This window comes from Gilliamella sp. B14448G11 (genome assembly GCF_016101765.1).
GTDB classification, from domain to species: domain Bacteria; phylum Pseudomonadota; class Gammaproteobacteria; order Enterobacterales; family Orbaceae; genus Gilliamella; species Gilliamella apicola_N.
The window spans coordinates 1-57671 of the sequence record NZ_JACFPX010000010.1; the positions used below are offsets into that span (position 1 = coordinate 1).

Annotated in this window: 45 protein-coding genes and 1 riboswitch (1 of these 46 running past the window's edge); of the genes, 33 read left to right on the forward strand and 12 right to left on the reverse strand. The window is 34.3% G+C overall.

The annotated features are described in order from the left end of the window. From H3S88_RS07955 to dld, 7 genes are all read left to right on the forward strand, one after another. Positions 1–863: type VI secretion system Vgr family protein (locus H3S88_RS07955; RefSeq protein WP_198237266.1), on the forward strand; the 863-nt coding region annotated here is incomplete at its 5' end. 19 nt (positions 864–882) lie between these two features. Next, positions 883–3141, forward strand: coding sequence for a M23 family metallopeptidase (locus H3S88_RS07960; protein ID WP_198226596.1), 2259 nt, complete (start codon positions 883–885; stop codon positions 3139–3141). Beyond that, on the forward strand, positions 3142–4134 hold the full coding sequence (locus H3S88_RS07965; RefSeq protein ID WP_198226598.1) for a hypothetical protein: 993 nt from the start codon (positions 3142–3144) through the stop codon (positions 4132–4134). Between the two features lie 52 nt (positions 4135–4186). After that, positions 4187–5182, forward strand: a complete 996-nt coding sequence (locus H3S88_RS07970) for a hypothetical protein (RefSeq protein ID WP_198226600.1) — start codon at positions 4187–4189, stop codon at positions 5180–5182. A 149-nt stretch (positions 5183–5331) separates the two neighbouring features. Further along, the gene (locus tag H3S88_RS07975; RefSeq protein WP_198226602.1) at positions 5332–5772 is read left to right on the forward strand and encodes a hypothetical protein; all 441 of its coding nucleotides are present in this window, start codon (positions 5332–5334) and stop codon (positions 5770–5772) included. Continuing rightward, positions 5773–6765, forward strand: a complete 993-nt coding sequence (locus tag H3S88_RS07980) for a hypothetical protein (protein ID WP_198226604.1) — start codon at positions 5773–5775, stop codon at positions 6763–6765. A gap of 1186 nt (positions 6766–7951) precedes the next feature. Then, on the forward strand, positions 7952–9667 hold the full coding sequence (dld, locus tag H3S88_RS07985) for a D-lactate dehydrogenase (protein ID WP_086308588.1): 1716 nt from the start codon (positions 7952–7954) through the stop codon (positions 9665–9667). 128 nt (positions 9668–9795) lie between these two features. Here the strand turns inward: dld and mutS are convergent, their stop codons facing one another. Beyond that, entirely contained in the window at positions 9796–12354 is a 2559-nt protein-coding gene (gene mutS / locus H3S88_RS07990) for a DNA mismatch repair protein MutS (RefSeq protein WP_198226606.1), read from the reverse strand. A gap of 931 nt (positions 12355–13285) precedes the next feature. On the opposite strand from mutS, the gene gapA reads away from it, so the two are divergent. Then, a complete protein-coding gene (gapA, locus tag H3S88_RS07995) occupies positions 13286–14281 on the forward strand; it encodes a glyceraldehyde-3-phosphate dehydrogenase (protein ID WP_025315031.1) in 996 nt (331 codons plus the stop codon). Positions 14282–14437: 156 nt separating this feature from the next. On the opposite strand, the gene H3S88_RS08000 is transcribed toward gapA, so the two are convergent. From H3S88_RS08000 to yjgA, 3 genes are all read right to left on the reverse strand, one after another. Then, entirely contained in the window at positions 14438–14647 is a 210-nt protein-coding gene (locus H3S88_RS08000) for a cold shock domain-containing protein (protein ID WP_065619463.1), read from the reverse strand. Positions 14648–15053: 406 nt separating this feature from the next. Then, positions 15054–15584 (reverse strand): inorganic diphosphatase, encoded by a 531-nt coding sequence (gene ppa, locus H3S88_RS08005; protein ID WP_025315033.1) that lies wholly within the window; start codon positions 15582–15584, stop codon positions 15054–15056. A gap of 66 nt (positions 15585–15650) precedes the next feature. After that, on the reverse strand, positions 15651–16187 hold the full coding sequence (gene yjgA, locus H3S88_RS08010) for a ribosome biogenesis factor YjgA (protein ID WP_198226608.1): 537 nt from the start codon (positions 16185–16187) through the stop codon (positions 15651–15653). Positions 16188–16264: 77 nt separating this feature from the next. Here yjgA and pmbA point away from each other — a divergent pair, with 77 nt between their 5' ends. The 13 genes from pmbA to uvrD all read left to right on the forward strand — a co-directional run bounded on the left by pmbA (position 16265) and on the right by uvrD (position 33400). Next, entirely contained in the window at positions 16265–17617 is a 1353-nt protein-coding gene (pmbA, locus tag H3S88_RS08015; RefSeq protein WP_198226610.1) for a metalloprotease PmbA, read from the forward strand. Positions 17618–17623: 6 nt separating this feature from the next. Then, positions 17624–19414 (forward strand): SulP family inorganic anion transporter, encoded by a 1791-nt coding sequence (locus tag H3S88_RS08020; RefSeq protein WP_198226612.1) that lies wholly within the window; start codon positions 17624–17626, stop codon positions 19412–19414. Between the two features lie 26 nt (positions 19415–19440). Further along, positions 19441–20655 (forward strand): CinA family nicotinamide mononucleotide deamidase-related protein, encoded by a 1215-nt coding sequence (locus H3S88_RS08025; protein WP_198226614.1) that lies wholly within the window; start codon positions 19441–19443, stop codon positions 20653–20655. Between the two features lie 137 nt (positions 20656–20792). Further along, positions 20793–21083, forward strand: a complete 291-nt coding sequence (rpoZ, locus tag H3S88_RS08030; RefSeq protein WP_025315037.1) for a DNA-directed RNA polymerase subunit omega — start codon at positions 20793–20795, stop codon at positions 21081–21083. A 19-nt stretch (positions 21084–21102) separates the two neighbouring features. Further along, entirely contained in the window at positions 21103–23211 is a 2109-nt protein-coding gene (gene spoT / locus H3S88_RS08035; protein WP_198226616.1) for a bifunctional GTP diphosphokinase/guanosine-3',5'-bis pyrophosphate 3'-pyrophosphohydrolase, read from the forward strand. Between the two features lie 5 nt (positions 23212–23216). Next, positions 23217–25307 carry an ATP-dependent DNA helicase RecG gene (recG, locus tag H3S88_RS08040; protein ID WP_198226618.1) on the forward strand — a complete coding sequence of 697 codons (2091 nt, stop codon included), beginning with the start codon at positions 23217–23219 and terminating at the stop codon, positions 25305–25307. Between the two features lie 795 nt (positions 25308–26102). Beyond that, a complete protein-coding gene (locus H3S88_RS08045; protein WP_198226620.1) occupies positions 26103–26243 on the forward strand; it encodes a lipoprotein in 141 nt (46 codons plus the stop codon). Between the two features lie 11 nt (positions 26244–26254). Beyond that, positions 26255–27505, forward strand: coding sequence for a diaminopimelate decarboxylase (gene lysA / locus H3S88_RS08050; RefSeq protein ID WP_198226622.1), 1251 nt, complete (start codon positions 26255–26257; stop codon positions 27503–27505). Between the two features lie 126 nt (positions 27506–27631). Further along, positions 27632–28456 carry a diaminopimelate epimerase gene (dapF, locus tag H3S88_RS08055; RefSeq protein WP_198226624.1) on the forward strand — a complete coding sequence of 275 codons (825 nt, stop codon included), beginning with the start codon at positions 27632–27634 and terminating at the stop codon, positions 28454–28456. Between the two features lie 193 nt (positions 28457–28649). After that, entirely contained in the window at positions 28650–29324 is a 675-nt protein-coding gene (locus tag H3S88_RS08060; protein WP_370528596.1) for a DUF484 family protein, read from the forward strand. A gap of 8 nt (positions 29325–29332) precedes the next feature. Next, entirely contained in the window at positions 29333–30256 is a 924-nt protein-coding gene (gene xerC, locus H3S88_RS08065; protein ID WP_198226628.1) for a tyrosine recombinase XerC, read from the forward strand. Next, positions 30256–30969, forward strand: a complete 714-nt coding sequence (yigB, locus tag H3S88_RS08070) for a 5-amino-6-(5-phospho-D-ribitylamino)uracil phosphatase YigB (RefSeq protein WP_198226630.1) — start codon at positions 30256–30258, stop codon at positions 30967–30969. The genes xerC and yigB overlap by 1 nt, the downstream gene beginning before the upstream one ends. A 187-nt stretch (positions 30970–31156) precedes the next feature. Then, complete coding sequence (uvrD, locus tag H3S88_RS08075; RefSeq protein ID WP_198226632.1) at positions 31157–33400, forward strand: DNA helicase II; 2244 nt, start codon at positions 31157–31159, stop codon at positions 33398–33400. A 76-nt stretch (positions 33401–33476) separates the two neighbouring features. On the opposite strand, the gene cyaY is transcribed toward uvrD, so the two are convergent. The 6 genes from cyaY to H3S88_RS08105 form a co-directional block, all read right to left on the reverse strand. After that, positions 33477–33788, reverse strand: coding sequence for an iron donor protein CyaY (cyaY, locus tag H3S88_RS08080; RefSeq protein ID WP_198226634.1), 312 nt, complete (start codon positions 33786–33788; stop codon positions 33477–33479). 101 nt (positions 33789–33889) lie between these two features. Further along, positions 33890–34414: a surface-adhesin E family protein gene (locus H3S88_RS08085; protein WP_198226636.1), complete on the reverse strand. Its 525-nt coding sequence runs from the start codon at positions 34412–34414 to the stop codon at positions 33890–33892. Continuing rightward, complete coding sequence (locus H3S88_RS08090) at positions 34415–35212, reverse strand: hypothetical protein (protein WP_198226638.1); 798 nt, start codon at positions 35210–35212, stop codon at positions 34415–34417. Between the two features lie 90 nt (positions 35213–35302). Beyond that, positions 35303–35938, reverse strand: a complete 636-nt coding sequence (locus tag H3S88_RS08095) for a thiamine diphosphokinase (protein ID WP_198226640.1) — start codon at positions 35936–35938, stop codon at positions 35303–35305. 19 nt (positions 35939–35957) lie between these two features. Beyond that, complete coding sequence (rimI, locus tag H3S88_RS08100) at positions 35958–36419, reverse strand: ribosomal protein S18-alanine N-acetyltransferase (RefSeq protein ID WP_198226642.1); 462 nt, start codon at positions 36417–36419, stop codon at positions 35958–35960. Further along, positions 36388–36795 (reverse strand): DNA polymerase III subunit psi, encoded by a 408-nt coding sequence (locus H3S88_RS08105; RefSeq protein ID WP_065737421.1) that lies wholly within the window; start codon positions 36793–36795, stop codon positions 36388–36390. Before H3S88_RS08105 ends, rimI begins: the two co-directional genes overlap by 32 nt. Before the next feature lie 89 nt (positions 36796–36884). Between H3S88_RS08105 and rsmC the strand changes: the two genes are divergently transcribed. Further along, the gene (gene rsmC, locus H3S88_RS08110) at positions 36885–37925 is read left to right on the forward strand and encodes a 16S rRNA (guanine(1207)-N(2))-methyltransferase RsmC (RefSeq protein WP_039126169.1); all 1041 of its coding nucleotides are present in this window, start codon (positions 36885–36887) and stop codon (positions 37923–37925) included. Between the two features lie 75 nt (positions 37926–38000). Here rsmC and hemN read toward each other — a convergent pair whose 3' ends face one another. Beyond that, positions 38001–39371, reverse strand: coding sequence for an oxygen-independent coproporphyrinogen III oxidase (hemN, locus tag H3S88_RS08115; protein WP_198226644.1), 1371 nt, complete (start codon positions 39369–39371; stop codon positions 38001–38003). Positions 39372–39700: 329 nt separating this feature from the next. Continuing rightward, the gene (gene yihI / locus H3S88_RS08120; protein ID WP_198226646.1) at positions 39701–40192 is read right to left on the reverse strand and encodes a Der GTPase-activating protein YihI; all 492 of its coding nucleotides are present in this window, start codon (positions 40190–40192) and stop codon (positions 39701–39703) included. Positions 40193–40358: 166 nt separating this feature from the next. On the opposite strand from yihI, the gene coaA reads away from it, so the two are divergent. From coaA to pbpC, 11 genes are all read left to right on the forward strand, one after another. After that, a complete protein-coding gene (gene coaA / locus H3S88_RS08125) occupies positions 40359–41294 on the forward strand; it encodes a type I pantothenate kinase (RefSeq protein ID WP_198226648.1) in 936 nt (311 codons plus the stop codon). A gap of 16 nt (positions 41295–41310) precedes the next feature. Next, on the forward strand, positions 41311–41766 hold the full coding sequence (locus tag H3S88_RS08130) for a DUF1090 family protein (protein WP_198226650.1): 456 nt from the start codon (positions 41311–41313) through the stop codon (positions 41764–41766). Between the two features lie 244 nt (positions 41767–42010). Next, positions 42011–43096, forward strand: coding sequence for an AAA family ATPase (locus H3S88_RS08135; RefSeq protein ID WP_198226652.1), 1086 nt, complete (start codon positions 42011–42013; stop codon positions 43094–43096). A 1-nt stretch (position 43097) separates the two neighbouring features. Further along, positions 43098–43523, forward strand: coding sequence for a hypothetical protein (locus H3S88_RS08140; RefSeq protein ID WP_144092285.1), 426 nt, complete (start codon positions 43098–43100; stop codon positions 43521–43523). Then, entirely contained in the window at positions 43513–45279 is a 1767-nt protein-coding gene (locus tag H3S88_RS08145; protein ID WP_198226654.1) for a hypothetical protein, read from the forward strand. Before H3S88_RS08140 ends, H3S88_RS08145 begins: the two co-directional genes overlap by 11 nt. Before the next feature lie 4 nt (positions 45280–45283). After that, on the forward strand, positions 45284–48181 hold the full coding sequence (locus tag H3S88_RS08150) for a bpX6 domain-containing protein (protein WP_198226656.1): 2898 nt from the start codon (positions 45284–45286) through the stop codon (positions 48179–48181). A 148-nt stretch (positions 48182–48329) separates the two neighbouring features. Further along, positions 48330–48374, forward strand: a riboswitch (PreQ1 riboswitch). Positions 48375–48376: 2 nt separating this feature from the next. Next, complete coding sequence (gene queF / locus H3S88_RS08155; RefSeq protein WP_039126153.1) at positions 48377–48850, forward strand: preQ(1) synthase; 474 nt, start codon at positions 48377–48379, stop codon at positions 48848–48850. 27 nt (positions 48851–48877) lie between these two features. Beyond that, a complete protein-coding gene (queC, locus tag H3S88_RS08160) occupies positions 48878–49531 on the forward strand; it encodes a 7-cyano-7-deazaguanine synthase QueC (protein ID WP_039126151.1) in 654 nt (217 codons plus the stop codon). 47 nt (positions 49532–49578) lie between these two features. Beyond that, the gene (locus H3S88_RS08165) at positions 49579–50250 is read left to right on the forward strand and encodes a 7-cyano-7-deazaguanine/7-aminomethyl-7-deazaguanine transporter (RefSeq protein ID WP_198226658.1); all 672 of its coding nucleotides are present in this window, start codon (positions 49579–49581) and stop codon (positions 50248–50250) included. A gap of 255 nt (positions 50251–50505) precedes the next feature. Beyond that, on the forward strand, positions 50506–55557 hold the full coding sequence (locus H3S88_RS08170) for an alpha-2-macroglobulin (protein ID WP_198226660.1): 5052 nt from the start codon (positions 50506–50508) through the stop codon (positions 55555–55557). Positions 55558–55676: 119 nt separating this feature from the next. Further along, on the forward strand, positions 55677–57671 hold the 5' portion of the coding sequence (gene pbpC / locus H3S88_RS08175) for a penicillin-binding protein 1C (RefSeq protein WP_198226662.1). It continues 303 nt past the right edge of the window; the window shows 1995 of its 2298 coding nt (coding positions 1–1995); it begins with the start codon at positions 55677–55679; the stop codon falls past the right edge of the window.

Consider the following 57671-nt stretch of genomic DNA (forward strand, 5'->3'; position numbering starts at 1 on the left):
ATGATAAGCGCGGACAAGAGCACATCAAGTTAGCGACCGAATACGGTAAAACCCAGCTTAACATCGGGCATTTAGTTGACCAAAATAAAGAGCAGCGTGGTGAGGGATTTGAACTGCGCACCGATGAGTGGGGTGCGATTGCTGCCAATAAAGGTTTATATCTGACCAGTCAGACCGAGCCTAAGGCACAGGGTAAACAGCTTGATATGCAAGGAGCCATTACCCAGCTTGAAAATGCGTTATCAATTGCCAAAGCACTGCAAAATGCAGCAACTGCCTCTGAAGGCCATGGTGCGGATACTGACAGTCAGGAGCAACTTAAAGCGACATTAACCCAATTAGCCCAAAGTGGCATTATTGCTTATGCACAAGAGGGCATTGCTTTAACCAGTCCGGAAAATATTCAACTGTCCACATCAAATAGCGTTTCAATGACCAGTGAAAACCAAACTGACATTAATGCGTTAAAAAACATTACCGTCTCATCAGGGGAATCCATCGGTCTATTTGCTCATAAATCAGGAATGAAGGTCTTTGCCAATCAGGGGGATGTTGAGGTACAAGCGCAAAATGCCAACCTGAATATGGCCGCCAAGCAAGATATTAAAATAGACAGTGTCGATGGTGAGCTGACGATTACCGCAAGTAAAGAGTTGACGTTAATGTGTGGCGGTTCATACATCAAAATTAGCAGTGTAGGGATTGAACTGGGCACGGCGGATAATGTTTATATAAAAAGTAATGCATTGCAGAAAATGGGACCTAACACACTTGAATGCGAGAAACCTAACTTTACAAAAAATGAACTTGAACTGTCTCTAGTGCATGTAAAAAAACATCATTATTTTAGTTTTTCAGTATAATTTATAAAGGAATAGTAGAATGATTATAAGTCCTCCTTTTTTACCAGATGCGAGAGCAAATGAGTCAGATGAAACTTTTGTTAGTCGTGCAATGACACCGGCCTTAACCGGCAAATTTCCTGTAAGTTTTGAGATGCAATGGCATGGAGGAATACATTTACAAGCACCTGATTCGGATAGTCCAGTCAGAGCCATCGCGGATGGAAATATTGTCTATTCAAGACAACCCACCGCTAGGCCAACTAACCCAACCGAGCTGGGAGAGCATCCTCTTTATGACCCTAATAAAGGATGGACAGATAATGGTTGCATCGTTATAAAGCATCAAACGGAAATTGGCGAAAATATTACAGTGACCTATTACTCGATCTATATGCACCTAAATCGTATAGAAAACGATTTAACACAAGGTAATAATATATATCGTAAAGCAAAGCTTGGTGGTGCCGGTCAAATTTATGGACAAGATAACCTTATTCATTTTGAAATCATCGCTGCTGATGATCAAATAGAAAATATTATTGGTTCAATAACCTTAAATAGAAATGGCGCTAACTACTATACCAACCGACAAGGACATATTACTCATTACATTAACCGACATGGTAGAACAAGTAGCTGTTTTGGAAATATGTATTTTTATTTACCAGCCGATACTCCAACTTACAATGGAGTTCATAATACAAACCATTATACACATACCGCTACAGGTGATACATTAGGACAAGCGCTTTATTTAGAGATGAAATACCATAGTGGTAGTTGTACTTTTACCGCTTATGATGAAAATGGTACACAAATAGGCCAGCCTGTTACTACAAATGGCGATAGTCCTAGAGGAAGTGTTCATGAGTACAATCTATTTGACCAATCATCAAAAATTTGTTCCTCTATGCCAACGGCAGGTTATGAACTATTACGTTTTGGCAGAATATTAGGCACAGAAACAGCTCAAGATACCCCAACACATTATCGACAAATACCTACTGCCAGTGGCAATACTTGGGTCAATCTTAATACTGAGGCAATCAAAAAATACAGTGATGCGGATTTTCCTTTCTGGAAAGGTTGGGGTGTTGCAGATGATGATACTAATAACGACAGTCGTTGTGACTCAGAAATTGTCAGAACAATTTTAGATAATGGTACCGCTGGCTCTTTTGCTCGTTTAACAGATGCACAAAAGCAAACACGTTTAACTGAATCCTCTATTCAACAAAAATTACAAAAAATATTCTATAAATTTCCAACCGAATGGCAAAATGCTAATTTCGAAGAACGATTTGGATGGATTAAAAATCCTACAAATCAAGGCGGTAGAAACCAGACAGATGAACAATTCACATGGTTTAAAAACCATGTACAAGCGATGACATTTTGGGAACAAGCCAATATAGGTATAGATGCAAATCATTGGCACTGCCCGCCCATTGAATTTATTAAGCATTTTAGAAAATGTGGGTGGCTAAGTGAAAGTGAGCTTAAACAGTTAGTTCCTACATATGCCATTAGAGGGAATAATTGGGAAAGAGTTCCTGTGCATAATAAGGCAAGAAAAGATCTTAGATTGAATATTAATAAGATGTTAAGAAAATATTGCATCAATACGCCATTAAGGATGGCTTGTTTTTTTGGTAATGCGCTTCAAGAGAGTGGTTGGTTTGGAGACCTACCAGAAAAGAACGGTAGTTCAAATTGGTATTGTCCTTGGTATGGTAGAGGTTTATTGCAACTCACTCAACCTTACAATTACAAGTATTATTGGCAATTTAGAGGTCGAGAGATTTCGCAAGAATTTGAAACCTTGATAGCTAGGCATCATGAGGTAGAAATCATGGACCGTAGTCAAAGAAAAGCGAATCGAGATAGATTTCAAGATGCAGAGTTTCCAAACTTAAATCAGTATTTTATATGGCGTGAGGAAGTGACTAACCAAGCCAATATTGACCCAACCGATTCGGCAGGTTTTTATTGGATTAAGAACAGTATGGCAAAATATGCCGATGAAACACACACTTTAGAACGAGTAACCATTAATGCAGTAAGAAATCAGGGAACAAAGGTCTATTATCGAAGTTCTGCATTTTGGCATGCCTCTGCTAAGGTTAACTTACCAGCTGTAATTAATAATCTTTATAGCTCTACTTTAAATGGTTTCGATCAACGATGCTCTGCTTATGGAAATTGTTTAGCGGTATTAACAGAGATGAAGTTTCCTGATGCAACAAATAATCTGACTTTAGAGTTTCCAGAAGATTATCCAAGGAGAGAAATGTAAATGATTAAAAAAACTTTTTATTTATTAAGTTTATTGATAACTGTTTTTCCTACTTACGCTCAACAAATTAAGCAAGAGAGAGCCATTCCTCGCATCGATCAACTTGTCCCTCCTTACTTATCAACAATTTTATTACTTAGTCCATGTGCGGATATTAGTTTATTAGGCTTTGATGATAAAGATGATGATACAATTAGGATAGTTGATGAGGCAAAAGCGGCATATCCAGCTAATACGTGCAATAACCCTGCATTAGCAAATAAGTTATTTAAGGCACGCTTTCTTCAATATTCGACGATTACCTTAGTCGATGATCCGTGGAATTTAGATGTAGAAATTGTTGAGCAAAATAAATTGATATCACAGTGTAAGGATACTGCTTGTTTAGATAAAGTATTGGATAGCATTATTAGTGAATTATATCCTCTGTATATCAGTATTCCCATTGATCGCCCACCAACCAGTGGCCAATTATGCAATAGTAAAGTTGATTTGGCTAGTGATAAAAAAATGGACTTAGTTATTAAAAAATTAGTGGCGAGTTTAAGTACTGATGATAACTGTGGTAGTAAAGATTTTTCAGATTATGGAGATAATCCTATCGATGAGGATAAATCTAAACCTTATACTAATGTGCTTTTTGATATATGCAAAGCGAACATTGGTGACCTGTTTATTGCGGAATGTAAAATGTTTGGTAATCAGGTTAATACACAAACATGGTTTTATTTGTTAAAACCTAATATTGAACCCAAACTACTATTTAATTCTTATAATGGTCCTTATTATCCATTAGACTCGACTTGTAATGGTATGCCAGATCTTATGACGAGTGGTAGGTATAGCTCGGCAGAGCATAAAATTGTTTATTACCGTTATAATGGTCAACAATATGAAGCCGCATATAGTTATATGCAAGTAGGCATTAGTAGTGATGATAATGATATGGCCATTGCTGATCTTATTGAAAAAAAAGAAATAATTTGTAAATAAATAAAAAAAAGAGAGTACATTTGGTAGGAAATAATTAAGGAGAAATGTTTAAATGATAAAAAAAACTTTTTATTTATTAAGTTTATTGATAACTATTTTTCCTGCTTACGCTCAACAAATTAAACAAGAGAGAACTATTCCTAGTATTGATCAAATTGCCCCTCCTTACTTATCAACAACTTTGTTAATTAATCCATGTTTGGATATTAGCTTATCAGGCTTTGATGATAGTGATGATGATACAATTAAGATGGTCGATGAGGCAAAAGCGGCATATCCGGCTAATACGTGCAATAACCCTGCATTAGCAAATAAGTTATTTAAGGCGCGCTTTCTTCAATATTCGACGATTACCTTAGTTGATGATCCGTGGAATTTAGATGGAAAAATTGTTGAGCAAAATAAGTTGATATCACAGTGTAAGGATACTGCTTGTTTAGATAAAGCATTGGATGCCATTATTAGTCAATTATATCCTCTGTATATCAGTATTCCCATTGATCGCCCACCAACAAGTGGCCAATTATGCAATGGTAAAGTTGATTTGGCTAGTGATAAAAAAATGGATTTAATTATTAAAAAATTAGTAGCAAGTTTAAGTACTGATGATAACTGTGGTAGTGAAGATCTTTCAGCTTATGGAAGTTATTCTTACGATGAGGATAAATCTAAACCTTATACTAATGTGTTTTATGATATATGCAAAGCGAATGTTGGTGACCTGTTTATTGCGGAATGTAAAGTTTTTGGTAATCAGGCTAATACACAAGCATGGATTTATTTATTAAAACCCAATATTGAACCCAAACTACTATTTAATTCTTATAATGGTCCTTATTACCTATTAGATTCCACTTGTAATGGTATGCCAGATCTTATGACGAGTGGTAGGTATAGCATGGGAGAGCATCAAATTGTTTACTACCGTTATAATGGTCAACAATATGAAGCTGCATATAGTTACATGCAAGTAGGTATTGGCCGTCATAATAACTCTATAGTCATTGCTGATCTTATTGATGATAAAAAAGAAATAATTTGTAAATGAATAAATAAAAAAGATATTACCCTTGGCATGGTAGAGGTTTATTGCAACTCACTCAACCTTACAATTACAAGTATTATTGGCAATTTAGAGGTCGAGAGATTTCGCAAGAATTTGAAACCTTGATAGCTAGGCATCATGAGGTAGAAATCATGGACCGTAGTCAAAGAAAAGCGAATCGAGATAGATTTCAAGATGCAGAGTTTCCAAACTTAAATCAGTATTTTATATGGCGTGAGGAAGTGACTAACCAAGCCAATATTGACCCAACCGATTCGGCAGGTTTTTATTGGATTAAGAATAGTATGGCAAAGTATGCCGATGAAACACACACCTTAGAGCGTGTAGCCGTTGACGCAGGAAATCAGGGAACAAAGGTCTATTATCGAAGTTCTGCATTTTGGCATGCCTCTGCTAAGGTTAATTTACCTTCTGTAATTAATACTCTTTATAGCTCTACTTTAAATGGTTTCGATCAACGTTGCTCTGCTTATGGAAATTGTTTAGCGGTATTAACCGAGATGAAGTTTCCTGATGCAACAAATAACTTAACCCTAGAGTTTCCAGAAGATTATCCAAGGAGAGAAATGTAAATGATTAAAAAAACTTTTTATTTATTAAGTTTATTGATAACTGTTTTCCCTACTTACGCTCAACAAATTAAGCAAGAGAGAACTATTCCTAGTATTGATCAAATTGCCCCTCCTTACTTATCAACAACTTTGTTAATTAATCCATGTTTGGATATTAGCTTATCAGGTTTCAATGATAAAGATGATAATATTATTAGGATGGTTAATGAAGCAAAATCAAAATATCCAGCTAATACGTGCAATAACTCTGCATTAGCAAATAAGTTATTTAAGGCACGCTTTCTTCAATATTCGACGATTACCTTAGTCGATGACCCTTGGAATTTAGATATTAAAATTGTTGAGCAAAATAAATTGATATCACAGTGTAAGGATACCGCTTGTTTAGATAAAGCATTGGATACCATTATTAGTCAATTATATCCTCTGTATATCAGTATTCCCATCCACCGCTCACCAACAAGTGGTCAATTATGCAGTGATAAAATTGATTTGGCTAGTGATAAAAAAATGGACTTGGTTATTAAAAAATTAGTGGCGAGTTTAAGTACTGATGATAACTGTGGTAGTAAAGATTTTTCAGATTATGAAGATAATCCTATCGATGAAGATAAATCTAAACCTTATACCAATGTCCTTTTTGATATATGCAAATCGAACGTTGGTGACCTGTTTATTGCGGACTGTAAAATGTTTGGTAATCAGGTTAATACACAAGCATGGATTTATTTATTAAAACCCGATATTGAACCCAAACTACTATTTAATTCTTATGAAGCTCCTTTTTACCCATTAAACTCTATTTGTAATGGTATGCCAGATTTTTTTACAAGTGGTAGGTATAGTTCGGCAGAACATCAAATTGTTTATTACCGCTATAATGGTCAACAATATGAGGCTGCATATAGTTATATGGAAGTAAGCATTAGTAATGGTGATGATGATATGATGATTGCTGATCTTATTGAAAAGAAAGAAATAATTTGCAAATGAGTAAATAGAAAAGATTATACTGAATTGATCCTTGCCAAAATATTAGACAGTATTCACCTCTATAATATTGTTTAGGTAGTCGGTTTTTCATATTACTGCGACATATCCAGCCATTGGTTGAATGACGACAAATGTAATGATAATAGATTTGTCATTTTGATAAATGTTGATGGTAATAAAATGTTATGTGGTTTAGGCATTGTTCAAGAGTGAAAGTATAAGAGTGATATTAAGAGGGACTATGAGGATATGATAAAAAAATTTATTGAGTCTATTTATAAAATGTAGATCAAACTGTGTAAAACTTGAATGCAGGCACTATAGAAAGAAAGTAATTATTCATAAAAAGTACTTTTTTAATAATGTAATGGTATAGACTCCTGAATATTTTTTACAAAAATAATTTTAAATTATTAATATAATTATTTTTTTATATTAATCTAAATGTAATTATTAGATATTTCCTAAATTCTATTCAATATTTTAGTAATAGTTTTAAAAAGTATTTTTTGCCGTTGTGCTGTCAGTTATTTTGTCAAAAAGTTTCAGGTTATGGGTATGTTTCAGTAAGATGAAATTTTTTGATATAAAGTCTTAAATAATCCTCAATACAGAATCCATAAAATCCAAGATCTGTTAATCCTTTTTGATCATATTGAGACCACATGAGACCACAAATTTTAACTATATTTTGTTGGCAAAATTGAATATCGGGAGTTAACTCAAAATCACAAAGTTACGCGATTTATTGCAGTGAAAGTTAGCAAATCTATCTAAAGATAACTTGGTAACAGCTATTTATGAAAAAAGATAATAGGGAATAAGCATGTTTTATAAATGATGGTTTATTTGCTAAGAGAATTGTTTTATAAATTTAGTCATCTTAAAAATTAGGGTAAAATTTTTGATATTTTTTGTTATGTGATTACAACGTATCAGCCTGAATACACTTTTTTATTAGGCAAAATTTTTTAAGCTAATCTGATCATCATCACGATTGTCTTGTTTATCGATAACGATAATACTTTCTATCAACATTTTTCGATTCATCTGTTCATTTTGTCTTTTATTTCCTCCTTTTTCTTTAATAGCACAATATGTATCTATTTTATTTATTTTAGCGGTTATAAAATAATCAATTGCAATTTTGGGTGATCTTTTAATTTTTTATATAGGAAAAAAGACTATGAACAGCAACGAAACAACGGCGTTTATTGAAAAACTACAATCCATTGTGGGCAAGAAACATACATTAACCGATCCTGCACGTACCTTATTTTACCGTCAAGGTGCTCGTTTTGGTAAAGGCGATGCGTTGGCGGTGGTTTTGCCTGGTACGCTTGTTGAGCAGTGGCATGTATTAAAAGCGTGTGTGGAAGCTGATGTCATAGTGATCACTCAATCTGCAAATACCGGATTAACAGGGGGATCAACACCAGACGGTAATGATTATGATCGCCCAATTGTAATTGTTAGTACTCGCCGTTTGGATGGCATTAATGTTATCGAAAATGGCGAACAGGTGGTCTGTTTACCTGGTAGTACGTTGTTTCGTTTAGAAAAAGAGTTGAAAAAATATAAGCGTGGTCCGCATTCGGTCATTGGTTCTTCTTGTATTGGGGCGTCGGTGATGGGGGGAGTATGTAATAACTCAGGAGGCGCCCTCATTCAGCATGGTCCTGCTTATACACAAATGGCGGTATTTGCTCAGCTTGATGCACAAGGTAAGTTGCAATTGGTAAATCATTTAGGAATTGAATTAGGTAATGATCCCGATACCATTTTGCAAAATCTTCAAAATCATAATTATTCCGATAAAGATATTCAGCGAGATGCTGGTTTGGGGCATGATCATGATTATTGCGATCATGTGCGTCAAATCGATGCTGATACACCAGCAAGGTATAACGCTGATCCAGCTCGTCACTATGAAGCATCAGGCAGTGCTGGGCGGTTGATGGTATTTGCTGTTCGGTTAGATACGTTTCCTTTAGAAGAAAATACGGCGGTGTTTTATATTGGAACGAATAATACCAATGAATTGGATGATATTCGCCGTCATATTTTAGGACAATTTAAAAATTTGCCCGTATCGGGTGAGTATATTCATCGAGATGCCTTTGATATAGCGGCAGTATATGGTAAACATCTGTTTTTGGCGATTCAAAAGCTGGGCACTGATACCATACCAAAGATGTATGCATTAAAGAATTTTGTCGATCGAATAATGAGTAAAATTCCTTGTTTTTCTGGTAGTTTTTCCGATAAATTCGCAGTAACTGTATGTAAATTATGGCCAAATCATTTGCCAAAATCTATGCGTGATTATCGTGATCGTTATGCGCATCATTTGATTTTAAAAATGTCAGATGAAGGTATTGCCGAAGCTGAAGCATTTTTGAAATCCTACTTTGATAATAGTTCAACCGCTGAAAAACGTGATGGCAGTTATTTCCGTTGTAATAATAAAGAAGCGGAGGCTGCAATGTTGCACCGTTTTGCCGTTGCTGGCGCAGCTACAGTGTATCGTAATGTGCATACCAAAACGGTTGAGGATTTAGTGGCGTTGGATATTGCTTTAAGACGCAATGATAAAGATTGGTTCGAAACGTTACCTGAAAGTATTAGTCAGCATTTCATCTATAAATTGTATTATGGCCATTTTTTCTGTTCTGTATTCCATCAAGATTATATTGCTAAAAAAGGTACTGATTGCAGTAAAGTGGAAGAGGAGATGTTAGCTATACTTGATCAGCGTGGAGCACAATATCCAGCAGAGCATAATGTTGGGCATTTGTATCATGCTAATGAGGATTTGAAAAAATTCTATCATGCGCTAGATCCAACTAATAGCTTTAATCCAGGAATAGGTAAAACATCTAAGAAGAAATATTGGCAGTGATAATCGGGCAGATTTTATCTGCCTTAAAATTGTCATTATTGGGAAATGCTATAGTAATAACGAGTCTAATAAAAATGTTACCCAATGTTTAGCATTGGGCATGTATCATTTATTGATTTAATATGGTTTTAAAGCATTTTCTTTAATTGATATAACACTTCAAGCGCTTGTTTTGGTGATAAAGCATCAGGATCAATCTGTTTGAGAGCTTCTTCAACTTCTGAAGGTTCGCTTACTGCTTCAAAACTCAGTTGCGATTGGTCAACGTGACTATTTGCTGCTTGTTTCGAAATGATTTCAAGCTCTTTTAGCTTTTGTTTGGCGCGTTTTAATACCTGTTTGGGTACGCCTGCTAATCCTGCCACCGCAATACCAAAACTTTTACTGGCAGCACCTTCAGATACTTCGTGGATAAAGGCCACCGTGTTGTCATGTTCGATGGCATCAAAATGAATGTTATACACGCCTTGCATATGTTCAGGTAATTGCGTTAATTCAAAATAATGGGTGGCAAAGAGCGTCATCGCTTTGATTTGGTTTGCTAAGTTTTCAGCACATGCCCAAGCTAAAGATAGCCCGTCATAAGTTGAAGTACCGCGTCCAATTTCGTCCATTAGTACTAGGCTTTGTTCAGTGGCATTATGCATAATATTAGCCGTTTCAGTCATTTCGACCATGAAAGTTGAACGGCCTGATGCTAAATCATCCGATGCACCAATTCGAGTAAATATGCGATCAACCGGTCCAATGATTGCTTGTGATGCAGGTACAAAACTACCAATATAGGTGAGTAAAACAATTAAGGCCGCTTGGCGCATATAAGTACTTTTCCCACCCATATTCGGCCCAGTAATAATTAACAACCGTCTGTCAGGCGATAATTGCAGGGAATTGGCGATGAATGGGGTTTGTAATACTTGTTCAATCACCACGTGTCGACCATCTTTTATATTAATTCCCGCTTTATCTGCAAGCATTGGTTGCTGATAGTTTAATGTTAACGCTCGTTCAGCAAGGTTAGTGAGTACATCAAGTTCAGCGATAGCATCGGCACTCAGTTGCATATCGGCAAGCTGTGGCATAAGTAAATCAAATAATTCATCATACAACTGTTTTTCAAGTGCTAAAGCACGACCTTTTGAGGTGAGGACTTTATCCTCATACTCTTTAAGCTCTGGAATGATGTAGCGCTCAACATTTTTAAGCGTTTGGCGTCGTGTGTAGTGAATAGGCGCTAAATGGCTTTGTCCTCGACTAATTTGAATATAATAACCATGTACAGCATTAAACCCTACTTTGAGTGTGTCTATACCTAAGGTTTCACGTTCTCTTATTTCTAATTGTTCTAGATAATTCGTGGCACCATCTGCAAGATTGCGCAGTTCGTCAAGTTCGGCATTGTAACCAGCGGCAATGACACCACCATCACGAATTATTACCGGAGGCGCTTCAACAATTGCTCGCGTTAAAATATCTGCAATGTGATCAAATTGGTTGATTTTAGCTCGCAAGCCAACTAAAGCTGGCGCACTCAGTTGGTTTAGTAATTGCTGCATTTGAGGCAGTAAGTTATATGCATCACGCAAACGGGCAAAATCACGTGGGCGAGCGGTACGCAATGCCAGCCTAGCTAAAATTCGTTCAAGATCGCCAATCAGTTTTAATAATGGTTGAATATCATCAATATGATTTTGTAACTCACTGATTGCCTGCTGACGGTTTTGTAATAAGGTTATGTTACGAATAGGGGCATGGAGCCAGCGTTTCAGCATACGGCTACCCATTGGGGTTTGGGTTTTATCTAAAATTTCAGCAACCGTATTTTGTGTACCTCCAGATAAATTTTCGGTGATTTCAAGGTTGCGCCGCGTTGCCGCATCAAGTACCACAAAGTCGAAAGCTGATTGTTTGATGATTGAACGAATATGCGGTAGGGCGGTGCGCTGTGTATCTTTCACATATTGCAGTAAACAGCCAGCTGCGCTAAGTGCATAACTGCAATCTTCCACCCCAAATCCGACTAAATCATTAGTACCAAATTGTAAATTAAGCTGCTGTTTAGCGGTTTCAAGATCAAAATCCCAAATTGGGCGACGTCTTAAACCGTTGCGTTGTTCAATCAAAGTCATTGATTGAAAATCTTCCGGATAAAGCAGTTCGACCGGATTGGTGCGCTGCAATTCAGCCTGCATTGACTCGTAACTTTCCGTTTCAAAAATAAAAAATCGTCCAGAACTAATATCGAGTGTGGCATAACCATAATGGTTTTTTGATTGCCAAATTGATGCTAATAAATTATCTTTCCGATCTTCTAATAATAATTCATCACTGACGGTACCGGGTGTGACAATACGGACAATTTTTCGCTCGACGGGGCCTTTAGTTGTCGCAGGATCGCCGATTTGTTCACAAATCGCGACCGATTCACCAAGGGAAATTAATTTAGCTAAATAGCTTTCAACCGCATGATAAGGCACGCCAGCCATAGGAATCGGTTCACCATTAGAAGCCCCACGTTTAGTTAACGAAATATCTAAAAGCTGTGAGGCACGCTTGGCATCATCATAAAACATCTCATAAAAATCCCCCATACGATAAAACAATAAGATATCGGGATTTTCAGCTTTTAACTTTAGATACTGTCGCATCATTGGAGTGTGGTTGTCAAAATTGTCTTCGTTTATCATGGCGGTATTTCTTTTTTATTTAAAGTTCAGGCGATTACTGTATTACACTATCTAACTTTCAACAAAATCTAAGATTTTGCTATTTTATGGTCGGTGACGGCAATAACGTTCAATTTGTGATATACCAAAAGGTATAATCAATAAAGTTTATGCAATTTAATTGTGTATTAAATCATAGATAATAAGCGGTTATTATAACCTATTATTTAAATGGTTTGTATAAATTCAAAATAGGTGGTAATAAGTTGATATTCTTGGTTGAACCTTGTGCATGCAATAGTCAGTTATATTATCGAAAGTTATATTACCAAAGGTTATAGTCACAAGGTCATTTTTTATCAGTTTAAAACTTCTGTTTTAGTAATTGTACTCAACAATCTCAATTTGAACTTTTTAAGTAGCGTAATCAAATCCGCATAAGGGTTTATCTGCTGATATAAAAAGCCAAGCGTCAATGTAGGTCGTTATGTTGTATAAACGTCAATATGAATTGCGCATTGTGAGATCTAAGCTTTGAAAGTATTTTGAAAATCCTTACATATAATCTTACTTTATTTATTTCAAATTTATCTTTACCATTGAAAGTGAAAGGCTGAACATTTAAACATAATTTTAAGCAATAATAAGTACATAGATTAATAAAGTGCATAATTAATGCAGTATAGATAAACGATGGTCATGTAATTAACTCCGCCGTTACTATGGTTTTAATTTTAGGTACTATTTTTTACTTATTTATTTTGTTAGGTTAAATGTTTTGAATAAGTAAATGATTTTATTGCTAATCATCTTATTTAAGTAATTTTCCGTTAAAACTATTTAATGAATTCGTGTCTAATTTGATCGAATGATCTTGAATAAACCGTTAAAATTTGATAGCTTACAGCAAAGATTTTTTACATTTAAAAACACAAAAAAGAAGGTAATTGTTATGACAATCAAAGTAGGTATTAATGGTTTCGGCCGTATTGGTCGTATTGTTTTCCGTGCTGCTCAAAAACGTTCAGACATCGAAATCGTTGCTATCAATGATTTATTAGATGTTGAATACATGGCTTATATGCTTAAATATGACTCAACTCACGGTCGTTTCGACGGTACTGTTGAAGTTAAAGATGGCAAATTAGTCGTTAACGGTAAAACTATCCGCGTTACTGCTGAAAGAGATCCTGCAAACTTAAAATGGAATGAAGTCGGTGTTGATGTTGTTGCTGAAGCAACTGGTCTTTTCTTAGATGATGCAACTGCTCGTAAACACATTCAAGCTGGTGCTAAGAAAGTTGTTTTAACTGGTCCTTCTAAAGATAGCACTCCTATGTTTGTAATGGGTGTTAATGATAAAGACTACGCTGGTCAAGATATCGTTTCTAATGCTTCATGTACTACTAACTGTTTAGCGCCTTTAGCTAAAGTTATCAATGATAACTTTGGTATCGTTGAAGGTTTAATGACTACTGTTCACGCAACAACAGCTACTCAAAAAACTGTTGATGGCCCATCTCACAAAGATTGGCGTGGTGGTCGTGGTGCTGCTCAAAACATCATCCCATCTTCAACTGGTGCAGCTAAAGCTGTAGGTAAAGTTATCCCTGAATTAAACGGTAAATTAACTGGTATGGCTTTCCGTGTTCCTACTCCAGACGTTTCTGTAGTGGATTTAACTGCGCGTTTAGCTAAACCAGCTAAATACGAAGATATCTGTAAAGCTATCAAAGCAGCATCTGAAGGCCCAATGAAAGGCGTTCTTGGTTATACTGAAGATGCAGTTGTTTCAACTGACTTCTTAGGTGAAGTTTGTACTTCTGTATTTGATGCGAAAGCAGGTATCCAAATCAGCGATACTTTCGTGAAACTTGTTGCTTGGTATGACAACGAAGTAGGTTATTCTAACAAAGTATTAGATTTAATCGCTGTAGTTTCTAAATAATAGAAGCAATTCATAATTATTTCAATAAGCGGCCTTTGGGTCGCTTTTTTATTACAAGATTGTCATCAATTTATAAATGTACAATTTATAAATGCAATAAAAAGCCCATTTGGTTAAATGGGCTTTTGCATTCAAACTAATAAAGAAATTAGTTGGTTAGATAACAACAACTTCAGCTGCTGCTGGTCCACGAGGGCTATCTTGAATAGCAAATTCGACTTGTTGACCTTCAGCTAAAGTTTTAAATCCGTCGCCGGAAATAGCTGAGAAGTGAACAAATACGTCTTTACTACCATCGGTAGGGGTTATAAAACCGAAACCTTTACTCTCGTTAAACCATTTTACTTGGCCAGTTTTCTTATTCATTTACTAGACATCCTAACAATAATTAATAATTTGCCTTTAAGGCACGAATAGACCTTCACTTAGTATTATTAATTCAACTCAAAACTAAAAATATGATTAACATTACATAAAAAAAGTTAATCGTTTTCATAATAAAATACTGCGTTATAAGTCTGCTACTATTACCGCATAAATTATAATCGAAAGCAAGGTTTTAATGACAATTTTTTAATCTTAGAGTGCCGTTTTATATAAATTTTTGTTTAAAATCAACTTAATTTGATATAAAACAATTTAAACATGACAAAAAATTATATTTATTTCGAAAGTCAAAGTTTACACTAAAAAAAAGAGTCACTAACTATTTTTTAGCGACTCTTTTTTTAACGTTTACTTAATATAAATTTTGTAAATTTTTTGGTTAAGTCTATTTTTTGTTAGCTCTTTCGAAAGATTCGATAATTTCTTTACGAGCCGCATCTGCGTTTTCCCATCCATCAACTTTAACCCATTTACCTTTTTCGAGTGCTTTGTATTGTTCGAAAAAGTGTTTGATTTGAGATTTAAGTAATTCTGGTAAATCTTCAACATCTTTAATATGGTCATATTCTTTTGAAAGTTTTGTATGTGGTACCGCAACTAATTTAGCATCTTCGCCCGCTTCGTCGGTCATTTTTAATACGCCAACTGGGCGACAACGAATAACTGAACCTGGTTGTAATGGGTACGGAGTTGGGACTAATACATCAACAGGATCACCATCAAGAGATAATGTGTTATTGATATAGCCATAGTTACAAGGATAAAACATAGCTGTTGCCATAAAGCGGTCAACAAATACTGCGCCAGTATCTTTATCTACTTCATATTTGATTGGATCTGCATTGGCAGGAATTTCAATCACAACATAAATATCATCGGGTAATTCTTTACCAGCTGGTACATTTAAAAGTCCCATTTTTTGTATCCTCTATCTAGATTAATAATAGTTTAGTTCATCAGTAATGAGCGTACATTATAAAACTTATTCTGTATCGCTCAATTCTTTTAAATATTGAAAAATTTGTCTTGCTGTTTTAGGCGGCTTATTGGATTGTAACTCTTTTTTGGCTAAACGAGCTAAAGTACGCAGTTGTTGCCTGTCAGCATTTGGGTATAAACCAATAATAGTTTCTGCATCACCCGTTTCAATAAGTTCATCGCGCAATTTTTCTAATTTATGAAATATTGCTACTTGTTGATTATGGCGATTTTTAAGTTTGTTTAGAGCAAGGGTTATCGGTTCGATATCACGATTGCGAAGCAACTTGCCAATATATTGAATTTGTCTTCTATAACCTTCTTTTTTGATTTTTTGCGCTAATTCGATAGCGTAAAGTAAATCTTCATCAAGAGGAATTTTAACAATTTCATTTTTGCTTAGATTAACTAGCTCAATTCCGAGTTTTTTAAGTTCTTCTGCATCTCTTTTGATTTCGCTCTTACTGACGTAAATGATCTCATCTTCGATCTCGTCGACAGCTAAGTTTGGTTCTTTGATTGTCTCTTGATTTTGATTCATATGATTTCTTTTGTTAACTAAAATGCAATTCTGGCTTATTATAACGTATCACTAGCAGAATTGTAGAAAATAATAAAATGAGTATAGAACAAATCAAGAAAGACGCTTTAACCCAAAAAGAAAAATTATCCGCTATTGTTGCTCATGCTATTGAGCAAGCTAAACCAAGAGTTGATTCGGTTGAAGTTTCAATTAATCAATCCACGGGTATAAGTATCAGCACTCGTATGGGGGAAACTGAAAACGTAGAATTTAATAGCGATGGTGCATTAGGCATTACGGTTTATCAAAACCAACGTAAGGGGAGTGCATCAACAAATGATTTATCCCCGCAGGCGATTGCCCAAACCATTGATATGGCCATCAACATTATGCAATATACTTCACCCGATCCTTATTCTGGTTTAGGTGATGTAGATTTGATGGCATTTGATGCTCCAGATTTAGATCTGTTCTATCCAAGTGATTTGAATGTCGATAAAGCCATTGAGCAAGCCAAACAAGCAGAAGAAGCTGCTTTAGCTTATCCCGAGATTATTAATAGTGATGGCAGTTATTTTGGAAGCCGTTATGGTATTTATATGTATGGGAATAGCTTAGGTATGTTGAATGGTTACTGTGCAAGTTCTCATTCTCTATCTTGTTCAGTTATCGCAAAACAAGATGAGCAAATGGAGCGCAATTATGCTTTCACTTCATCACGGGACATTGGCGATCTAAAATCACCCCTATGGGTCGGCCAACAAGCTGCCGAAAAAACGATTGCCCATTTAGGGGCGAGACAAATTGAGACCATGCAAGTACCTGTTCTGTTTTGTGCGGATGTAGCGGTCGGATTAATTAGACACTTAGTGAGTGCGATAAGTGGTGGTGCAATTTATCGTAAATCTTCGTTTTTGTTAGATAGTGTGGGTAAAACAATATTCCCATCTTGGTTAACTATTTTGGAAGATCCTTTCATTTTAAAAGGAATTGGTTCTTCACCATTTGATAGTGAAGGAACAAAAACCGTTAAACGTAATATTATTGAGCAGGGTATTTTACAAACTTATTTATTGAGTAATTACTCAGCCAGAAAATTAGGTCTAAAATCAACAGGACATGCTGGCGGTATACATAATTGGTTAGTCTCATCAAGTCAAACAGATGCAGACTTTAATGCAATGTTAGCCAAATTAGATAAAGGTGTGGTTGTGACCTCTTTAATGGGGGATGGTGTTAATAATGTCACGGGAGATTATTCACGTGGAGCAACTGGATTTTGGGTGGAAAATGGTCAAATCCAGTATCCAATCAATGAATTTACTGTTGCTGGTAATCTCAAAGATATGTATCAAAATATCGTGGCGATAGGGAATGATCTTGAAACAAGAAGTAATATTCAATGCGGATCAATTTTAATGGAAAACATAAGTATAGCTGGAAGATAATAAAACATGCAAAAAGTGGAAAACAAAGGGATATTACAAAAAATAGCATTGTGGATGCCAGGATTAATCAGTTTATTGCATTATAGACGGGAATATTTTAATTCTGATATAAAAGCAGGCTTATCGGTCGCGGCTGTTTCGTTACCTGTATCTATTGCATACGCTGAATTAACGGGCGTAGGTGCAATAGCTGGATTATATTCAACTATTTTACCCCTTATTGTTTATGCACTTTTTGGCTCTTCTAAACAACTTATTGTTGGCCCAGATACTGCTACCTGTGCGGTAGTTGCAGCCGTTGTTTTTCCTTTAGCTGAGGATGATCCTATTTTACGTTGGCAATTGGTTATATTGTTAACCATTATGATTGGAATATGGTGTATTATTGCCGGTAAATTGCATTTAGGGGCGCTAGCTGATTTGCTCAGTCAACCGATTTTAATCGGTCTACTTAACGGGATTTCAATCACAATTATCATTGATCAGTTTGCTAGGACGTTAGGTTTTTCTTATGACTTTTCATATTTAATTGAACGAGTCGTATATTTACCTTTCAAAATATCTGAAATCCATATTTTAACCGCATTGGTCTCGTTTTTTACTTTACTCATATTAGTTGCTTTGAAAAGATTAAGACCTCGCTATCCAGCTCCGCTTTTTGCCGTAGTGATAATGACCTTTTTTTCATGGTTATTTAATTTTGAATCGTACAGTATACGTATCATCGGTCAAGTTAGTGGTGAATTTATATCTGCTGAATCATGGATTGGTTTTGATAAAGCAAAAATGCGAGAATTAGTGGTTCCATCATTGAATATAGCGGTTATCTGTTTCGTTAGTATGATGATAACGGTTCGTAGCTTTGCCTCTAAAAATAATTATGAAACAAACGCCGATGTAGAATTTAGAGCCTTAGGTATGGCTAATATTGTAGCAGGATTATCACAAGGATTTGTGGTCAGTGGCACTTCATCGCGTACAGCTGTCAATGATGCCAATGGTGGTAAAACTCAGCTCGTTTCAATTATTGCTGCGATATTAATTGGTTTAGTGGTTCTGCTTTTCCTATCGCCTTTACAATACATTCCCACTTGTGTATTGGGGGTGATTTTAATTTACTCTTCACTTTCTCTTATTAATTTCCAAACTATATTTCGTTTTTTCAAGTTTGATCGTGATGCGTTTTACTTAAGTTTAATCACGTTTATCTCGGTGTTATTGATTGGCATTATTCCGGGTATGGCGCTTGCGGTTTTGCTAGGACTCTTTCTGTTTTTACGCCGTGTTTTCCGACCGAAAGATCAACTTTTAGGGATGGATGATAGTGGTCGTATTCACTCTTTAGGTAAAGAGGTTAAACCACTAAAAAGTACAATTATTTATCGATTTAATTCTCCACTGACTTATTTCAATATTGCATATTTCAAGCGAAAAATTATAAGTTATATTGACGAATCAGAAGAGCCAATAAATTACGTGATTGTCGATGCGATTCCTTGTTTTACTTACAAAGATGTCAGCGTTTTACTCGGTGTTGAAGAATTAGTTAAATCTTTAAAAGTTCGAAATGTTATTTTGATCCTATCTGGTCGGCGAAAAACACTCAAAAATTGGTTTAAACAGATGAATATACAGCTTGATGAAGAGTATATTGAATTTGCTTATGATCTCTATTTTTCAGTCAGGTTAGTGCAAAGTAAAGAGCATATAAACAGTGACGATGACGATGTGAATAGCATAGAACATATAGACAATAATGATGAAGAAGATGTAAATAGCAAAGACATTGATAATTAATCATTGCGTGGTTTATGGGGTATTTTATGAATAAAAAAATAATTAAGATCGAAATGCTCAGTACTGGTGATGAGGTTTTATATGGGCAAATAATTGATACCAACGCGGCGTGGTTGTCTGAATTGCTTTTTCAGGAAGGCATCTTAATGACTTCCAGACACACGGTTGGCGATGATTTAACGCAACTTATTTACACACTTAAACAACATAGTTTAGATAATGATATTATTATTGTAAACGGTGGTTTAGGGCCAACAAGTGATGATTTAAGTGCACAGGCAGCAGCATTAGCCAATCACGAATCCCTTATATTGCATCAAGAGTGGGTGGATAAAATTGAGCAATATTTTTCAAGCCGTGGTAAAACGATGTCGCCAAGTAATATAAAGCAGGCGATGTTACCCCAAAGTGCTACTTTAATTGATAATCCTATGGGAACAGCATGTGGCTTTAAAATGCGGATCAATCAGTGCCTTTTATATTTTACTCCTGGTGTCCCGAGCGAATTTAAAGAAATGGTTAAAACCTCAATTTTGCCTGAAATTAAATTAAGCTTTCCAACATTAGAAAAGAAATTATGTTATCGACTGATGACCATGGGACAAACAGAAAGTGATTTAGCAACGAAAATTGATAATAAACTAAATATACCAACTGATATTGTAGTTGGATATCGAGCAGCAATGCCAATGATTGAACTGAAATTAACGGGGTCAGAACAACAAAGAAATAAGATGGATGAGTTATGGCAACAAATTAAATCAATTGTGGCTAACAACTTCTTGTATGAAGGTGTTTTAACTCAACATGGCGATCTAGGCTTAGCAATGCTTGTTTCCAGAATTTTACTCGAAAAAAATCAAACCATCGCTGTTATTGAACAACAATCAGCAGGCGTTATTGCTCATCAATTATTTGAGTGTGAAGCGCCGCTGGTTAAGTCGGAAATCGTTCCATTGTTTCTTGAGGATTCTAAAGACTATTTTTTAGACATATTAACTAAAAATAGGGCTGATATCGTACTTGGGCTAGTTAATTTTAGAGAAAGGAATACGGAATTTACCTTGATCATAGCTACGTCACAGCAGTTTTTGAAATTTAATTTGAGATACACAGGTCGACAACAGAATCGTCACATCACTCAAAAAATTCTTTGTGCAATCGCTTTAGATGCTTTACGCCGCTATTTTGAAAACATGCCAATTATTGGTACGAATGTTTGGTTAGATTTGATTGAATAACGATTGATAGTTTTTTGTAAAAAATCCAGCTAGCTTGGGTTTAAAAATAATATTAATATGGACATTTTGCTACAAAATTAAGTACAATAATAGATCTTTCAAATAAAGCAATTTAGTAAAACAAATTAGAGGTAAAAATGGCTCGTGTAACTGTCCAAGATGCAGTAGAAAAAATTGGTAATCGCTTTGATCTCGTTTTAGTTGCAGCAAGACGTGCTCGTCAATTACAAATTGAAAATAAATCGCCATTAATTCCAGAAGAAAACGACAAGGAAACCGTTGTTGCGTTACGTGAAATTGAAGATGGCCTTGTCAACAAACAAATTCTTGATACTGCTGATTTCCAAGCTCGTCAAGATGAAGAAGCGGAAGTTCGTTCTGCACTTCATGAATCGATTCTTCTTGATAATACTCCCTCGTACGAATAAATTCTGATGAGAATTGCTTATGCAATATTTTGATGGTTTAAAAGAGGTTGTCACATCTTATCTTCCAGCTAAACAAGTTGAAATTATTCAAGATGCTTATCTCTTTGCTCAAAAGGCGCATGACGGGCAATTCCGATGTAGCGGTGAACCTTATATCACTCATCCAGTTGCGGTTGCGACAATTTTAGCCGATATGCGACTGGATTATGAAACAATCATCGCTGCACTCTTACATGATACTATTGAAGACACACCTGTCACCTTTCAAGATATAACGGAAAAATTTGGTAAACACGTTGCTATCTTAGTTGAAGGTGTTTCTAAATTAGATAAATTAAAATTTCGCAACAGACAAGAGGCACAAGCTGAAAATTTTCGCAAAATGGTTCTCGCCATGACCGAAGATGTGCGCGTTATTTTAATTAAACTTGCTGACCGTACCCATAATATGCGAACACTGGGCTCATTAAGACCCGATAAACGCCGTCGCATAGCAAAAGAGACATTAGAGATTTATGCTCCTTTAGCACATCGTTTAGGTATTCATCATATTAAAACTGAGCTTGAAATATTGGGCTTTACCGCGATGCATCCTAATCGCGCAAAAGTTTTAGAAAAAGTCGTTGATGTCGCTCGTGGCACCAGAAAGGAACTTATTAAGCAAATTTTGTCAGAAATTAGAGGACGTTTAGCCGATGCTCATATTGATGCAGTCGTGGAAGGATTAGAAAAAAATATCTATGTGATTTATCAGAAAATGCAAATGCGTGAACAGCATTTTCACTCAATCATGGATATCTATATTTTTCGTGTTGTCGTTAAAGATGTTGATGCCTGCTACCGAGCTCTGGGTTTAGTACATAATCTATATAAACCACGTCTTAACCGATTTAAAGATTATATTGCCATTCCTAAAGCTAATGGTTACCAATCGTTACATTCATCGTTAATTGGTCCTCATGGTACTCCAGTAGAAGTGCAAATACGCACTGAAGATATGGATCAAATGGCTGAAATGGGGGTAGCTGCTCATTGGGTATATAATGAAAAAGATGAGATTACGCATACTACGGCCCAAATTAAGGCTCAACGCTGGATGCAAAGCTTATTAGAGCTGCAACAAAGTGTTGGTAACTCATATGAATTTATTGAAAATGTGAAATCGGATCTGTTTCCTAAAGAGATCTATGTCTTTACGCCTAAAGGCCGCATTGTTCAATTACCTGAAGGGGCAACGGCCGTTGATCTCGCTTACGCAGTCCATACAGATATTGGTCATCAATGTATTGGTGCAATTGTTGATCGCAAACCTTATCCACTATCCCAACCATTAAGTAATGGTCAAACGGTTGAAATTATTACTTCACCTGAGGCTCGACCTAATGCTCGCTGGCTCAGTTTCGTGGTAAGCGCCAAAGCAAGATCGCGTATTCGTCAAGCGTTGAAATCGTTAAAACGTGAAGATGCCATGGAGCTAGGACGTCGATTACTCAATTTGGCACTAGTTAACACAGGTGGAATTGAAGCTCTTACTGATCAACAGATCAAGAAAATTTTACAAATTACCAAATTACAATCCTTTGATGATGTGTTGGCTGAAATTGGCTTAGGTAATATTATGAGTCACTTTATTGCCAAAGGCTTAAAGCATAATGAATTATTGCAAGATCAATCTGATCCAAGTTCAACTTTAGTGATAACGGGAAGTGAAGGTGTTTTAGTTATTTTTTCAAAATGTTGTCATCCAATACCTAATGACCCTATCATTGGTCATGTGAGTGCAGAAAAAGGTTTAACCGTACATCATGAATCTTGTCGTAATATAACAGGTTATCAAAATAATCCTGATAAGTATATTCCTCTTAAATGGGCGACAAATATTGACCAGTTCTTTGTTGCTGAAATTTGGGTAGATATTTTAAATAATCAAGGATCATTAGGTCATGTTCTTTCCATCATAAATGATGAAAAAGCTCATTTACAATGGTTAAATACGGAAGAAAAAGATCGACAAATTTATACTATCATCTTACAAATTGAAGTAAAAAACGCTCAACAACTTAATGAATTAATGCGCAAATTGTCTTTACAACAAGATGTTGTGAGTGTGACTCGCAATATCAATTAATTATTATGGTAAACCGTTTTTTCAATCACATTCCATTAATTAAATTAAGTGGAATTGGTAGTAGTTTAGAAAAAAAATTCCATACCCTTGGTATTGATACCATTCAAGACTTATTATTCCATTTTCCCTTACGTTATGAAGATCGCTCTTCATCATGTGCTATTGGTGATGTAGCTATTGGCGAACATACCACGATTGAAGGTTGTATTATAAAAACCGAAGTGATTTTAAAACGCAAACAAATGTTAGTTTGTCATATTCAGGATGAATCAGGCATAGCGATATTGAGATTTATGAATTTCAATGCTGGCATTAAAGCAAGTTTGGCTCAAGGAAAATGGGTAAGTGCTTACGGTGAAATAAAAAGTGGAAAAAATTATCCAGAAATTATTCATCCACAATATAAAGTTAAAGCAAGTCGTGAAGATAATGCCTTAGCCGATGCGAGTCAGGAAAGATATACCCCTATATATCCGACAACCTATGGGTTAACTCAAAATGTGATTCGTAAGTTAATTCAATCTGCTTTATTACTGTTAAAACGTAATCCTCCTGCTGAGATTTTACCTCCTCAATTAGCGAGCCATTTTTTACCCGCGTTAGATTCATTAAATATCATTCATAATCCACCAATTGATACCGATATTAATCAATTAGTCACTGGTGAGCATTGTGCGATTAAACGATTTATTTTTGAAGAGTTACTTGCTTATCACTTAAGTATGTTGCTATTGAAAGTCGATAATCAAAAGCAACAAGCTTATGCCATGCATACAAGTCAGAAGTTTATAAAACCTTTTTTAGCATCATTACCTTTTAGTCCTACGAATGCTCAGCAACGTGTCGTTGGGGATATTTATAAAGATATGGCTAAACCTATTCCAATGATGCGTTTAATTCAAGGGGATGTGGGTTCAGGTAAAACTTTAGTTGCTGCATTGGCGGCATTAAATGCCATAGAAAATAATCAACAAGTCGTCTTAATGGCACCGACCGAGATATTAGCGGAGCAGCACTATAACAATTTTAAACAATGGTTTGAACCCCTTGGCATCACTGTGGATTGGTTATCTGGGCGTTTAACTGCAAAAAATAAAAAGCAGCGTTATGAAGGCGTACAAAGTGGCAATATCACTATGTTAATTGGTACGCATGCTGTTTTTGTTGATAAAGTGGAATTTGCAGCTTTAGGCTTGGTGATTATTGATGAACAGCACCGCTTTGGTGTTAATCAGCGATTGACATTGTGGGAAAAAGGTATAAAAGAAAGTATGCATCCTCATCAATTAATTATGACGGCAACACCGATCCCAAGAACGTTGGCAATGACTGTCTATGCTGATTTAGATGTCTCGGTGATTGATGAGTTACCACCTGGTCGCACGCCTGTTACAACGGTCGTTATTCCTAATTCTCGCCGAGATGAGATTATTGAAAAAGTCAATCAAGCTTGTTTAAGTGCACGGCAAGTTTATTGGGTTTGTACCTTAGTTGAAGAGTCAGAAACACTTGATGCCCAAGCTGCTGAAATGTTAGTTGAAGAATTGCGTGAGCGATTACCTAATTTATCCATTGCATTAATACATGGCAAAATGAAATCAGATGAAAAACAGTTGGTGATGCAAAACTTTAAAGCTGGTAACACTCAACTCTTAGTTGCAACAACGGTAATTGAAGTTGGTGTTGATGTACCCAATGCAAGTTTGATGATTATTGAAAATGCTGAACGACTGGGATTAGCTCAATTACACCAATTACGTGGGCGAGTTGGCCGGGGTAGTGCCGTTTCTCATTGTGTTTTAATGTACCAAGCTCCACTTAGTAAGGTCGCTCAAGCCCGAATGAGAGTCATGCGTGAAAGCAATGATGGTTTTGTTATTGCCCAAAAAGATCTTGAAATTCGTGGCAGTGGTGAAATTTTAGGGACTCGTCAAATGGGTGTGGCAAACTTTAAAATCGTTGATTTAATTCGTGATCAACATCTGATTAGTGAAGTACAAAAAACATCTAACTATCTACAACAAAACTACCCACAAGTCGCTCAGCAATTAATAGCTTGTTGGCTTCCAGATCGTCAAAAATACATTAATGCTTAGTGCTAAACGATTATTTATTTTTTAAGCCTAATCAATCAGATTAAATATAACTCTAATATGGCTGATCTTTTTTATAAATGATTTCTTTTTGGGAATTTCTTTGTAAAAAAGTTACAGGTTACACCTACGTTTCAGTAAAAAATGGCTGGAATAATGGTATGAGTTGTAATGATTTAACGTTAAATATCCGCATTTATCAGTAAAATCAGACATAGTAAAAGATCTTGTTTTTTGACTGAATAAAAGTAGGTTTGTAAAAAAGTTTCAGGTTACACCTATGTTTCAGTAAAAAATGGTTAGGATAATATGAGTTGTAGTGATTTAACGTTAAATACCTGCATATATCAGTAAAATCAGACATAGTAAAAGATCTTTTTTTGACTAAATAAAAGTAGGTTTGTAAAAAAGTTTCAGGTAACACCTACGTTTCAGTAAAAAATGGCAGGGATAATGGTATGAGTTGTTATGATCGAACGTTAAATACCTGCATATATCAGTAAAATCAGACATAGTAAAAGATCTTCTTTTTTTGACTTAATAAAAGTAGGTTTGTAAAAAAATTGGATAAACCCATTTTTTAACTGATGTCGTTGTAGATCGGTTCATAAAAACTCATTTGATCCAAAAAAATTAAAAATTAGATTGAATGTTGCAACCTAACTCAACATAAGTAAACAAATGAATATTTTTGATATCAAAGTAATATATAACGATTTGATTATTTATGCTTTGCACGGATATGGCTATCGTGTAATATAGTCGGCATCGTACAAATGAAATAATTGTGAATGTTCTATGAAATCATCTATAAAATTACTTTCTATACTTTTAATTACATTGACATTATTGGGATGTGGACTGAAAGGACCTCTTTATATGCCTGCTGAAAACTCAACAGCATCAATGGATTCGGATTCAATTAACCAAACATCATAATGGAATAGCTTATGGATTTTCTACATTATCAAAACGGTCAATTATTTGCTAATCAAGTTGCTATATCTGATTTAGCTGAGCAGTATGGTACACCATTATATGTCTATTCATCAGATTATATCACTAAACAGTTTTTAGCTTATCAACAAGCTTTAACCGATACGAACCACTTAATCTGTTATGCAGTTAAGGCTAACAGTAATTTATCCGTATTAAAACAATTGGCAAATTTAGGCGCAGGATTTGATATTGTATCTCAGGGTGAGTTGGAACGCGTGCTAAAAGCGGGGGCAGATGCTAACAAAGTTGTCTTTTCTGGTGTGGCAAAATCAATTGTTGAAATTGAACGTGCACTGACAGTGGGTATCAAATGTTTTAATGTTGAGTCCGAACCTGAGCTTTACCGAATCAATGATATTGCTAAAAGATTAAATAAGATTGCAGCAATTTCGTTAAGAATTAACCCCGATGTTGATGCCAAAACTCATCCTTATATTTCAACCGGATTACGTGAAAATAAATTTGGTATTAGCTATCAGTTAGCATTGGATGTGTATCGTAAAGCCCAATCATTATCGAATATCAAAATAGCAGGCATTGACTGTCATATCGGTTCTCAGTTAACTGAATTATCGCCATTTTTAGATGCGGCTGATCGTATTGTGGCATTAGTTGACGAATTAAACGCTAATAACATTAATATTGAACATATTGATTTAGGTGGTGGACTTGGTGTTTGTTATAATGATGAAAAAACCATATCCCCTTTACAATTTGTTACTGAGTTGAAAAAGAAATTTGCCAAATACGCTAATGTTGAGCTTCTCTTTGAGCCGGGTCGTTGTATTGTGGCCAATGCGGGACTATTAATTACAAAAGTAGAATATACTAAGCATCAAGATGGTAATCATTTTGCCATTGTCGATGCGGGTATGAACGATTTAATTAGACCAGCCCTATATGACGCTTGGATGCGAGTTTTACCAGCAAAAGAACCAAAATCATCAGATGAGACCTTGATATATAATGTCGTCGGCCCAATTTGTGAATCAAGTGATGTGTTGGCTTATCAACGTGAGCTTTCGGTTCAACAAGATGATTTGTTAGTGGTTTGTAGTGCTGGTGCTTATGGATTTAGTATGGCATCGAATTATAACAGTCACCCAAGACCTGCAGAGGTGATGCTAATTGGCGAGCAACAACATAAAATTATTCGCCAGCGAGAGTCATTTGACGATTTATGGCGAGGTGAATCTCTATAATAAATAAAATTTCTGATGATTTAGAAATTCAGTGATAGGGTTTCATTCATCAGTCATTGTGATGACCTTATTAGGTTATATAACTCAATAGATAATTATGTTTTTTTCAATAGAAGGTAGAAATAGATGAACTTTTCAAAAATGCATGGACTCGGAAATGATTTTATGGTCATTGATGCGGTAACCCAAAATGTTCATCTTTCGACTGAAATGATTAAACGTCTTGCCGATAGATATACTGGAGTTGGTTTTGATCAACTTTTGATTGTTGAACCTCCTTATGCTCCAGATACCGATTTTCATTATCGAATTTTTAATGCTGATGGTAGTGAGGTTCAGCAGTGTGGAAATGGAGCTCGTTGTTTTGCGCGTTTTGTTCGCTTAAAAGGTTTGACTAAAAAACGCACTTTAAAAGTTAGCACGATGAAAGGTAATATTGTGTTAACTGTTAATGATGATGAGACGGTAAGAGTCAATATGGGGCAGCCTACTTTTGAGCCGAACAAAGTACCATTTAAAGCAATCAAAGAAGAAAAAACATACATCATTCGCGCCCAAGAACGCACAATATTATGTGGCGTTGCTTCAATGGGTAATCCCCATTGTGTTCTTCAAGTGGATAATGTCATTACCGCAGAAGTAGAAAAATTAGGTCCATTATTGGAGTCGCACGAACGTTTTCCTGAGCGAGCCAATATTGGTTTTATGCATATTATCGATCGTAATAATATCAATTTACGCGTATTTGAACGTGGTGTTGGTGAAACTCAAGCTTGTGGAACTGGAGCATGTGCTGCTGTCGCGGTTGGTATTAATCAAGGATTGCTTAACAGCAAAGTTAAAGTAAACCTGCCTGGGGGTAAGTTAGTCATTGAATGGCAAGGAGCAAATAAACCGCTTTACATGACAGGCCCCGCTACGCATGTTTACGATGGATTTATTGCGATTTAAATTTGGTTTGCTAGTAAAGTCGATTAGTAAAATTTCATTCTTGGTTAATAAATTATTTAAAAAGATTAACTTTAATGAGTTTAAGTAATTTTTTTGGCCTAGTGTGTCATATCGGTTATAACAGAGATTCAGCATGGTTGCTAAAACAACACAATCTTATAAAACAAAAAATACAAAACCAACAATTCGTAAAATGAAATTGAATGATGAGATGGTTAGTCAATATTTGAATGACAATCCAGATTTTTTTATTAGAAACGCCAGTCTTTTTGAAAATATGCGCATTGCTCACCCAATTAGAGGAGGCGTTTCACTCCCTGAATGGCAAATGGCAAGGCAGCGCAATAAAATTAGTCATCTTGAGGCTGAAATAACTTTGTTAATGGAATATGCGCGTTCTAATGAATTGTTGTTTAATCAATTTATGGATCTGCAAATTCAAATATTTAAAGCTGATGATCTTAATGAATTGGTACAAATATTAAAAAATTGGGCAAAATCGTTGGGTCTTAATGGTGCTTATTTATATCTTTTTGATGATAAATGGTTAATTAACGCTCCTTCAAAATATCAACACTATGCTTTAAATCGTTCAGGTTTTGATTTTATTCGAGTTAGGCATCTACAATATAGTAACCAATATCTAGGTCCATTAAATACTACTGAACTGGATTTTTTATTATCTGAACGTAATTATATCGGTTCTGTTGCTTTATCCTTATTAGGACAATTTGGTGATTTGGGGATCTTAATGTTTACCAGTTCTGATCCGCATCATTATCAAGAAAAACAAGGTACACTATTATTGGAAAAAGTGAGTCAACTATTACCTATATTAATTGAAAAATGGGTTATGCGAAAAAAATAAGGTAAGTTATGATTCAATCCTCTCAAAATAATCTTTGTTTACTAACCGAACCGGTTGATCGTTTTTTAAATTATCTAAAATCGGAAAAACAGCTTAGCCTAAATACCCAAGTCAATTATCGACGTCAGCTTTATGCGCTTATCGCCATCGCAAAAGAAGTGGGCATCACCAAATGGCAGGATGTAGATTCATCAGCAGTAAGATTATTAATTAGTCATAGCAAACGAACCGGTTTACAGGCAAGAAGTTTATCTTTAAGGTTATCGGCGCTACGCAGTTTTTGTGATTGGATGATAAAAAATGAATCTATTAGTGCCAATCCCGCTCGTGGTGTTTTAAATCCTAAATTAGGGCAACATCTTCCTAAAAATATTGATATTGATGAAATTAATCAATTGCTCGATATTAATTATAATGATCCCCTTTCAGTACGCGATAGAGCAATGCTTGAACTTATGTATGGTTCAGGTCTACGATTGTCAGAATTAGTCAATCTTAATTGCCGTGAATTGAACTTGAATGAGGGCGAAGTCCGAGTGATGGGTAAGGGGAACAAAGAGCGAAAATTACCCTTAGGTTATGAGTCTATTAAATGGATTAATAATTGGTTATCAATGCGTAATTTATTGGACCCCAAGGATGATGCCTTATTTATCTCCAAATTAGGTAAACGCATTTCCCCTCGTAATGTCGAAAAACGATTTGCACAATGGGGCGTTAAACGCGGATTATCAGTGCATGTTCATCCGCATAAATTACGGCACTCATTTGCCACTCATATGTTAGAATCGAGTGGTGATTTGCGAGCCGTACAAGAGTTGTTAGGTCATGCAGATTTATCGACCACACAAGTTTATACTCATTTAGATTTTTCACATCTGTCTGAAGTTTATGATTCTACCCATCCAAGAGCGAAAAGAGGAAACAAGTAATGCATATTTATCGTTCCATGAACACAATTAAGGCAATCACTTTCGATCTGGATGATACTTTGTATGATAATAGTGACATTGTTGAAAAATCCGAAGAGGAAATTGTCAAATATTTACAGCGTTATGAGGGTTTACAGCATTTGACCGTATCAGCACTGCATTTAGAGAAAAAATCGGTGCTTGCTGCGAATCCAGAAATTTATCATGATGTTGTAGTTTGGCGAATTGAAACCATCAAATCTCTTTTAAATAAGGCAAAAATTCCATCAGAAAAATGGTCAAACATTATTGACGAAACAATGGATACATTTAATTTTTGGCGTCATAAAATGCATGTTCCACCGTCGACTCACGCCTTATTAACTAAATTAGCATCCAAAGTTCCTTTAGCGGTGATCACTAATGGTAATGTTGAGGTTAATAAAATTGGATTAAGTGATTACTTTCAATTTTCTTTACGTGGGGGTGCTGATGGACGCTCAAAACCTTTTCCTGAAATTTTTAATTTAGCGATTTCCAAATTGGGTGTACCAGCAGGTAACATATTACATGTAGGTGATAACTTGTTAACCGATGTGAATGGTGCCATCAATAATGGTTTATTAGCCTGTTGGATAAATATCTTTAATCAAGATATTCTTCATCTTGCCGATGCTCGATGTTTACCCCATATTGAGATAAGCCAATTGCCTGAATTGGATAATCTGTTATAATTTTGTAAATATCTGTATAAATAGACAGTGAGACTAAGTAGGATTTACATTTAATTAAAAACCTTTCTTTGTATCCTATTTATTTACAGTCAATAAACAATATTTAGATACACAATGAATATATTTGTAATGCTTATGAAATTGAAACCAACTCGTATTTGTTATAACCAAAATAGGTTTAAATATAATGGAAATTAAAAAATCATTATTAGAAGACCTCAATACCGAACAACAAAATGCAGTGACTACCGATAACCAATATACTGTTGTACTTGCAGGTGCTGGAAGTGGTAAAACACGTGTTTTAGTTCACCGAATTGCATGGCTGTGCATGGAAAAACATTACTCTTCCCAATCCATCTTTGCCGTAACTTTTACGAATAAAGCGGCGGTTGAAATGCAAGAGCGTATCCAAGCATTAGTTGGCGAAGGGTATTTTAGTGGGATGTGGATTGGTACTTTTCACGGATTAACTCATCGTTTGTTACGGATGTTTTCACAGCAAGCCAACTTACCTTCCAACTTTCAGCTTATTGACTCGGAAGATCAGATTCGCCTTATTAAACGAATTTTTCGAGAGCTTAAAGTTGATGAAAAACAGTGGTCAGCGAAAGAGTGTGCCGCTTTTATCTCTAATCAAAAAGAGATGGGATTACGAGCTAATGACATCGCACCTGAAGATCCTAAGCAAGCAATGTGGCAAACCATCTATCGAGATTATCAAGCAATTTGTGACAGAGTTGGATATGTTGATTTTTCGGAATTAATTTTACGAGCTTATGAACTGCTTAACCAAAATCATGACGTACTAAATTATTGTCATCAGCGTTTTTCTAATATTTTAATTGATGAGTTCCAAGATACGAACTTAATTCAATATCGATTAGTAAAAAAATTGGCTGGTGATACCGCTAACGTCATGATTGTTGGTGATGATGATCAATCTATCTATAGCTGGCGTGGTGCTAATGCCGATAACTTACAATTGTTTATTAATGATTATCCAGATACCGAAATCATCCGTCTAGAACAAAACTATCGTTCAACCAGTAATATTTTAGATGCGGCTAACATTTTAATCGCCAAAAATCAAAATCGCTTAGGTAAAAACCTATGGACGGATAGTGGCGAAGGTGAAAAGATTTCACTCTATGTCGGTTTTAATGATATTGATGAAGCAAGATTTGTAATTGGTCAAATCAAAAAACGTCATGAAGAAGGTGATAAATATTCAAGCTGTGCCATTTTATACCGTAATAATGTTCAATCGCGTATTTTTGAAGATACTTTATTACAAGCAGGATTACCGTACCAAATTTATGGTTCAATACGCTTTTATGAACGGCAAGAGGTTAAACTAGCACTGGCATATTTGCGTTTACTGCATGATCACAGCAATGATATGGCTTTTGAAGCGACCGTCAATACTCCAACCCGCGGTATTGGTAATGTTACACTTGATAAAGTGAGGCTTACTGCTAAACAACATAATCTTTCATTATGGGATGCTTGTTTAATGTTAATCCAAACAAATGCGTTAACTGAAAGACAGCGTTCAGGTTTGAGTCGTTTTCTTGAATTGATGGCATCAATTCATGAAGAAGTGAGACAGTTGCCATTTTATCAGCAGCTTGATGTAATGATTAAATTATCTGGTGTACAGCAAATGTATGAGCAAGAGCCAGGAATTAAAGGACAATCACGATTAGAAAATCTTGAAGAACTGGTGTCGGCTGCGGAACAATTTTTCCATAACAATGAAAACACGGTTATTCAGGATAATGTAACGGGTAAAACACTCACAGTACTTGAGTCCTTTTTAGCTTTTACCTCACTAGAAAGCCGCGATGTTGTCAAAGCTCAAGATTCAGTGCAGTTAATGACGTTGCATTCAGCTAAAGGATTAGAATTTGATAATGTTTTCATTGTCGGATTAGAAGAAGGCCTCTTTCCTGCACAACGTTCAGTGAAAGATAATGACCGCATGGAAGAAGAGCGACGCTTAGCCTATGTTGGTATCACTCGCGCTCGAAAACATTTGACATTAACTTTATGTGAATTAAGACGACTTTACGGCCGCGAAGAACGTAATTTACCTTCTCGTTTTTTAGCGGAATTACCGGTTGATAGATTAAACGAAGTTAGTTACCGAGGTATGATCACCTCATCTGAGTTTAAATCGAATGATCTAAACAATAAAGACCTCAGTAAAAATGAGCAGTTTATTCTTGATCGTAAAAAATCCTATCTTGAAAAACAACGCGAAAGTGATGGTTATATTTTAGGTCGAAAAGTTAAACACCATCGCTTTGGAGAAGGCACCATTATCAATCTTGATGGCGAAGGTGATCATAAACGCGTTCAAATTGCCTTTGTTGATGAAGGGGTTAAATGGTTGGTGATTAAATTAGCTAATCTTACTTTACTTTAATATTGAAATCTTGAAATCTTGAGTAATAATAAAGGCAAAAATTTAATTTGCCTTACCTATTTTTAGAACTTTGTCGTTATATTGTCGCTTGATCCGTTACTGATTGTGAGAAGATTTTATCAAATGATTGCTTAGTGCGAGTGCATACCCACTCATTTTCCGAATAATCAAAGTGATATCCTTGTTTTTCTGTCGCTAGCCAAACTTGGAAAAGAGGTTCTTGAGTATTGACGATAATTTTACTGTAATTGGGAAAAGTTATGGTAATCACATTACCATTTATTTCATAATCAATGTCAATGTCTTGTTCTTCGGCAAAGTGATCTAAAAATAATTCGATCTTATTAAATAGTTGATCGGTAATAGCATGAAATTCAGTGATGTTCATAGAAAATTAATCAATATTGATGTGTGAAATGATATTAGCATAATCGATAACTATCTGCCACAAGAAGTGGCAGTCAGATATCAACAAAAAATCAGTAATATTTAATGAGCAATAGATAATGAACAAGCAACAATTAACAATCGACGTTGTTCATTATTGTCAATTGCATTTGCCCATCGGTTAGGAGTGTCATTGGTACTCACCAAACGACCATCGCCAAAGTAATTTTCGAATAATTGGATAATCCCTTTCGCGATTTCTTTCTTGTCACAGTTTGCGAAATGTTGAATCACAATTGATCGGTATGTGATTTTTTCACCTTCACTATTTTCTTGCGTGAGTGGAGGAATAAAATTCACTACCTCATTAAATACTCGAATTTTTTTATTATAGGGATGAAGAACAATGGAACTTCTATCAATAAATGAATAACCTATCGATTTATCTTCATTAAATTTAGTCATTGGGATAAATTGTTCCCCAATGCGCGAATCTTTTAAATTTTCATTTGTTTCATGAGAGTTACTTGTATTACTTTTATTATTACTGGTTGAAGCTGAAGTGTTAAAATCATTACCTAAAGCTGAAAAAGAAAAGAGAATAAATAACAAATATAATTTTTTCATTTAGATTTTATCCCCATTTTTTGAATTAGTTATAATTAACTTTTGATTAATATCTTTTTCTTGCTGGGATTTCAGTTTTTCTTGATTCTCTTTTTGTTTTAATCGGTTATAATCTTCAATTCGTTTTTTACGCTTTGCTTCATATTCCTTGTCGATGGGTTTCATATCTGGGCGTACTGAATAGAGAATTTTTTTATCAATGTCTCCTTGTATTGAGCAAATTATACGACTTTGATTATCTGTAATCGGTTCTAAATATAAGGACTTTTCAACAGTACCCGGTTTTGGTATCACCATGTCAATTGAATAAGGGTTATCTAACCAAGTTTGATTTTTACTTTTGCGATCATAAATTTTAGGATTAGCAAAATAAATTTTTTCGTTAAAATTTAACCAATTAATATTAGTAAGCGACTGTTTAACGTCTTGTGATTTATTGTCTAAAATAAATCCCCAATAATAAAATTGACCAGATAATGGGGTAGGGATAAAGATATTTTGATAGCCTACAATATTTAACCCTTTGTATTCAATTGTTTTTTTAAATATCACCTTATTTTTGTTATTATATTCAACCGAATCGACAACAATATAAGCAAAGTTATCAATAGTGGCTAAATCCGCATACTGACCGAAAGTGTCTTTACTTATTGCTAATTGCTTGAAAAATTGATTATCACACTGAAAAAAAGAATCAACTACTTTATTTGTTTCATTTAATATAGTTTGGTCTTGTGCATAAACCACAAAAGAAATTAGTGAAGAGCAAATAAGCACAAACAGTTTTTTAATGAACATGGAGGAGGCCCTTTTTAAGTAATTCTTCTGCTAATGTGTATGGTTATGTATAGTTGTGTATATTATTGTAAAGTAACGTAAATGTTATTGTCAATCTTGTGTACATTTATTTTCTATAAAAACAAGTAAATCACCGTTTTTAAAGGATATTTTGACAAAATCCATGTTGGCTTTATTTCTTAAGCTTGTTAATCCTCTTAACGTTAATGTTGCATTACTTAATGGATATTTAACGCCTGTAACTGTGACATTTGTGACTTTAGACAATGGGATAAAAGAAATGATATGGTTTTTTACATCATAAATAGTTTGCTGTTTTTTGGAAAAAAAGAACTGACAATAGTTATCATAAAAAGTAAAATCCAATCGATGATAATAATGCATTGCAACCGATAAATTTCCTAAGAAATGGTCACTGGCATGACCAGAAGCACCATAAATATCAAATTTTTTCACCCCTTTATTTGCTAAAAATAAGATTGCTTTCTCAAAATCCGTTTTATTCTGATCAGGGGTATGAATAATTTCAGTTCCTCTTGGTAAAGAACAGCTCTTATCTAAACTATCTAAATCACCAATAATATAATTAGGGATTATTGATGAAGTATAAAGATAGTTATGATAAGCCCCATCTGTTGCGGCAATAAAAGCATATTTATCTATATTGTTGGGATAGCGCTTGGGCGGTTCCCCATTTACAAAAAGTAGGGCTCTATTGCTTTGCATTGTCATATACTTTGCTGTTTTATAAAGTTAAGGTATAAGCCATTATAATGGCATCTTCCTGTTTTCCATCAACAGTTGGATAATAATTTCTTCTGATTGTTATTTGGTTAAATCCAAGTGAATGATATAAGCGAATCGCTGCATCATTGGATTTTCTTACTTCTAACCATAAAGAGGCAATAGGTTTATTAGAATTGAGTGACATCAATTCTTCAATTAATTTATTTAAAAGCTCTTTAGCTAATCCTTTCTGTCTAAATTCAGGATGAATAGCTATGTTAAATAAATTGGCTTCATCGGCAACCAGTTGGCAGATGCAAAAACCAATTATCTTATTATCTATAGTCAGCTTTAAATTTAAATAACGATCACCTTGATTTGAAAAAAACGTCGTTTTAGACCATGGGATCGTATGACAAAGCTGCTCTAAAGCAAAAGCCTCGGTTAAATCATTGTGGTTGAGGATGGAAATAGTTTTCATATTGGCATAATTGTCGCCAAAGTTGGCGTTTTTGTTGTGGTGCATTAGCTAAAACATCTAAACTTGCTGTTTGTATGGTTAATTGATTTTGCCAGTTTTCATCAGGCGTAATATCGATAAACCAAACTACCGTTTTTATATCGCTAGCTGGAATAATCAATTGTGATGGTGTAAGTATTAATACTTGATCTTCTTTAAGTCGAATAGCATTAAGAATATCTTTGTATATTTTTTGCATTGGTTTTTGGTCGGCAACAACAATTAAACGAATTTCATCACTAATATGGGTTGCCATTTCACCTTTAAATACTGCTGAATTACGCAAAATGTATTGAGTAATATTGCATTGTTGCAAATACCAATCTTGTTCAGTCATTATGGAATTACTATTTTTTATTAGTGAATAATAAGGGTTAATTGTATAATCAACGACTAAAATTATAAAGGTTTTTTCATTGAGGTACTATGGCAACATCTGTTTTTACTCCAGCAAGTCAGGTAATTGAACGTCATCAAACATTTTTTAATGATAAAAATGTGATTATTGCAGGAGATATACAAGATAGTTATCCTGCAATAATGGTCGCAAATCAAGTTAAAATTCACTGTACTCAATTCCATACTTATTTGCGCCTAAAAAATAGTGTGCGTGGTGCGCAAACCAATTTTTCGTTACTACCGGATGCTGAATTTTATGCTGGAATGAATACGCTAATTTATTATTGGCCAAAAACGAAAAGTGAAGCGCAATTTCAGCTCTCTTATTTACTTAATAATATGCCCAAAGGGAGCGATATCTTTATCGTCGGCGAAAATCGTACCGGTGTAAAAAGTGTTGAAGCGTTATTAAATGATTTTGGTACCATTCAAAAAATTGATAGCGCAAGACGCTGTGGATTGTATCATTTTCAGGCTGAAAGTCGTTTAGCGTTTGATTTAAATGAATGGTGGTTGAGTTATCATCTAACCATTGAAAATCAAAATATTGAAATTAAAAGTTTGCCAGGTGTGTTTAGCCAAAAAGGGTTAGATTCTGGAACCGAATTATTACTCAATGCATTAGTTGACCATGCTGAAATTATCAAAGGCAATGTGTTAGATGTTGGCTGTGGTTCGGGCATATTATCTACGGTTGTCGGTAAACTATATCCAGATATTGAGCTTACCTTATCTGATGTGAGTAGTGCAGCAATTGAGTCAAGTAAAGCTACCCTAAATTGTAACCATGTCAAAGGAAGTGTTGTTGCAAGTGATGTATTTTCTAATTTAAATGATAAATATCATCTTATCATCTCTAACCCTCCTTTTCATGATGGTAAAGAGACAAATTACACAGCCGTCAATACGCTAATTAAAGAAGCCAAAAAACATCTAAAATTAAATGGTTATTTGTGCATTGTGGCAAATTCATTTTTGCCTTATCAATCAATTTTAGACGAAACATTCAAAAGTGTGGAAGTCATTGCGCAAACGACTAAATTTAAAGTTTATTTAGCGAGTCATTAAATAGCTAAAAGCATTTATTTCTATTTATTTAAATAAGTTACGGTGTTAACCGTAACTTTTTGGGCTTAACTAAAATTAAATTACTCGCGAAAACTGCTGTTGTCTTGCCATTTTACGCATATAAGTATCAAAACACATGCAGATATTGCGGATCAGCAGGTGACCTTTAAGGGGAACTTCAATTTTATCGCCATGAATGATGACCAATCCATCTTTCTGCAATGGCTGTAAAAGTGCTAAATCTTCGGCAAAATAATCGTCGAAATTAATATTGTATTGCTGTTCAATCATTTTCTTATCAAGATAAAAATGACAAATTAATTGTTTTATCACATCACGACGGATAAGGTCATCACGATCTAATGTGAAACCTTTCCATAAACCATTACCGATCTGTTCAACTTGTTGTTGATAGGTTTTAAGATCTTTTTGATTTTGCGCATAACTATCGCCTAACATGCTAATTGAAGAGACGCCTAATCCGAGCAAATCTGCATCGCCTTGTGTGGTATAACCTTGAAAGTTTCGATGCAATTTATTGTTCTGTTGAGCAAGAGCAAGTTCATCGGTAGGCTTAGCAAAATGATCCATACCAATATATTGATAGCCTGCTTGGGTTAGCTTTTCAATACTGGTTTGTAAAATCAATAATTTTTGCGCCGCATTGGGCAAATCGTTATCTTTTATTTTGCGTTGAGCTGCAAAGCGACTTGGTAAATGTGCATAATTGAACACACTTAAACGATCTGGCGAGATATCAATCACTTTATTGAGTGTTTCGGTAAAGCTGGCAACCGTTTGTTTGGGTAAACCATAAATTAGATCTAGGCTAATTGAATGAAAACGATTTTTGCGAGCTTGATCGATCAATGACCGAATTAAATTTTCGTCTTGTTCGCGATTAATCAGATTTTGGATCTCATGATTAAAATCCTGAATCCCCATACTTAAGCGATTAAACCCAACATTAGCTAAATGATCGATAGTTTGTGGCGTAATTTCACGAGGATCGATTTCAATTGACAGCTCGGCATTATCAGCAAAGTTAAAATGGGATTTTAGAGAGGTAATTAATCGGCTAATTTCTTGATCCGTTAAAAAGGTGGGGGTTCCTCCTCCCCAATGCATTTGTGTTACCACTCTGTTTTCAAAAAGTTTGGCGCGTTTTGCTATTTCAATATCTAAAATATCAAGGTATTTAGTGACTTTGTGTGTTTGACGTGTAATAAGTTTGTTACAACCACAAAAATAACAAAGTTTATGACAAAACGGAATGTGTACGTATAAGGATAATGGTTGAGTGGGGTAACGAGAAGTCGCGTTCAAAAAATCCTGTTCATTATAACTTTCATTAAATTCAAGTGCAGTGGGATACGAAGTATATCTTGGACCAGAATAGTTATATTTTTCAATTAAGGCCTGATCCCATAATTGTGTTTCAGTCATGCTTCTGTTTCCGTTTAAGTCTGTGTTTAGCGTTATTATATCCATGACTTATTAAAGTTGGTTTTCGCTTAGTTATACGTTTTGCTTTGGTTTTTGTTTTCAGTTTAATCTGGTTTGTTTTATGCAAATACAATAATGTGCAAATTAATAATCCAAAATATAAACTTAACATTATCAATATTGGCATTACTATTTGCTCGCTATTTGTTATAAATTATGATTTGAATAAGACATCCATTATTATCAACGTGTTTCAGGGATTTTTTATGACTCAATCCCTGACGTTACTGAAAAATTAATATTAGGCAAGCTAAAATCATTGCCTACTATTAATTACGTTTTAATAAACTCACAATATCTTCTTTCTGATCATCGAGATCTTCAAAATCATCGTCGGTATAACCCAATTCTTGCATCAGTTCATCAATTCGATTTAATTTGCTGTCCAAATAAGTTTGTTGCTCTTTAGTCAACTTGCCATTTTGTTCAACTAAATCGAGTAACATATCCAATTTAGGATCGTTTTCAAGTTGCTCTAATTCTTGTTGTGGTGAAAGAATCGTTTTTTTAGATTTAGGTTGTTTAACTACTTTAGTAGTATTGATATTTGTATCAACAACTAAAGCAATTGGTGTTTTACTGCCTATACGTGGATCTTTTACTGCTTTTTGAGTATTGTTATTTTTGTTATTATCTGTATTATTAAAGCGTGAACCACTAGGCAAACCTTTATGTTTGCGTTTACGTTTGAGTTCACGAGACTCTTCATTAATTTCTTGACGGCTTTTTTTGGGTTTTTGTTTCGATTTAGTTTTTAACATACTATCTCTGTTTTACACTTTGGTTAATCATTTATTCAACGTATTTTATCAGTAAGTCTAAAATATAGCTATGAGGAAGACACATTGTGAATTTGTGATTGTAAAATTACAGTTTTATGTATAATCTGAACCGAATATTCTAGAATCAAGTAATAGAGAAATAAACATGAATAATCCTTTGAGTCCTTATATGCAATTCAGCCGTAAAGAATGGGCAAGCTTGCGTAATTCGGAACCAATGACTTTAACACCAGAAGAACTCATTTCTTTACAGGGAATCAATGAAGATTTATCTATGGATGAAGTGAGTGAAATTTACTTACCTTTATCAAGATTGCTTAATTTCTACATTAGTAACAGTTTTAGTCGGCAGGTAGTATTATCCAAATTTTTAGGTAAAAGCCAAAAAATCCCTTATATAATTGGTATCGCTGGCAGTGTTGCAGTCGGTAAAAGTACTACAGCACGTGTATTACAGGCATTGTTAACTCGCTGGCCTGAACATAGAAAAGTAGCTTTAGTTACAACGGACGGTTTTTTATATCCGAATAAATGCCTTGAAGAGCGAGGCATTATGAATAAAAAAGGTTTTCCACAATCTTACAATCTTAAAAAGCTCATTAATTTTGTTGCCGATATAAAATCAGGACAAGCAGAAGTTAAAGCACCGGTTTATTCACATTTAGTTTATGATATTGTTGAAAATGAAGAGATCGTGATTGACAGCCCAGACATTTTAATTTTGGAAGGATTAAACGTATTACAAGGTGCGGTCAATTATACTCAAGCACATAATCGAGTCTTTGTTTCGGATTATGTCGATTTTTCAATATATGTTGATGCTGATTTATCTTTATTACATCAGTGGTATGTGAACCGTTTTTTAAAATTTAGAGCAGGGGCTTTCAGTGATCCTAATTCATACTTCAATCACTATTCTAAATTGCCAGAACAAGAGGCTATCAGTATTGCCAATCGCTTATGGCGCGATATAAACGAATTAAATTTAGTTGAAAACATTTTGCCAACTCGAGAAAGAGCCAGTTTAATTTTGACAAAAGGGGAAGATCATAAAGTAGATTATGTTCAATTAAGAAAATAAACTTAGGGGGTTCAATATGAAATCAGCAATAGGGTTATTAAGTAAATTAAGCATTATCACTTTAGTTACAGCGTTTTCAGTAAATAGTTATGCATCAAGTAATGATACACGTGAAGAATTAACTTGCAATGCTAAAAAGCAAGCAATCGAAACAAAAATAGAACAAGCTAAAAAAGCCAATAATACTTTTGAAGTAACAGGGCTTGAAAAAGCACTTCAACAAGTTAATACCAATTGTTCCGATGAAACATTGGAGCAAAAATATAAAAGATTGGTGGATGAAAAAAGCAAAAATGTTTCTGACAAAACCAAAGAATTAGCCGAAAAAACGAAAGAGTATGAAAAAGATGGTGTTGATGCAAATCAAGATAAAATTGATGCATTAAAATCTAAATTACAAGATGCAGAAAAAGAACTTTCTGAAGCAAAAAATAACCTAGCGGATTATTATGAAAAAGCTAAAACTAAATAATTTGAATTTATTAATTTTGTCCTAATTAAAAAGATAGATTCACACGCTAAATAATATTGAAATTTATTTAATCAATATTGACCTCAAGTAGTTATTTAGCTATTTGAGGCCATCTTTTTTATGCAATTTAACTAAAATTCTGGCAAATATATTTTCATTTCAGTTAGATTATTTTTGTAAAAATGATTTATAATCCTTAAATATTAATTAATATATTAAGTATAATCATTTAGAAAGAAATATAATGGAACATGTTTCTAAAATTCGTCAATGTATAAAAGTTGCTACTCAAGGTTTTATTGGACGTGAACAACTAGCGGAACTGATCATACTCGCAGCTATTGCCCAAGAACATTTATTAGTCATCGGACCGCCAGGTACAGCAAAAAGTGCTGTAGTAAGGAGAATGGCTAAAATCATGAATGGTAACTATTTTGAATATCTATTAGGCCGTTTTACAGAACCGTCCGAACTGTTTGGAACCGTAAATCTAAAAAAACTTCGTGAAGGGACGGTTGAAACCGATACTCAAGGAATGTTACCTGAAGCAGAAATTGCTTTTTTAGATGAAGTATTTTTAGGATCAACTGCCATTTTAAATACTTTACTTGGCATATTAAATGAACGTAAATTTAGACGTGGACATACTCAAATAAGTTGCCCATTAAAAATCTGCATAGGGGCATCAAATTCACTTCCTCAAGATGAAGATCTGGTTGCTTTTGCTGATCGTTTTTTAATTCACCTTTTTATTGATCCCGTAACGGATAATTTTATTGAAGATATGTTAGTGGGTGGATGGCAAGCTGAATTTACTGATGTTGATTCATTGAGTTCATTAACTGAACTTTCAGCAATAAGTGACAATCTTAAAAATGTTAATTTAGATAACATTATTTCTTTTTACGCAGATGCTATTCGGTTACTTAGACAAAATGGAATCATTTTATCCGACAGGCGAGTAGTAAAAACATTAAAACTTATTGCTGCTGCTGCGTTAATAAATGGTCGATTTGAAGCTCAAAAACAAGATATCTGGCCTTTATATTACGTATTACCTACTTTAGATATGCAACAACGCGGACAAGAAATCTTAAATGATTTTTTTACACTCTCAAATAATTCTCAATTGTTTTATGCAACTGAATTTGCCACACAACAACCGAATGCACGTCTGCAACGCCTAATTGAACAGGCTAATAACTGCCTAAATAATGGTGGTGTTCGAATTGAACATGTGTTACGTGAAATCGATGCTAATTACACCATCGATACTCTACCTGAGCCATTAAAGCAGTTAAGAACACAATTAATTAAATTGATTGTCTAATATGAACAACAAGATTGTTATTAACTGGCATTGGCAACCCAATGATGATGAAGCAATAACCCCTATCGCGGTTGTTGCTTGGCATGAAACGGTTAAACACTTACTTACTCATCTTTCAAAAAATTTAGATAAATTCGATTTAACTAAATTTCAATTTATCAAAGGTAACCATTTTATTATCATCATCGGTCCGTCCTCTCAATTACCTTGGGTTGATGGTGTGCAATATGCTATGGTTGACAACCAGACACCTTTACTTTGGCTACCATGTCATGCCAAACCCTCCGTTCCTTCTTTACTTCTAGCCGATGCTATAGCGAATAAATTTGAGCATAAGCATGTCCTGTTATGGGATCGTCCGCAGGCTATCATTCCATTAAGTTTTAGCTGGCCTTTAACTAAAGAGTTTATTCAATATGCCTTATAAACCACTACCCAAACCATTTCAAGCTTGGCAACATTGGTTATCAAGGTTTGATGAGAACTTACAACCGATTATTGCTGATTTACTTTTGCAATTTAATCTTTTTATAGGTTCAATCAGCGAAAGTCGATGCAGTAAACAACTATCATCAGATTCAAGCGATTTGCAAAAGCGAGGAAAATATGAACATTTGTTAACAACTGAATGGTTAATTGCTCAAGAAGAACCTGATGAATTTATTCGCCGAGCAGCCAATAATGAGCATCTTTTTTTAACGCCAGCATATGAAAAACCAAAAGCGAATGGAGTGATTATCGCTTTGTTTGATTGTGGATTACTACAATTGGGTATGCCTCGTGTGGCACATCTAATTTTGATGATATTATTTGATATCCGTGCTCATAACCTTAATAGCCAATTTTATTGGGGCATCTTACAATCTAACTCAGAATTGATTTTATTTTCAGGTATTGAAGACCTAAAGTTATTATTAAAAAATCGTACTATGAATTGCCTCGATACTAAACATCTTGATTATTGGAAAGATTATTTAAAACAGTCAGAATTACTTTATGATGAGTGCTGGATAATTGGGAATAATTTTTCAAAAGTTAATTTTGCTACGCATAAAATATCGATAAATAGATTAATAGGTAAATTTACAAACTTATCCGTTGATATGACTAATAACAAAATATCAAACCATTTTGAGTTAAAATTACCCAATGAAGTTATTTGCGCAAAGATGTTATCTGGACTATTTGAGTCTGGTAGTAATTACGCTGTTATTAATGAACAATCGTATCTTCCTTTAAATGCCAACTTACATCTTGATATTTCACCTAATAGTAACCACGTTTTAGTATTTAATAGTGAAAATAACAAAATTTGTTTTATTACTATTAATGATATCTTGTCTCAAAGACAGGTATGTCGTGTCAAAAATTATTCTTTAAAATCTCATGTACTGGGTTTAGATATTCAAGGAAAACATATCGTAGCCTTGTATCAAGAAAATCAAAAATATTATTTATGGGGATCAGATATCCCAAAAAGAGAGCTATCGGAAGAGATCAACATTAACGCTATCAATCAATTATCTTATTTTCTATATCTATATGGCGATCATAATCCAAAACTGCTATACATAGACGATCATCAATCACTTTATTCTGTGTATTGGATAAATTATTATGGTGATATCCTCAATTCTCAACGTGAAATTGCCAAAAATGTAATAGCATTGTTCAAACTGAGTGAAAAACAGGCCTGTTATATTTACCAAGATGATCAAGAACAGTTTTGCATTACAGGTTATGCATTAAATAATTTATTCTATTATTTAAGCATTAAAAAAATTAATGAAAATTTGCAATATTTTATTTCATCCGAAAATTTATGGTTGACTGGATTCGGTCATTTAGCTGTTGGTTTTGAGCATCAATGGCAAGTATTTGTTGATGAAAACAGCTATGTTGAAGTAACAACCCCCTTAGAATGGCAGGTTTTTGGTTTTTTCTATGATAATCATGAAGATAAAATTAATTTTTTAATAATTGATAAAGATAAAAAACAAGTAGCATTGTTTGATTATCTCAATCATAAAATTGATGTTTGTTTCAAATCATCATATAAAATTGTTCTCTATCATTATAACTCATTGGCTCAATCGTTTTCAGTTATTATGGATAACGGGGAATTGATTTTATATTCTTTGAAAACACAATCAATAAGATTGAAATTGCATAAAGCTGATTAATGATATGAAAGAAAAAGCTTTTTTTATCCCAGAACCAACCTTAAAAGGCGTTCAAAACGTAGCGGGAATATGGTTTCCAACGCAGTGGTTTGATCGCGAGCAGCGTCAACGTCTTTTAATAAAATCATGGTTTTTAGGATGCTCAATTTATCAATTTGAACATGGTGATTTACTTAAATTTCCATCGGCAAAAACGGTGAATTGTGATACTTTACTTGGTTGGCCATTAATTTTAGATAACGGGATCCTCAGTTCTATGCAACTCCCCAAAAAACTGAGTTGCAAAATAATTAACTATGATTTGGTCATTGTTATGGGTAATGATATTCAATGTTATCGTTGTGAAGATGCCAACAATATCGATCCCGCTAATTGGGTTGATCTTAGTGAATATCAATTGTATGAAACCAATCGTTATTTAATAAATATTGTCCATAATGAACTACCAGAATTCAGTTTAGAGAGCCGATCTTTTGAACAAATATTTGATGGCAAAATACCTGTGCCAAGTCCTCGAAAATTACAATTTATTGATAGTAATGAGATAACTAATCAAGATAAAGAAATTGATGAACAAAATAATCATTTGTCTCAAGAAAAACTCATTAAAAAAAGTCATATTATTTTAGCAGTAGTTATTCCTTCAATATTGCTGATAGCATTGTATGTTATTTATTCTCTAAAAATATCTTCATTTAATACTTCACTTGGTAAAAATCTCTATAAAATATTTATTTTTATAATAGTAAGCTTTTTTCATGTGAGTATTTTTGTTATTTTTATTAAAACCATAAAAATGCTAAATCGAATCTTTTCGGAAGAAAAAAAAGAAGATTTAGTTGATGGCATGTTAAAAAAATCATTTTCTTACAGTATTAATGCCAATGAGTTACCACAAGTTAATCACTCATCTTTGTCATCTCCCTCTCAGCATAAAAAAAAATCACTGCTTAACAGCCATTCTTTTTTATCATTATTTTCAAAATATAGTCATTTGTTTTCTTTTCGACAGAGTAACTACATTGAAACAATGATTAAAAAGTTTGAGAAAGGTGATTTGTTAAATGCCTTGCGTTACGCTCTTCCGATCAATGATGAGAAAAATTCAATCGAAAAAACCTATGGTACACCCAAACCACGAAATAAACTGTCGATAAGTGATTGTGTTTATGGCGATTCATCCTCAATTTATCTTGATTCTGAAAAGCTTAAATACCTGAAAAAACTATATCGACAAAGCTTTGAGACGTTAGCCAAACAAAATAAAATAGAAGAAGCGGTTTTTGTTCTAGTAGAACTGCTCAATCATTTAGAAGAAGGAATAGAATTTTTAGAACAACACAACCGATATAAACAAGCCATGGAGTTAGCAATTGCAAGGAATGCTAAAACTCAGTTATGTATAAAACTTTGTTGTTTGGCAAATGAATGGAATACAGCGGTTATGTTAGCCAGACGCGATAATGCTTTTGAAGCTGTAATTTTGATGCTTGAAAAACAACACTTTGAAATAGCCAATAAATTAAAACTTTACTGGGCTAAGACTTTAGCCGAAAAAGCAGATTGGTTAGCTGCAATTGATGTCATTTGGTCACTCTCGGAATATCGTTATCTTGCTGAACAGTGGTTTAATAACATGGATATATACGATGCTAAAGCGATCGTAAAGCGTCTTATTTTAATACCTAATTCGATAATAAAACTTGAAAGAACTTTGATCGAGATAAAAACTGAACAAGCTCATTATCGAGTAAGATTAGATCTGGCTAATGAAATTTTAAAAAATCAGCAAAATATTCAAAAATTGCAAGGTTTATTACGAATGATGATCAACGAGATAATTGTTGATGCCATTACTTATCCTAATGAGTTAACTAAAGCTAAAATTGCAAAATTAATTACTCTTACTGAAGATAGAACATTACAGATAGATCTGCCTATCTCCTCGTTAAAACTGGTTAGGCATAAATCTTTATTAATGCAATATCATTTGGATCATTATCAGAGTCCGCAAAAAGGCCATAGAGCGATTTATGACATGATCCCGCTAATCAATAATCAATATTTGCTTGCATTAGGTGAAGCAGGGATTATAAGAGTGGATAATAAAGGCAAGCAACTTGAGCATTTTATGATTGTTGCCGATAAGTTTGTCGTATCTTCGAATCGATTGCAAATTTTAGCTTTGGCTAAACAAGATAATTACTACCGCATTCATAAACTTGATTTAAGTACCAAGAAAACAATCGATCTAGGCGTTGTTAACTTCCAATTATGCTGCTTTGAGTTTGATGGTATAAATTGGGCTATCATTAGAAATAATTGCCTTGAACTTATTGATATTAGTAATAAATTATCTGTGGTACGGCGAATCGATCTTTATCCTAATGTGATAAATAAGTTGGTGATTAAAAATCATGAAATAATGGTTTTAACCCACAACGCTGAGAAAAAAGATGAAATTTTGTATTATTGTTTACCTGACTATAGTTTAACAAAACGATTGGAAATTGATGGGTATTATGACAGGTTAATAATGGGTAATAATCACAAGATCTTAAAAGTTGAATATATTGAATCGACTAAACGCGTGCAATTTAAATATCACTATAACCATGATTTCGAGTTTCAATTACAAATCGAGAAAAAACAATTTGATAATTTAATTATATTATCTACAGGCGAACTTATAGCATTAATCATTCAACGAATAAATGAAACAGGTTATGAAATTAATCTTTTTAATCCCTATACTAATCGCAAACATATAACGATTGATTGGCAATCATCAACAATTGTGTCGTGTTCTTCTATCGGTAATGAATATTATTTTTTTGATAAACAAGGTAGAGTGATGCACATAAACATTACTGAAAATAAAGTAACTTCTTTTTCTTTATAAAAATTCATTAGACAGTTAATTTTTTAAAGAAATATTGGCTAGTTTTTACAGTTAACTATTTCATTCGTTCACAAGTCATATGTTTAATCACAAGGGTTAAGAACGATATTCTAGACTTTTTTTGTAAAAAAGAGTAATGTGTGCGGTTTGTCTCGTGGTTCGTGAACCTCCCACGCTAAAAAACTAAGGAAAATTATGAGTAACGTTACATTATTAGGCGATCAGTCTGTTCGCTATCCAACAACCTATAGTCCAGAAATTCTGGAAACTTTTGATAATAAACATCCCGGTAATGATTATTTTGTTAAATTTAATTGTCCGGAATTTACCAGTCTTTGTCCTATTACTGGGCAACCTGATTTTGCCACAATTTATATTTCTTATGTGCCTAACATCAAAATGGTTGAAAGCAAATCTCTTAAGCTGTACTTGTTTAGCTTTCGTAATCATGGTGATTACCATGAAGATTGCATCAATATCATTATGAAAGATCTGATCAAATTAATGGATCCTAAATACATTGAAGTGTGGGGTAAATTCACACCACGTGGAGGTATTTCAATTGATCCTTATGCCAATTATGGTAAAGCTGATACTCGGTGGGAGCAAATTGCGCTCAATCGTTTAGCGAATCATGATCTTTATCCTGAAAAAGTCGATAATCGCTAATTTGTTCAATCTGACAGGAATTTTTTAATGAAAAATCGTAAAGCACTCGTGATATTTTCTGGCGGGCAAGATTCGACTACGTGTTTATTACAAGCCATTGCCGATTATGGACTTGAAAATGTTGAAACTATCAGCTTCCAATATGGTCAACGTCATAGTATTGAATTAGATAAAGCTAAATGGATTGCTGAAGATTTAGGTGTCAAGCAAACCGTAATTGATACATCAGTTATTAAACAGACGACCAATAACGCTTTGATTGACGATTCACAAGAAATTAAAGCTGCACAAGATGGCGATTATCCAAATACGTTTGTCGATGGTCGTAATATGCTGTTTTTATTGTTAGCTGGTTGTTATGCCAAACAGCAAGATATTCAAGATATTATTATCGGCGTATGTGAAACAGATTTTAGTGGTTATCCAGATTGTCGTGATATTTTTATTAAATCCATGAATGTATCTATGAATTTAGCGATGGATTATGCGTTTAATATTAAAACCCCGTTGATGTATCTTACTAAAGCTCAAACATGGGAAATGGCTGATAAATTGGGTTATCTTGATTATGTTCGTCAAAATACTCATACCTGTTATTACGGTGTAGAAGGGGGATGCGGTAAATGTCCAAGTTGTATGCTGCGTGATAAAGGTCTACAAGAATATCTGGCCAAAACTTAAAAAATATTTATCTGGGTTCTCTCACCCCATTAAAAAAGGAAACAAATATGTATTTGAACGTTCATTCACAATTGATTGAAAAACAATTTACTCGACAGCAAAAGCATAAAGCACTAGGCTGGTTAGCTTTTTTTCATATTATTGTTATTGCTTCCAGTAACTATTTGGTGCAAATTCCATTTGATATTTTTGGATTTCATACTACTTGGGGAGCCTTTACATTTCCATTTATTTTTTTAACCACTGATTTAACTATCCGTATTTTTGGTGCCAGTTTGGCAAGAAAAATTATCTTTGTGGTTATGATTCCCGCTTTACTGTTTTCATATCTGATTTCGGTTCTATTTTTCGAAACCCACTGGGTAGGTTGGTCAGCATTGACCCAATTTAATAGTTTTGTTTTTCGCATAGCATTAGCCAGTTTTGCAGCTTATTTAGTTGGGCAATTAATGGATATTACTGTTTTTAACTATTTAAGAAAAAATCAATTTTGGTGGGTGGCACCCTCAGCTTCAGCAATCTTTGGTAATGGTATTGATACTATTGTCTTTTTTGCTATTGCCTTTTACAAAAGTAGTGATGAATTTATGGCTAATCATTGGGGTGAAATTTCGTTAATGGATTATAGTTTTAAAATTTTAATTTGTGGTTTATTCTTTTTACCATTATATGGAATTATTTTGAATTTTATCTTAAAAAAATTAACTGTAAAAAAGTAATAAATCAGCCAGCTTTTGCTTAATAATTCTGAAATCATCTAACATTTAGAACTTATTGATAACACAATATGTTCTAAATGTCAGTAATACTACTTTCCAATAAACCCAGATCAACGATTCTTTCAAAAATTTGATTGCTTACCTAAAAATTCAATTTGTTTGTAAAGATATTTTGCTAAACGTTTGGTGACAGTGCATAATATTGACCAAAAATAGTCACAACATTTAGTGAAATAAAAGGAATTGGGTGAAATAATGAGATTAACTAAACACTTAGCTATGTTGGGTTTGTTTTTAACGCTATGTGCACAAGCAAAAAACAACGAGCTAACGACAAATATAACCGCTAATCAAAAAAATAGCACAACTCAAAACTCGAGTGTTAATTCGCAATTGCATAATGTATTTAATCCAACACCAGAATTAATCGAAAAATATAAAGATAAAAAACTTGAAATTCTTGATTGTTCGGAGATGATTATTGATGGATCAAGTACTTTAGTCGTGACTTTTTCTGTTCCACTTCTTCCTAAATTAAATTTTTCAAATTTACTGAGATTAGTTGACAAGGAAACGGGTGTTGTCGATGGTGACTGGGAGTTGTCTGATAATGGTTTGGAATTAAGACATCGTTATCTTGCACCAAATCGTAAATTAGATTTAACCATTGATAAAATGTTAACGGCGATTAATAACAAGAGTTTACAATCAGTTTATGAAAAAGAATTAACCACTCGGGATCGTCAGCCATTAGTAAATTTTGCAAGTACTGGATTATTATTACCGAGTCAGTCCATGAGTGGATTACCTGTGACGACATTGAACATTAATAAGGTCGACATAAACTTTTTTAAAATTAAGCCAGAAAAACTAAGTGATTTCTTTGATAAATTTGGCTTTATTAATATGCTATATGCTTGGCGCTCTGAAGAACTCAATAGTTATGCTGATTTAGTTTACTCGTCACGTTTTGATCTTAATCCTAAACCTAATGCCCAAGAAACTGTTTTAGTCAATCTTTCTAAAATTAGTGAACTTAAACAAGAAGGTGTTTATGTTGCGGTGATGAATGAAGCCGGAACTTACAATGAATCAAATCCAGCAACCCTATTTTCAATAAGTAATATTGGTGTTTCAGTTCATAACTACAACAACCATAGATTTTCGGTTATGGCTCATGGTTTAGATAATGGTAAACCTCTTGCAAATATCGAAATATCTTGTCGTTATGTAACAATAAAAGACGACGATTGTAGTGTTTCGGAAAAAACAGATAAAGATGGTTATGCTGAATTTTCTATGAATACCCATGATGACAATTGGATATTGCTAGCCAATGATGGAAAACAAACTTCATTTATATATGTAGATCGAAATGCCCTTAATTTGACTGAATTCGATTTATCAGGTACACCTTATTCTCATGCACAATTATTTGTTTTTGGTCCACGAGATCTTTATCGTCCAGATGAAACCGTCTATTTTAATGCATTATTGCGTGATGCGGATGGGCAACCATTGACTGATCAACCAATTATTGCCGATGCGATTTCAACTGATGGGCGTGTAGTTAAAAATTTTCAATTAAAAAGCAGTGCTAATACCAATGGTTTATATCAGGCAAATTTTGTCATTCCATCTGATGCGGCAACAGGTAAATGGTCAATTCGTTTTAATTTAGGTGATGATATTTATCGTTATTGGTATTTCAACGTGGAAGAATTTTTGCCAGAACGTATGGCGATGGAAATAACCAGTTCGTCAGACGGTCCAATATTAAACGATGAAGATGTTAACTTTGATATCAAAGGTTGGTATTTGTATGGTGCACCAGCATCAGATAATCGCCTAAACGCTAATGTTTATTTAAAGAAAGTTGACTCCATTACCGGATTAGCCGATTTCAAAATTGGTTCAGTGACAGATGGTAGTCTTTATAGTGAACTTGGTTCTTTTGAAGAAACATTAGATAATGATGGCTTAACCCAGCTTCATATTAAAAGGAGTAATTGGGCAAATTTACGTTCTCCAGTGAAAGTAGTTTTACAAGCGAGTTTACTCGATTCAGGAGGTAGACCGGTTACACGTTATGCAACTCAAACCATTTGGCCTGCTAATCAAGTACCAGCTATCCGAGCATTGATTGGCGATTCACCTTATTATGATTGGAATACTGATAATTATTATGAGCGTCCTACCGTTGATATAGGGACTAATGCGGAATTTGAAATTGCTTATGTTGATCTAGACGGTAACAAACTGGCGACAAACTCCTTAAAAACAAGATTGATTCGTGAACGTCGTGAATATTATTGGACTTGGTCAAGTGAAGATGGCTGGCAACTTAATCATAATTCCAGTGAGATTGTTATTTCGGAAGATCAGCTATCAATTGAAAAGGATAGTACGACTAAAATAAGCTATTTAACCAGTGATTATGGATCTTATCGTGTTGAAGTGATCGATGACGAGTCTAAAGTAGTGACAAGCTTTCGCTTTTGGTCAGGTTATGATTGGGAGGATAATACACGTGGTACGAAATCAGTACGTCCCGATCAAGTTAAGTTAAGTATTGATAAACCATTTTATAATGTCGGTGATGTGGCTAAAGTCAACGTTCAAGCCCCAGTTGCAGGCTCTGGTTATATCTCTCTTGAAACGAATGATGGTATCATTTGGAAAAAAGCAATTACTGTTGGCGAAAAAGGTTTAGATGTCGATATACCAATTAAAGATTGGGGCAGACATGATATTTATATTAATGCCATGATAATCCGTCCATCAACTAATGCTGCCGTACAAACAGTAAAACGAGCAATTGGTTTACTTTATTTACCTACTGATACAACAAATCGCCATTTAAATATTTCAATAAATGCACCAAAACAAGTGAAACCAGAAAGTACTGTGCCAATTAAAATCAAAATGGATGAAAAATTTATCCAAAAAGATAAAAAAGTCACAGTGTTAGTTTCAGCTGTTGATTCTGGTGTATTAAATATTACTGATTATGTTACGCCAGATCCTTATGCTGGATTTTTAGGGCGTAAACGTTATGATGTCGATATTTTTGATGTTTATGGTAAGTTAATTGAGGCTTCAGGGCGTAATGTTAACATGAGTTTTGGTGGTGATGCGATGGGCGCTGGCGGAAAAAAACCGTCTAATGAAGTTCTTATTGTTGCTCAACAATTGAAAACCATTCAGTTAAATGACCAAGGTGAGGGTGTTATTGATTTACCATTACCTAATTTTAATGGTGAATTGCGCATCATGGCGCAAGCATGGGATGACAATCGTTTTGGTAAAGCAGAAAAAACGATGAAAGTTGCCGCTCCTGTTATTGCTGAATTAACAACTCCGCGCTTTTTATCTGGAGGAGATCAAGCAGTATTAGCATTAGATCTTCATAATTTGACTGATACGACTCAAAATATGCAAGTTGAGGTATCAACCACAGGGTTAATTCATCAAAATGATGTAAAATCTATTCCCGTCAGACTTGATAGCAAACAAAAAAATATTATTCAAATTCCTGTTGTCGCAGATTATGGTTATGGTAAAGGTACTATAAATATAGATGTGAAAGGGATTGTTATTGATGATAATTCAGATTTTGATATTCATCGTTCATGGGCTATCGGCGTAAGACCAGCCTATGCTGCAACTACAAGATATTTTGAAGTAGTGTTAGATGAAAAGAACAGTTGGAAATTACCTGACGAAGCGTTAATGGGACTGATTGAAAATACCATTGAAGGGCAATTGGTTATCTCTAATCAACCACCACTGAATATCGCTCAATATATTAAAAGTTTATTTGCCTATCCTTATGGCTGTTTAGAACAGACAACCAGTGGCTTATTCCCATCTTTATATGCTAACAGTGAACAGCTTGCACAGTTAGGTATTAAAACGGATTCTGATGATAAGCGCCGAGAAAAAATTCAAAAAGGCATTTCACGAATTTTATCAATGCAACGTAGTAATGGTAGTTTTGGTTTATGGAGTAATCATAGCGAAGAAGAACATTGGCTTACTGTTTATGCTACTGACTTTTTATTGCAAGCTAAAGAGCGAGGTTATCAGGTGAATGATAAAGCTCTTGATGCAGCAATGTCGCGTCTTGGTCAATATATTTATGATACTTCTGCATTTAATAATCTTTATTATGGGGATGAAAATGCACTTGAGTTTGAAAAACTCTCTATTAAAGCTTATGCGTTGATGATACTGTCTAAACAAAATAAGATTACCTCAGCGATGCGTAATGAGATTAATTATTTATCAGATAAGATCAGCAAGGATAAATCATTTATCTATAGTCCGTTACCTTTGGCTCAATTAGCCGTAAGCGCGAAGTTAAATGGTTTGACATCTGTTTATGATAAATTATTACCATTAATCTTCACTACTCCGTATAACTACAGTACATGGCGGGGTAATTATGGTACTGAGATTCGTGATCAAGCATTAATTTTATCGTTATTGATAGAAAACGACATGGACACAAAAAATCAAGCCAATTATTTAGTTAATTTATCAGAATTATTAAAAAATAAACGTTATTACTCAACTCAGGAGTTAAATTCATTATTTATTGCTGGTTGGTCATTAGAGCAACATAAAAAAGATGATAAATTTAAACTGGCAATAAATGATAGTATTGTTGATGTTAATTCAGTCTATTCTCATTCCTATAATTATGAAGTTTTAAGTCAAGGGTTATCTATCAATAATTCAGAACATGATAGACCACTTTATGCTAAATTTTCGCTTTCTGGGTATGGAAAAACGCCACCGGCACCAACATCGAAAGATGGTTTCTTCAATATTACTCGAACCTATTACGATCTACATGGCAATGAAATAAATCCATCCCAATTAGAAGTGGGTTCCATGATGGTTGTGATTTTAGATGTAACATCAAAAGAACCTGTTCATGATGCATTGATTGTTGATTACTTACCAGCTGGGTTAGAACTTGAAAATCAGAATCTTTCAAATAGTAGCGTGAATTTATCATCAATTCCTGGTGTATCTGATTTATTGAAAGATGATGATGTAAGTCAACTTAAATATCAGGAATTTAGAGATGATAGATATGTTGCTGCTGTTAATATCCAAAATTATAAGGAACGCCAAAAATATCATAAACGTGTTGCTTATTTAGTTAGAGCGGTAACAACTGGTAATTACATGATTCCTTATCCTTATGTTGAATCTATGTACCGTCCTGATCGTTTTGCAATCGGACAATCACCAGATTTGATGACGATATCTGTTCCTAATAAAGAAAGTAATTAATCAAGAGATAGTAAAAATTTCAATACTATCACTAAGATTAACTTCATTGACTATTCCGCCAATAGCGTTGGCGGAATTTTTATTTTTTTAAAATTGTGTTGGATAATCGAATATCAATAATGAAAAAGTTCTTTTATAAATTATTTCTTTTTTTATTATTATTATCAGTTTTGTTAGTCGGCAGTTTTTTTGTCTTGGATTATTTTTTTCCATTATCTATTTCGCGAAATAAAACAACACAAACCGTTGTTGCTCAAGATGAAACTCCTTTATGGCGATTTGCTGATGAAAAGGGTATTTGGCGTTATTCGGTAAGCCTTGATGAAGTTCCTGATTATTATCTTGATGTGTTATTAAATTATGAGGATCGTTATTTTTATAATCATATTGGTATTAACCCGATGTCGTTATTTCGAGCTGCTTGGCAAAACTTATCCAATAATAAAATTATTTCAGGAGGTAGTACCATTTCAATGCAGGTGGCTAGGTTACTCTCTCCTCATGATCGAACAATTATCGGTAAATTAAAACAAATCTTTCGGACTTTTCAACTTGAACTACATTATAGTAAAGAAGAGATTTTAACTTTATATATTAATCATGCGCCTTACGGAGGCACAATTGAGGGTATTGGAGCCGCTAGTTGGTCTTATTTTGGTAAACAACCTAAAGCATTAACTCGAAGTGAAGCGGTATTATTGGCGGTATTGCCTCAAGCACCGAGTCGATTAAGACCAGATCGATTTCCTGAAAGAGCTAAGCAAGCTCGTGACAAAGTATTAGATAGACTTGCTCAATATGATGTTTGGCCAAAAGAGTTGATTGAACAAGTTCGACGTGATGAAGTTTGGGTTTATCCACGAAAAGCACCACAGTTAGCACCATTATTGGCTTATCGTTTAAAACAGCAATATCCTAATGATAATATTATTCATTCCACTATTGATGTTTCTATTCAATATATTTTAGAAGATCTTGCTATTAATCGAAAAAAACAGCTCCCGCCTAAAACATCATTAGCAATTTTAGTGGTAGATCATGATGATATGACGGTTAAAGGATATGTTGGTTCTGCTGACTTTAATGATAAAGAGCGTTTTGGTCAAGTCGATATGATTAGAGCGTTACGCTCTCCTGGTTCTACACTCAAGCCTTTCATTTATGCCTTTGCTATTGATGACGGTATGATTCATTCTGAATCGTTACTACAAGATGTTCCGCGTATTACTACCGATTATCGACCAACTAATTTTGATGAGGGTTTTCATGGACCTGTTAGTGCCTCTGATGCATTAAGTAAATCATTGAATTTACCGGCAGTTCAATTAATTGAGTTATATGGTCCAAAAAGGTTTGCAGGAAAACTTGCAGGTATTGGTTTACCTTTATCCTCTATTGCAAATGATCCGAATATTTCCTATATATTAGGTGGAGCTTCACTTAGAATGGATAACCTTGTTAGTGCATACAGTGCATTTGCAAGGCACGGGGATGTGAGCCCCTTACGATATACTCAATCTGATCCTTTAATTAATAAACCCTTTATCTCTGATGGTAGTGCATGGATAACACGGCAAATGTTAATTAATAGCAATTTATTAGCTTATAAAACAGGAACCAGTTATGGTTATCGCGATGCTTGGGCTGTTGGTATAAATCCTCGATATTTAATAGGCATTTGGGTAGGGCGCCCTGATGGTACGCCTGTTGTTGGGCAGTATGGTTCAATGTCTGCAACTCCAATTTTACAACAAGTAAATTCAATATTATTAAATAGAGAAAACCGCTTAAATCATCCTCTCCTCACTTATGAGAAACCTGAATCAGTCTCAAGCGCCCAAATTTGTTGGCCATCAGGGCAGCCACTTCCTGAATCTGATGCTAATTGTCATCGTCAAAAAACAGCATGGGTATTAAATAATATGTTGCCACCAACATTAAGCACCTACAGTGAATTAAAAAATAATATTTACCGTTCAGGTTGGATAAATATTTGGGTAAATGATCGCGGTGAGCGTGTAGCAGCTGATTGTATAGGAGCACAAAAAAAACAGATAGCTTTGTGGCCAATTTCATTAGAAAATTGGTTGTTAACTAAAGAAAGACGACAATCT

Coding starts and splice junctions, on each gene's coding strand:
- H3S88_RS07970 (WP_198226600.1), top strand. CDS start 4,187: ATGATAAAAAAAACTTTTTATTTATTAAGTTTATTGATAACTATTTTT.
- ppa (WP_025315033.1), bottom strand. CDS start 15,584: ATGGGACTTTTAAATGTACCAGCTGGTAAAGAATTACCCGATGATATT.
- queF (WP_039126153.1), top strand. CDS start 48,377: ATGAGTAACGTTACATTATTAGGCGATCAGTCTGTTCGCTATCCAACA.
- yihI (WP_198226646.1), bottom strand. CDS start 40,192: ATGTTAAAAACTAAATCGAAACAAAAACCCAAAAAAAGCCGTCAAGAA.
- H3S88_RS08000 (WP_065619463.1), bottom strand. CDS start 14,647: ATGAATAAGAAAACTGGCCAAGTAAAATGGTTTAACGAGAGTAAAGGT.
- gapA (WP_025315031.1), top strand. CDS start 13,286: ATGACAATCAAAGTAGGTATTAATGGTTTCGGCCGTATTGGTCGTATT.
- yjgA (WP_198226608.1), bottom strand. CDS start 16,187: ATGAATCAAAATCAAGAGACAATCAAAGAACCAAACTTAGCTGTCGAC.
- H3S88_RS08140 (WP_144092285.1), top strand. CDS start 43,098: ATGAACAACAAGATTGTTATTAACTGGCATTGGCAACCCAATGATGAT.
- H3S88_RS07975 (WP_198226602.1), top strand. CDS start 5,332: ATGGACCGTAGTCAAAGAAAAGCGAATCGAGATAGATTTCAAGATGCA.
- rpoZ (WP_025315037.1), top strand. CDS start 20,793: ATGGCTCGTGTAACTGTCCAAGATGCAGTAGAAAAAATTGGTAATCGC.
- H3S88_RS08025 (WP_198226614.1), top strand. CDS start 19,441: ATGAATAAAAAAATAATTAAGATCGAAATGCTCAGTACTGGTGATGAG.
- H3S88_RS08170 (WP_198226660.1), top strand. CDS start 50,506: ATGAGATTAACTAAACACTTAGCTATGTTGGGTTTGTTTTTAACGCTA.
- H3S88_RS07965 (WP_198226598.1), top strand. CDS start 3,142: ATGATTAAAAAAACTTTTTATTTATTAAGTTTATTGATAACTGTTTTT.
- H3S88_RS07980 (WP_198226604.1), top strand. CDS start 5,773: ATGATTAAAAAAACTTTTTATTTATTAAGTTTATTGATAACTGTTTTC.
- pmbA (WP_198226610.1), top strand. CDS start 16,265: ATGAGTATAGAACAAATCAAGAAAGACGCTTTAACCCAAAAAGAAAAA.
- H3S88_RS08135 (WP_198226652.1), top strand. CDS start 42,011: ATGGAACATGTTTCTAAAATTCGTCAATGTATAAAAGTTGCTACTCAA.
- dld (WP_086308588.1), top strand. CDS start 7,952: ATGAACAGCAACGAAACAACGGCGTTTATTGAAAAACTACAATCCATT.
- H3S88_RS08165 (WP_198226658.1), top strand. CDS start 49,579: ATGTATTTGAACGTTCATTCACAATTGATTGAAAAACAATTTACTCGA.
- queC (WP_039126151.1), top strand. CDS start 48,878: ATGAAAAATCGTAAAGCACTCGTGATATTTTCTGGCGGGCAAGATTCG.
- uvrD (WP_198226632.1), top strand. CDS start 31,157: ATGGAAATTAAAAAATCATTATTAGAAGACCTCAATACCGAACAACAA.
- xerC (WP_198226628.1), top strand. CDS start 29,333: ATGATTCAATCCTCTCAAAATAATCTTTGTTTACTAACCGAACCGGTT.
- H3S88_RS08150 (WP_198226656.1), top strand. CDS start 45,284: ATGAAAGAAAAAGCTTTTTTTATCCCAGAACCAACCTTAAAAGGCGTT.
- H3S88_RS08090 (WP_198226638.1), bottom strand. CDS start 35,212: ATGTTCATTAAAAAACTGTTTGTGCTTATTTGCTCTTCACTAATTTCT.
- cyaY (WP_198226634.1), bottom strand. CDS start 33,788: ATGAACATCACTGAATTTCATGCTATTACCGATCAACTATTTAATAAG.
- recG (WP_198226618.1), top strand. CDS start 23,217: ATGGTAAACCGTTTTTTCAATCACATTCCATTAATTAAATTAAGTGGA.
- hemN (WP_198226644.1), bottom strand. CDS start 39,371: ATGACTGAAACACAATTATGGGATCAGGCCTTAATTGAAAAATATAAC.
- H3S88_RS08045 (WP_198226620.1), top strand. CDS start 26,103: ATGAAATCATCTATAAAATTACTTTCTATACTTTTAATTACATTGACA.
- yigB (WP_198226630.1), top strand. CDS start 30,256: ATGCATATTTATCGTTCCATGAACACAATTAAGGCAATCACTTTCGAT.
- H3S88_RS08145 (WP_198226654.1), top strand. CDS start 43,513: ATGCCTTATAAACCACTACCCAAACCATTTCAAGCTTGGCAACATTGG.
- lysA (WP_198226622.1), top strand. CDS start 26,255: ATGGATTTTCTACATTATCAAAACGGTCAATTATTTGCTAATCAAGTT.
- dapF (WP_198226624.1), top strand. CDS start 27,632: ATGAACTTTTCAAAAATGCATGGACTCGGAAATGATTTTATGGTCATT.
- H3S88_RS07960 (WP_198226596.1), top strand. CDS start 883: ATGATTATAAGTCCTCCTTTTTTACCAGATGCGAGAGCAAATGAGTCA.
- mutS (WP_198226606.1), bottom strand. CDS start 12,354: ATGATAAACGAAGACAATTTTGACAACCACACTCCAATGATGCGACAG.
- H3S88_RS08095 (WP_198226640.1), bottom strand. CDS start 35,938: ATGCAAAGCAATAGAGCCCTACTTTTTGTAAATGGGGAACCGCCCAAG.
- H3S88_RS08060 (WP_370528596.1), top strand. CDS start 28,650: ATGAAATTGAATGATGAGATGGTTAGTCAATATTTGAATGACAATCCA.
- H3S88_RS08020 (WP_198226612.1), top strand. CDS start 17,624: ATGCAAAAAGTGGAAAACAAAGGGATATTACAAAAAATAGCATTGTGG.
- H3S88_RS08085 (WP_198226636.1), bottom strand. CDS start 34,414: ATGAAAAAATTATATTTGTTATTTATTCTCTTTTCTTTTTCAGCTTTA.
- H3S88_RS08105 (WP_065737421.1), bottom strand. CDS start 36,795: ATGACTGAACAAGATTGGTATTTGCAACAATGCAATATTACTCAATAC.
- H3S88_RS08130 (WP_198226650.1), top strand. CDS start 41,311: ATGAAATCAGCAATAGGGTTATTAAGTAAATTAAGCATTATCACTTTA.
- rimI (WP_198226642.1), bottom strand. CDS start 36,419: ATGAAAACTATTTCCATCCTCAACCACAATGATTTAACCGAGGCTTTT.
- coaA (WP_198226648.1), top strand. CDS start 40,359: ATGAATAATCCTTTGAGTCCTTATATGCAATTCAGCCGTAAAGAATGG.
- rsmC (WP_039126169.1), top strand. CDS start 36,885: ATGGCAACATCTGTTTTTACTCCAGCAAGTCAGGTAATTGAACGTCAT.
- spoT (WP_198226616.1), top strand. CDS start 21,103: ATGCAATATTTTGATGGTTTAAAAGAGGTTGTCACATCTTATCTTCCA.